Genomic DNA, 43,425 nt, shown 5'->3' with positions numbered 1-43,425 from the left:
ACGACGTCGACCACCTGGGTCCAAGAGGCCTCGTTCGCATCGCGGTAGCCGAGGCTGGAGGAGATCGAGAGGCCGGACGCCCAAAGCGCCTTGAAACCGGACCGCTGCGCGATCGCCGCGGAGAGCGCGTCATGGGCTTCCATAAGGAATGACGGTCCGTCACCAGTGCAAATGAGGTCATGAAGCGTAGATTCGCTTGTTTTGCCGCCCGGGTTCCGCAGGTCACGTCCTTTTTGCGATAGTGAACACACCCGACGCAGATGTGGCATGCTGCTTTCCTCCCTTCGTTCCACCGATCGCGATATCACCACGACGTCACATCGGTCGGCAGCTCTGCCGCCATCTAGAAGGAAGCATCAAAAGTCGTGCCAACTGAGCAGGAAAGCCTCAGAAAAAGTGTTCTCGATACTATTCAATAACTTGAATGATGGTGAGAGCAGGAGCCAAGCCGAACAACCTGTGTCGCTCACTCGACAACCCGGCAGTAGTGTCGGTTGCCCACCGCCTTCCCAGTTCCCAGGCCCTGATGCCTGCCTTTTTTGCTGCCGGCTCGTTTCCTCGGCGGCATCCAGAATGGCCCGGGTCCGGCGCGGCACCGCTTGGCCAAGGGCTGGCACTTCAGGGGCTGCGCATCTCGGCGACCTCGCGCATTTCCGACAGATCGAATGACGGAGCGTCTTTCGACCTCCTAGCCCTCGCATGGAAAATATTGATCTTTTTTCGGTCCCTGTTACTCAGTTTGTTACACAGCAACACAAGCTCCGTTTCCAAGTAATCTATTCAGAGCAACGCTCCTATCGGCGGTCCCAGTAGCCGGCGCAATCGCGCCGATAACCTCGACAATTGGGGCATGTAAGGGTATTCCGTTGAGCCCGAAATCGCTGTCATAGTTCACGCGCACATGCTCAAAATCCCGCAGACGGATCTCCTTGAAAAAGGCTCTACTGCTTCGCGCGAGCGCCTCGAGCTACCAGCCAAACTCTCTAGACCGCGTTGATGCCCCGAAAAGAGCAGAGGGAAGCGGGTAGATGGCCGCTTTACGCAGCATTCTGGCGCCAACGCTGATATCCAATATCCGAAAAACGTCCGTTTTGTTCATCATTGCCCGAAGCGGTGAACCATTTTCCTTGCCTTACCGGCAGGCATCATCTTTAAGCACTTGACCTTCAGACGGGCTCCCGTCAACTTCCTGATCGGGGTGGGAATCTTGGCAAGTTCCGCAGTATCTTCAGTATCGGATGCGTCGCGTCCGCAACTTTTCGGTCAACTTGGCCCAGACATCTTCACGGTGTTTTCTGGCGGGAACCGGCTGCTATATGAGCGTGCGATCCTCGCCGTCTACGACGACTTCTACCGGTCCGACCTCCTGTTCCCGACCGAGGCAGAGGTAGTCGGCGTGATCTACAACTGCATCACGAGGGAGCCTAGCCTCTGGGCCGAGGACGAAGCCGCCGTCGATCTCGACCGCCTCGTGACGCGGACCGGTCGGCGGGTCAGGCGTCGACGCGTCCTAGGCGTGGACAATCAAGCCACCGGGACCGCGATCAGCCAGTCCCGGCACATCTACAACCGGATGCTGCAGACGGGATGGCTGGACGAGGCGAGCTATGGCCTCAAGACAACCGTAGAGATGCCGTCCGGAGCGATGCGTCTCGCCGAATTCCTGTGCTCCTTGAAGGAGGGCGGCGCCGAGCAACTCGGCGGCCTTGTGGTGGAGGTGAGGAATGCGATCCGTGCGGTGCGGGAGAAACCGGCGGAGAACGCTCTCGGCCTCAACAAGGCCGCCCATGACTCGGCACGTTTCGGACGCTACATGAGAAGCGTGCTCGCGGCCCTGCGGGAGGTTGATCGGCAGGTGCTCTCCTCGGACACGCTTGCCGAGCGGCTGCGACACTACTTCGAGGACTTCGTCGAGCGGGTGCTCCTGCGAGATTACACGTCCATCTCGACCACGGCGCATCCCTATCGGCATCGGCGGACCATTCTCGCCTCGCTCGACGAGTTGGAGGATTCCGAGATTGACTTGGCCGCCGTAGCCGACGCGTATCTAGAATCCCGGCTCGTTCCCGATGGGCAAGCGGCGCGCGACCTCGTGCAGGAGGACCTGTTCCGGATTCGCCGCGTGTTCGAACGGATCGAGGAATCCTTCGAGGCGATCCAGCAGCACCGGTCCAGGCTCGAGACGCGGCTGCGTAACGTGGTCAGGTACGCAGGGCGCCGGACCAACTTCCTCCAACGCAGCGAGCATGTGATCCAGGGGCTCGACGATGCTCTCTCGCGGGGCATGGACGATCTTGCGGTACGAGGATTGATTGAGCCCCGGATGACCGTGGTTGCGCCCGAGCTCCTCGCGAAGCCGCGCGGCTCGCGGCCGGAGATCGCCGACGCCGACCTTGCCCTTCCGCCGCCAGATCCGATACGCGAATTCAGGCGTCAGCTCGAGCGGGAATACTTGGATCGCCTGACCATCTCGCCGGCAAAGGTTAGCCGTTTCCTCGAAAGACGGGTACGGCCCTTTAGCGAGACCACGGCGGCTTATTTGAGAATCGAGACCGTCGATGATTTCCTGGCCTTCGAAGCCATCCGAGTGATGGTCGCCGGCGGCCTCGGTGCCGACGCCGACTCGCGGCTCGCGAAGACGCTTAAGGACCGGTTCGAGTTCGTGGTGTCCGACGACGCAGTGTCAAACGAGTGGCTGGACTGCGGCGGCTTTCATGTGAAGCGCCTCGACGACAGCATCACTCTCGAGGTCGGGCATGCTGCTTGAGTTCAACGCCCTCGAAAACTCGAACCCGCGCGGTTTCCTAAAGGTCACGCAACTCATCGCACATCTGATGCGAAACCAGTTCGTCCACGTGGAAGACCGTGGGGCCGCGACGCTGCTGGAAACGCTGCACCGGTCGGAACTCGCAAAGCTTGTCGAGGCTTACTTTGATGTTGGCGGCTACCGTCTCGTCCACCGGGAGACCGAAGGCTGGGCGGGGATCTTGCCCGATCCGGAGCGCACGGCGCTGCCGCGGCTGCGCATTGATGAGACGATCGCGTTACTCATCATGCGACGGCTCTGGGAAGAGGCACTCCAACTCGGCGAAATCTACACCAACGGAACCACCCGCACGACACTCAACGAGGCGTATGCGGCCTATCAGGGGATAGTCGCCGGCAGCCGGCGCGCGGCGCTTGCGCCAAACGAGTTCCGCGACGTGCTCCGGATGCTCGAACGCAAGGCGATCGTTCGCCTCGGTGAGTTCGACGCGGACGCGCAGAATATGGATCTCGACATTCGCGCGCTCGTCACTAGCGTCGCCGGCGACGACTTCGTCGCGTCGCTCGAGCAGATCTTGTCGCGTCCAGTCGCCACCACGCCCGACGCAGACGATCAGGTCGTGGGAGGCGAGGCATGATGGAACTGCGGCGCATCGTCCTAGTGAACTGGCACATGATGGTACGGGCCGACCTCGATCTGGCCGGCGATGCGGCCATCCTCGGCCAGAACCGATCCGGCAAGTCCACAATAATCGATCTGATACAGGCGATCATGGCCGGCGGTTCGTCGCGTCTGTACCGGTTCAACCGGTCCGCTGGCGAGAGCAGCGGCCGTTCGGACCGCACGCTCGGGGGCTACTGTCTCGGGCAACTCAACCAGGACATTTTCCTCAGGAACCAGGCTAGAAGCCACATCGCGCTTGTCTTCGAGGACACGGAAAGGCGGCGGATGCCTGTGAGTCTCGGGCTGTCCATTGAGGCCGCCCGCGGACAACAGACAGAGGTACTGGGACGGTTCGTCGCCGAGGGTATTAGCGTCGACACCTCGATGCTGCTGGATATCAGCGAAGACGCGTCCCGGCCGACCGTGTGGCCTGTCGTCCGCCGTCGGCTCGACCAGGCCTGCAGTGAAATGGGCGGTCAGCTTCTCACGCCGGACGACGCCAAGACGTTCATTCGCGAGTACATGCGCGCGCTGTTCACAGGGCGCCGCGCGTCGGATCCCGAGCGGTTTGTCCGCACTTTCGTGGCCGCGCTTTCCTTCACGGACATCTCGTCTGTCGAGCAGTTCGTGCACCGCTACCTGCTCGAGCCCAAGCCGATCGACATCGCCGAGCTACGCGATTCTATCCGCCGCTACCGCGAGATCCAGAAGACCATTGCCGACCTCAATCGAAGATTGGAGGCGCTTCGCGCAATCCGCGCCCAGATAGAGGAATTCGACCGGCTTCTCGCCGAGGAACTTACCTGCCGCGCGATTGGGAGGACCGCCCTGCTGGTCGAAGGATTCGCCAGGCTGTTGACGAATATCGGTGAAAAAAGGTCGAAGGCGCACGAGATTCACGTGGTCATGGAGGATTTTGCGCGGATAGAGGAAGAAATGGAACATCAGACCGAGGCGCTCGCATCCGTCCAGCGACAGCTCGCTGCGACCGGCGCGCAGGGACAACGCGCCATCGTTGAGCAGGAGATTAGAGGGCTGGAGCGGGACCATGCGGGCGTCATGGAGCGCCTCCTGACTCGGCACCTCGGCGCTGCGCGCGCGATCCAACTCCTGGATTTGCGCGACAAGCTGAGCGTCATAAACCCAGGCGAATTGTTCCGTGCGCTCGAGCGCGTTGAAGAGGCCAGCCGTGGGATCGCGCCGCCCGGTTGGCCACGCGATCCGGCGAAGATGGACCAACTGCTGGGTGCAGTCTCAGAAGCCGCGAGCGCCCGGATGGAAAAGGCGACCGACCAACGAGACGAGGCCATCGTCTGGGTCAAGCAACTTGAGGCTGAGGCAGCCGAGGATAGCAAGCAGCTTGCCAACGCCAGACGGGGACAGATCACCCTTAATGCCGCAACTTCGAGACTTATGGAGGCCCTGCGACGCGAAGGCATGACGCCACGCACACTCTGTGAAGTCGCTGACATCGTCGACGAACGGTGGCGCAATGCGCTAGAGGCGCTGCTCACCCGCGACCGCGAGGCCATTATTGTTGATCCAGAGCACGCGTACCGTGCGACCGAGATCCTGCGGCATGGACGCGACGCTTATCCGGGATGCCGCGTAGCCAACACCCGCAAGCTCCAGTCGAGATCCACCGTGCCCGAGGGCGGTACGCTAGCTTCGATGATCCGCAGCGACGATAAGCTGGCCATGGCGTTCGTAGTCTTCAGGATAGGCAACGTTCGCCTTGCGGAGAACCAGGATGAGCTTCTATGCAGCGGCCGCGCAGTAATGGCCGATGGTGCGTATTACGACGGCCTGATCACCGAAATGCGCCGGCCGGACGGCCTTAAGATTGGGCGGGCTGCGGCACCACTGATGGAGACCACGCTCCGGGAGCGGATCGAACAGCGTTCGCAGTTTTTGAGGATTCATCTTGAGAAGAAACGCTTCTTCGAGGACGCGATGCGGCGGCTCGAGGATTGCAGCAGACCGGTCGATGAAAAAGACAAGTTGGAAGCGCTCACATTGGCGCTGGGGGATCTGGCAGACAGGCGTGCCGACGCGCGGCGCCGACTCGATCGGATATCGGCCCAGGTCGACCCTGAACTACTCGACGCGGAGAAGCGGTTGCAGGCCTTATTGAACAGCCTCAAGACAGATCGCGATGAACTGATCGATAGTCGCGCGTCGCTCAGAACGAAGATTGAGGAGGTCAAGGAGAGGCTGGGCGCGGGCGAGCAGAGCGTCGGCTCTTACCTGTGCCTCGCCCATCGCCGTCGACAGTTCCGCAGTGTCGTGACCTCCGCGGCACAAATGCGATCGCTCCGACAGCGATATAGGGGGCATCCCGCTAGAAATCCGGCCAGGATTGCTTCCGACATGGAGAAGGCTGCGGACGATGCGAAGCAGGGGTATCGAGAGCTCAGTCACGACATCAGGGCGGCCCTTGGGAGGTATGCCATCGACTTCCCCGACGCATTCGAGGGCTATGCGGACGTGCCGATCATCGGCACGGTGAAACCGTGGGTGTCAGACGGCATTGCGATGCTGGAAGACAACGAACTCATCCGGTACCGCGAGCAAGCGGACGAGGCGGCAGATCGGGTTTCACGTCTCTTCAAGACGACCTTCATTCATGAGCTGAACAGCCGCTTCGGGCAGCTTCATTCGGAGATGGAGAAGCTTTCGGCGGCGCTCCGCACACGCCCCCTTCACGGTGAGATCTATCGTCTGGCGGAGCTCGTCAAACCGGAGTTCGACGACCTCTATCATCTCGCCAAGGACAGTGAGGCCGACGAGCGCGTGCTGGATGCTCTGTTCGGCCGGGCCGAGCCTCGCGACGAGCGGCACGCGCGGGCGCTCAGGCAGATAGAACAGCTTCTCGCCGACGAGTCCTTCGACTTTACCATCTTTCAGGACTACCGCAGCTATTTCACGTACGATCTGAGGATGCGCGACGTCGCCACCGGGCGGACGACGAGCTTCGACCGCCGACGCGGCGTGGCCAGCGGTGCCGAACGCCAGGTGCCGTTCTACGTCGTCATCGGAGCGGCCCTCGCCAGCGCCTACCACGGCGTCCGCCAGGCAACCGCTCCAAGCGATCTTGGAATAGGGCTTGCGGTGTTCGACGAGGCCTTCAGCAAGATGGATGGTCCCAACCAGCGGACGCTGCTCGAATTCTACCGGGCGATCGGCCTTCAGGTCGTCATCGCCGCGCCGACCGAGAAACGCGCGGTCGTCTACGAGAACCTGGACTACATCATCGACGTATTCCGCAGCGGCGACGTTTCCCTCGCCGAATCCATCCGGGTCAAGGACCGCGTCCGCGAGGAGATGCGCGCCATCAACCCCCAGCACGCGACGGATGACGAACTCGCGGAGCGGCTTGGTCTCGAGGCGAAGGCGGCCGAATGAGACGGCGCGGGTTTTCGACCGTCATTTCACTCATCGACGATCTGCTCACGCGGCATGAACGCAACCCCGCCGTGCGAAACCTGATCGCCTTGATTGACAATGACGGCTTCGCCAACATGGACCTGCGGGACGCCTTCGATGAGGAACTCGCAGCGTTAGAGCGAGCAGGCGGGATCGAGCTGGTCCAAACCGGCCCGAAGACGGAGCGTCGGGTGACCGGTGCAAGGCTGAAGGATGCCGGGGTGCTCTACCGCAAGGTCGAACGACGGCCGGCTGGCGAACTGGCATACCGAGCCGTCTCAGAACTGCGGTCGCAGCCGGGGCTGCCGGCCGGCGCGGCCAGTTTGATCGATGACGCCGTCGCGGCCTGGACGCGGGGCGTTTCCCACATCGGAATTCGGAATGGAGACGGGCGAACGCTTGCAAACGTGATCGGCCTCGCCATCGCAGCACGCGGTCGCATGTCGGGCGATCCGCAGGGGGAGCAGGACTTCCGGACGTTCTCGCGGTTGACGGTCGGCGACAGTAAAGCGCTGGAGAAGAATGTTCGGCAAGTCGCCGCAGCAATGGCGAAGATCTTCGTGGGCATGGAGGAGCAGACTCGCCTCGATCCGGAGGAACTGCTTGCCAGCGCCGGTATCAGGCGGTTGCCGCAACCAATCCTGCTGCACGGTGACGTATCGCTGGACGGGCGGTCCTTTCCGGCGATGCCCTATGTCGGAATACCTACCGACTGCGCCGGCGGGATCAGTCTCCTGACGAAGCCCGACTACGTCCTGACGATCGAGAACTTCGCGTCATTCGTCCGGCACATTCGGGAGGTCGCACGGTCCGAACGGGCCCTCGTCATCTATTCCGGTGGCTTCCCTTCGCGACCGACGCTCGCGACGGTCACAAGGCTGGCGGCCCAAGCGCAGGTGCCGACGTTTCACTGGGGAGATATGGACGCCGGAGGGGTCCGAATCTTCCGGCACCTCGAAAGACATCTTGCCGGTGTCGACATTCCGCTGCGCGCCCATATGATGAACGTCGAACTGCTCCGCCGCTTCGGGAGACCCGCACCGGGTGTGGCCGGTCCTGTCGGCGACATGCTCGCAAGCGCGATCGCGGGCTTGGCGGACCTCCTCACCACGAGTGGTCTCGTGCACGAGCAGGAGGAGTTCGATCCCATAAGCCCGATCACGGAGACTCTTGCTACCGCGGAGCTCGGAAAAAGCTTCTAACGCTTGGGTGAGGAGGTGACGGCTGGGGCCGAACGACGGCGCTTCTGCTAAAGTGCCCGACAAATCAGCGGTAGGACTGGAAAATTGGCTGAATTTCTCATTCGCGACATGGTGAAGTTGTTCCGGGATGATCAGTCGCTACGGGAGCATCTAAGGGCTGCAATCTACGATCCAGATACATTCGCTAACATCCGGGATTTTCTAGCTCTGAAGAGATAGACGGAGATGACCGCGGGATGCCATCAGAGCTGGTAGGCGGCACGGATCCGGTCTGCAACATCCTCTCGCGTCATATTCACCTTAAACTGCTCGGGGTTATAATCGACCTCCGCTGTCGCCAGCTCGACGAACGCCCGCATGTCTTTTGCAACGGTCTCGGGCAGCGGATAGCTGGCTTCGGGGCTTAAGACTTGCAGCAGCCGTGCCACGTCGTTGCGATGTTTTTTGATGTTCTTTTCGTCAACCTTGCCGCCCGCATCGCGCTCCCAGCTAAGGTCGAGCCACGCGCGGGCCTTGAACGGGATGATCGCTGCCTCGTTGAGCACCGGGATGCCGCCGGCATCGCGCACCATCGACTTGAGAAAGGCGTAATAGTCCTCGTCGAGCAGGATCGCCGACAGACTCGCGGCCGCTTCGTCGATAGGAAGCGGCGTAAGATGCGAGTCCTCGGCAAGCGTCAGCCCTTCGGGCGACCGCGAGAACAGCTCGAGCATGGCAGGGAAATCTTCGGTCTTCGGCTTCTGGAAGCGGTAGAGGACTTTCTCCCCCTGGCTTCGCTCTCTGATCTCGTACCCACCGTGCTCGACAAAGGCCCAGAAGCGCTCCGCGAAGGCAGCGTCCAGCGCCTCGACGATCAGCACGATGTCGAGATCCTTGGTGGCGCGGAAGTCCAGGCCGACCTCGTTCATGATAAGCTCGCAGGCGGCACCACCGATCAGCACATATTGATGTTCATGGCCCGCGAAATGAGCGCGGAAGCGGTCCACCCCGATCACCATTCAAACCTCTCCAATAGTTCTTCCGCCGCTTGCGCGACGCGTTCGTCCGTGCTCCCCCGAACACTGAGATACAGCGAGAGCCGATCTATGACAGCATCCCGCGCGAGGATCTGCGGGTCGTAGGTCCAGGTCTGAATCTCTAACCGGTCGTCATCGAACGCCGTGGCTGGGCTGAGTGCGAGCCTCTCCTTGAGGCGCTTCCAATGCATCGACAGAATGGCGCGCGTCTGGACCCTTGGCGCCGCCAACATGGTGTAGCGGGCAAGCGCGCTCTCGCCAGCGAGCGGTGCGATTTGGTTTTCGACCCGGCCACTAACAAGGCGAACCTTGCGCACTGGGGATTGCAACCGCTCTTGGATTGCCTCCCATAGTTCGTGACCACCCAGAAGCATGTGCAGACGGCGTTGTCGGCCGACATGGCGAGCCTTTGCAAGTTGGAGTGCCTCAAGCTCATCAAGTGTTCGGCTTATGCTCATGATCGACACATGGAGTCGCTCGGCAAGGTCGGTGAGGTGTTCCTCCTCAAGGGCGATACCCTGCAGGACCGCGAGGAGCACCAATTGCGTAGTAGGGCTGATCTGGTCTGCGGGGGCGATCGCGGTCGTCCGCGCTCGCTCGCGCAGGTCGAGCAATGCTTCCGGGACATAAAGCTGCGCACCCGGCGCGATGAAGCCGATCTGCCGCTCCACCATCTGGCGCCGGACGGCGTTCGGCACATGGTCAAGCAGCAGCAGAATGAGATCGACGCCAAGTTGGCGACGGACAAGATCACGATGCTTGAGGTAATCCGTTGTGGCGCCTTGCCGGGGTTCGCAAATCGCCATGACAACCAGAGTGCGACCGTCCAGCAACCCTTCCCACAACATGTAGCGGTCAAGCACGAAGTGTGGGACGTTTGTAGGCGCTATCGGCGTGAGTTCGAACCGCCGCCCGAAGGCGTGCTGGACATACGCTTCCGCCGCCTGAGCGAGCGCTTCTAACCGCGCGGCAGGAATTCTTTCTAACACCATGCCCCTATTTAACAGCGCTTCTGTTAAATGTACATGCACTGTTAGGTATGGGTCGCTTTCTACGACACCGGCTCAAGAGAGAATAGGATTTCGACAAATCAGCCGGATCGGGCGCAGTGGATGATCGGCTGGAACGAAATCCTCCAACCGCTTCATCGTGAACAGCTGCTCCATGAACACATCGCTCCCGCGCATCGAACCGCTTCGCCAAGGTGGATCAGTAGTCTATGTTTGGCGTAGGTATTTCAGCAGCGTGCTAGGCGCCCGCCGCCACGTGCGGGCGACGCCGGCATCAACCGGCGGGCAGATGCGCCGAGGGCAACAATCGCGCCTGACGCAGCGCCGCCAGATCAGCCGAGCCGGTGCAGAAGCAGGCGACGGCCAACTGGCGGATGACGATCTCGAAATGTGCGACAACCGCCTCGGTGGACACCGTCGCCGCGCGCAGCACGCCGGCCGCCTGCCCGGCGATGTCCGCGCCCAGGTGGATGGCCTTGGCCACGTCGACGCCGTCGCGGATCCCGCCCGACGCGATCAGCTTCACCGTTGGCAGCGCCCGACGTACCGCCTGCACGCTGGCCGGGGTCGGAATCCCCCAATCGGCGAACGCCATCGCCACTGCACGGTCGGCGGCATCGCGGGCGCGCTCGCCCTCCACCGCGGCCCAACTGGTGCCGCCGGCGCCGGCGACATCGATCACCGCCACGCCCGCCTCGACGAGCGCACAGGCCACCGAGGCGGACAGGCCCGCCCCCACTTCCTTGGCCACGATCGGCACGCCCACGCTGCGCGCGGCGCGAGCGATCTGCGCCAGGACGCCGCGCCAGTCGCGGTCGCCCTCCGGCTGTACCGCTTCCTGCAGCGGATTGAGATGGACGATGAGTCCATCGGCCTCCAGCGCATCCACCGCCCGGCGCGCCAGGTCCAGGCCGTCGGCCTCGCGCAGTTGCGCGGCGCCGATATTGGCCAGCAAGGGAATGTCTGGGGCCAGGCGGCGCAGCGCGCGCGTCAGCCCCTGGAAGTTGCGGGATTGCAGGCTCACGCGCTGCGAACCGACGCACATGGCGATCCCCAAGGCTTGCGCTGCTTCGCTCAGATGCCGGTTGACGGCCTCGGCGCGTGGCATGCCGCCGGTCATGGAGCTGATCAGCAGCGGCGCGCGCATGGTCTTGCCCAGCAGCGAGGCGCGCAGGTCGATCTGCGTCAAGTCCAACTCGGGCAATGCGCAGTGTTCGAAACGGATGTACTCCCAGCCGGCGACCGTGGCCGGCGCCGTTCGCCGATCCAGCACGATGTCCAGATGGTCGTCCTTGCGCCGGCTCAGGGCGGTGTCGCTCATGCTCGCTCCATCGTCCCATCGGGCGACGGCGTTGCGTCGGATCGGACCGACGGCAGCGCGCGCACGCCGCCGTCTCCCGCGCGTTCAGGCCGGCGCACGCTGGCCTCCCCCGCAGCGTCGCTGTGGTAGCGGCTGGTCGAGGTCTGGTAGTACTGCGCGCGGATGGCCGCCATGGCCTCAATCAACCGTCCCCACGGCGCGGGAAAGCGTTCTTGCGCCATCACCCGGTGCAGCATGCGCGTATGGCCGGCCAGCTCGTCGTTGAGGAACTCCACCACAGGCATAGCCGGATAGCGCTGCAGCAGCAGGATCGCCGCGTTGTCGGCCTCGCCGGCCGACCTGTCCTTGTCGCGTCCATGCAGATCGTTCTGCAGGCGCCCTATCGCGGAGATGAGCCGCAGGACCTGGCGAAACGCCGGACGCGCGCGCAAGGTCGCCATGTCCAGCCCCCACAGCAACGACAGGCAACAGAACACGTTCGCGTAGGCGATCGAATCGATGCCGTTGTGCAGGTACTCGGCGTAGGACCAGCGTTCCGCCCCTGCCGCCTGCGCGGGTCCGGCGTGCAGCGCCGCGCAGTAGCACTGGGTATCGTCGAGAAGCTGAGCATAGTCGCGACGATCGTAGGCGAGCGCGGCCAACGAAGCGCGCAGCACAGCGCAGCCCTCGAATCCGGGGAGCACGCACGGTACGCCCCGCCCCAGCGCCTGCTCCACCGCGGCGAGCTGCTCCGGCGCGATCAGGCCAAGGTCGTTGCAATCGTCGAGCCAGAACAGCAGCGCCAGTTCGCGATAGAACGCCACGATCAGCGTTTCGTCCTGCGGATCGCGGCCGGTGCGGGCGCTGGTGTCGCGCAGGCTCGGTTGGATACGCTGCAGGATGTACTGGCCGCCCCTGACCGCTTCCACGGCATGCTCGTCGGCGAACCCGGTCAGGGAACGCCCCCACTCCAGCACCTGCTGCAGCGCGCGTTCGGTCTGGATCATGGCGTCGCTCCTGGTCCCTCGGCCAGGACGCGCCGCCCCCAACGAAGCGCCAGCAACAACCCGGCAAGTTCGGCCACGCGCACGACCCGGGTGGGGCAATACAGTTCCTTGCCGATCCACAGCGGCGTCTGCGGCAGTGCATGCGCCGAATGGCGGGCGAGCATCCACTCCAGCGCACGCGCCACCGCCTGCGCGATGCGCCGGCGCCCTGTCGGCTCTTCGCTCCCGTCCATCACGTGCAACGCGAACAGCGCATAGGCGGTTTCCTCGAATGTGGACGCGCGACCGGTGCCCCAGCCGCCGCCGTCGCGTTGCGCCTGCAGCAGCGCCGCCAGCGCGCGCTCGTCGCGCCACTGGGGGTTGCCTTGCGCCAGCGCAGCGACCGCATGCGCGGTGGGATACAGCCACGAAACGTGCCATTTCTCGTTGTCCCATAGACCGTGCGGGTTGCGATTGGCCTCGACGTAGGCGCTGGTCCCGGCGGCGGGCTTTCCCAACAGTCGCAACGCATGCAGGGCATGGATGTTGGTCGACACCGAGGCATTGCGCTCGCCGGGGAAGGTGACGAACAGCTCGCCGATTTCGAAATGGCGCAACGCATCGACCGCCGGGTCGCGGCCTGCAAGGCGCAGGACGCACAACGCAACGGCGGTGTCGTCCGCATCGGCCGCGAAGTGCAAGGCCGGGCCCAGACCGCGCACGCCCAGGCGGGCGTCGAGCTGCGCGACGATCACGCGCACCGCCTCGGCGAGCGCGGGATGCGCGAACAGCCCGGCCAGATGCAGGGTGTACAGCGACCAGCATGGCTCGAACACATTGATCGGCCAGACGTTGGGCACGACACCTTCGATGCCGCTGCGCGTCGCCCGCGATGCCGCCTGCAGATACGCGTCGGCGCGCCCGACCTGCGGCATGCTCCCCTGTGTCACGGCGTGCGCACGCCACGCGGCGGTGGCCGCCGGACTGATGCCGATGCTGCCGTCGTCATCCGGGCATGCGGTGGTCGGCGACGTCCCCCAAGCTTCCCAGGAGTGCAGCAACGGATGGCCGCTCGGCAACGTCGCCGCCGCCCCCAGCTTGACCAGGCACGCTTGCCGCAATGGCAACAGCGCCGGGTGGCGCGGAAACGCCGCGCCGCCCATGAAGGATGCGGCCTCACCGCACAACTGCGGCAGGATCAGCTCCGCGCCGATCGGCGCGTCTTCCGGCACCGCATGCGCGTAGGGATCGGGCTGGCGCTCGAGGAACCGGGTTGCAGCCTGGACTGCGTCGGCAGCGCCGGGAAGAGGATCGGCACGCTGCAATGCCAGCAACGCCGCCCACGTGGGCGCATGGCGGAACAGCGGGAAGTCCGCGCTTCCCCATCCGCCATCGGCCTGTTGCTGCGCGATGAGCCACGCGTATGCGTCCTGCCGACCGGTGACGTTGCCGTGGAACTGCAGAGCTCGCGCCGTGTCGTAGACGGACGGACCGACGCTGCCACCGTCGCTCATCTCGCTCAGCAGGTGGCGCAATTCGGAAAGGATCTGTTCGGACAGCGCGTTCAAGCGGGATGTTCCTTCTGCAGAAGGTTGGCGAGAACCAGGATCGGGCAGACGCCGGGCACGTCGCCGCAGGCCCGTCGCGGCCCGGCGCACGGGCAGCGCCGGACGGTCGCCCTGCTCCGGCGCGGCGACGCGCCCCGATGCTGGCGCCGGTCCGACGCGTGCGCCGCGGCCGTGCTTGGCAACCGCTGCGATCGGCGCCGCTGACTCGGACACAGTGCAGCATGCGCCGCTGCCGCCAGCCGATCGCAGCGGCACAGGGGCGGCTCCATGCGGACGCGCGCGCTCATGCGCAGGGCGCGTGCTTGAACAGATACGCGTTGCCCCGCTGCAGCATCTGCGCCAATCGTTCCGCACGCGGCCCCAGCGGGGCGATGGCCTCCCCGGCGTCGCGCAACAGATCCAGCGCGAACTGGCGCGCTGCCTGCAGCCCCATGATCGACGCGCAGGTCGGCTTCTGCGCCGCCGCGTCCTTGCCGGGGGTCTTGCCCAGCGTCGCGGTATCCGCTGTCGCGTCGAGAATGTCGTCGACTACCTGCAACGCCAAGCCGAAACAGGCGCTGTAGCGATCGAGCGCACAGTACAGCGCAGCGTGCGCGGCATCCTCCGAGATGGCGCCTAGCGCACCCATGCGAACGGACGCGCGCACTAGCGCTCCGCTCTTCATCCGGTGCATCGCCACGATCCTGTCCAGCTCGACGTGCTTTCCGACCAGCGACAGATCCATGGCCTGCCCGCCTGCGGCACCCTCGGCGGACACCGCCTGCGCCAGTTCGCGCACGAGCGCGATACGGTTGTGGCCCGGCGCATCCAGGCTCGCCAGGGTCAGGAAGGCGTGCGCCTGCAACGCATCGCCGACCAGGATCGCAGTGGCTTCGCCGAACTTGACGTGCACGGTCGGAAGGCCGCGGCGAAGCACGTCGTCGTCCATCGCGGGCAGGTCGTCGTGGACCAGGGTACAGGCGTGCATCATCTCGATGGCGGCGCCGACGTCGTCGAGCATGTGCGCCGGCGTGTCGGCCAGTGCGCCGGCAGCCAGACAGAGCAAGGCGCGGGTGCGCTTTCCGCCATGCAAGGTGGCATAGCGCATCGCCGTCATCAGCTCGGTCTCACCGTCGTCTTCGGCGCAGAGAAGACGCGCCAGCGCCTGATCGACCCGCTTTGCACCGTCCTGCATCCAGATCTCCGGCAGCAGCCTGCCGGACGCGCCGCGCGCCTGCGCGCCCAATCCGCCGAGCGCGGAAACGCCAGTTCGGTCGTCGTGTAGCGTGGAACCGGTCTGCATGTTGTTCATGTCCTTGTACCTGACACGGCCACGGCGAGCGCCGAGCCGCCGCGGTGTTGCCGGTGTCGCACCGAGCGCGCGCGCCGAGGCAGCAATGCCGGGCGTCGCCGGCGCCGCTGCCTCGCCACACGGGGCGTGCGATTCCAGCTCATGAGAATCCGATGCGGATTGTCATGGAAGGATGTGCGGTCGGGTAATAGCGCCGGCCCTTTTCGACGCCGCTCAGCAACCGCGGCCGCACCCCAGCCTTGTGCATGGTCAGCGCCAAGGCGACGGAGAACTGCACCAGTTCCAGCCATACCAGGTGGTAGCCGATGCAGACGTGTGGGCCGGTACCGAACTGCAGCATGTCCACCGGCCGGATCGGCTCCGTGCGTTGCAGCCACCGCGCCAGGCGGAACTGATCAGGCGCCTCGTGCAGCAGCGCCGAGGTCGAGAAATGCAGCAGCGGGATGCACAGATGGGTGCCCGCGGGAATGCGCCGTTGGCCGAGCTGCAATTCCTGCAGCGCGCGACGGGGCAGGACCGTGGTCGCCGGATGCACGCGTAGCGTTTCGCGGAACAGCGCCTCGGCGACCGGACACTGCGCCAGGTCCGCGTGCCGGGTCGGCACCGCGCCCACGCGTTGCGCCTCCTCGACCAGGGCGTCCCACAGCACAGGCTGCCGCGCCAGCTCGATCACCATCCAGGCCATCGTCGAGGCGGTGGTGTCGTGACCGCCAAGCAGCAGCAAGCGGATATTGGCGACCAGGACGTCATCGGAGAGCGCATCATCGCTGCGATCGAAGGCGCTCACCATGTCGTTGATCAACCCGGTTCGCGCGGCATGCGCGCGCGCGTCCCGGACGAACTGGCGCAACTGCGCGTCGATCCAGTCGCGGGCTGCGCGGCCGCGCCGCAAGGGCAGTCCGGGCAGGTCGATCGGGGGCGCGACGATCAACTGCAGCAGTTGCCGGTACTTGCGATGCCATCCCGGCAGGTCGTTCGCGGGGATTCCCATGAGGCTGAAGATGAGCTTGAGCGTCAGATCGCCGGTTTCGCGCAGGATGGTTACGTCGCCGCGGTCGCGCCACGCCTGCACCCGCGCCAGGATGATGGGCGCGAACAGGTCGCCGATGCCGGCCTGGGTCAGCCCCTTGGGCAGGAACGCCGCCTTGATCGCATCACGCGCCTGCCGGTGCGCGCCGCCGTCCTGGGCGACCAACGTTCCGCGAAGCAATTCGGGCGCGATCTCTTCCATCAGCGCCGAGGACACGTCCTTGTGCCGGAGCAGTGCGAACGCATCCAGATCCGTGCAGGTCATCAGGTGGCCGGCAGGGCCGAAATCCAGCCAGAAGTGGCTGCCCAGCGTCCGTTCCGCGCGCCGCAGCAGGCGCGGCAGGTCGCAGACGATGGCGGGAAGATGCCCGACGAGGGGGAAAGCGCCGGGCACGACCGGGATGTCGTACCGCAGCCGGTGCCGACGGTCCAGCGGGTTGAGCAGCATGTCCATCAGCAGCGCGGCGCCGCGGCCGCTTCGGCGATGTCGCCGGCAGGCCGCGCGGCGCGGCTGTTGCCACCGTCGGCGTATGTCGGCACATGCGCCAGCATGCCGCCGTCGATGCACACGACCTGGCCAGTGATGAACGCAGCATCGTCGGAGAGCAGGAAAGCCACCAGCGCGGCCACGTCCTCGGGGCGGCCGACGCGCGGCAGGAGCTGGTGCCGGCGCAGATGCCGTTGCATGCACTCGTCCAGCTTGGCGAGGAGACGCTCGGTCATGATGAGACCCGGCGCAACCGCGTTGCAGCGGATCTGCGCGTGACCGTACTGGGTGGCGAGCGAGGCCGACAGCATGTTCATCGCCGCCTTCGACGCGGCGTAGGACGTCTGCGCGGTGTCACCGCTGAGCCCCTGGCACGACGACATGTTGACGATGGCGCCACCGCCGCGGGCGATCATCCGTGGGATGGCCTGCCGGCAGCAGAGCAGCGTGCCGCGCAGATTGGTCGCCATGATCTGATCCCAGACCGCCAGGTCCAGGTCGAGGATCGCGTGGTCGCGCGGGGTCAGATGCATGGCGCTCGCGTTGTTCACCAGCAGGTCGACCCCACCGAAGTGCCGCTCCGCCGTCTCGAACAGCGCTGCCACCGCCTGCGCATCGGCAATGTCCATGGCCAGGGCCAGCGCGTGGCCGGCTTCGGCCGCGATCTGCGCGGTGCAGGCGATGGCCGCCGAGCCATCAATGTCGGCCACCACGACTCTGCCGCCCTCGCGCGCGAGGGCGAGGGCGCACGCCTTGCCGATGCCGGCGCCGGCGCCGGTCACCACGGCCACCTTGCCTTCAAACCGTCCCATCGTGTCCTCCTGGATCCCGTTGGTCTTTCGCGGCATGCCGATAGGCCTCCGCCGGAGAAGGCGCAGGGTTGGCGCTGGCGCGCTCGCCATCGCCAGAGTCGCTTTCGATGACCCGAATGGCGGCGACCGGGCACTGGCTGGCCGCGAGCCGCACGGCGGCGTGCAGCGCCTGCGGGACCGTCACCATGCACACTTCAGCCACGCCGTCCGGTTCGCGCTGGCGAAAGGTCCCCGGCAGCGTCAGCACGCACTGCCCGGTGGTTCCGCACAGATCCTGGTCGACCACGACGCGCATCTCAGCCCCCCTGCGCATGCAGCCGCACCGGCAGCGCGCGGAACGTCCTAAGGAACGCGGAGGGCTCCCGGGTCGGCTGCTCGGCCAATGCCAGCGTGGGGAAGCGCGCCTCGATCCGCGGCAGGCTCTCGGCCAACTGCACCCGGGCCAGTTGCGCACCGAGGCAGAAGTGGATGCCGTGACCGAAGCTCAGCATGATCTTCCCGTCGCTCGACATGCCAGGACTGGTGCCATAGAACCGCGCGGGTTCGAAGCGGTCGGGATCGGCGAAGGCATCCGGGTCGCGATTGCCTGCCGCGATCAGCACGCGCACGTCCGCGTTCTTCGGAATCACCACGCCGCCCAGTTCGATGTCGCGCTGGGCGATCCGCGGAATGGAGCTGAACATGGCGGGCGCGTCGCAGCGCAGGACTTCTTCCACGAATGCCTTCACCCCCACGGCGTCTCCCTGCAGCCAGTGCCGCTGTTCGGGATACGCCAGCATCGCCAGGACCGCATGGTCGATGGTCGCAGCAGTGGTGGCGAAGCCGCCCAGCAGCATGCCCCACAACATGCTGATCAACTCCGCATCCGACAGCGTGTCGGCATCGTCGTCGTGTGCGCCGACCAGCATCGACACGATATCGTGGTGGGGGTCGGTGCGCTTGCGCTGTATGAGGTCGCCGAAGTAGGCCTGCACCTTGTCGCTGGCCGCGTCCGCCGCGGCGAGCTGGGGATCGCTGGCGTGCGGGCTCAGGCCTTCCAGAATGGGGCCGATGCCGGCGGCGAGCCCGAACATGTCATCCTGGGGCATGCCGAACAGTTCGGCGAAGACCAGCATGGGCAAGGCCAGCGCGAATTCCCGATGCAGGTCCACCGCCTCCCCGCGCTCCAGCGCGGGCGCCATGCCGTCCAGGCGCGCTGCGGCGATGCGCGCGATGCTCGGCCGCAGGTCGTCCATCTGGCGCATGGTGAAATCGCGCGAGATCAGCCGGCGCAGACGCGTATGCGTCGGGGGGTCCTTCATCGCTAGCGTGGACGCCAGCAGATTGAGCGACAGGCTGGTCGCCGCACGCGGGAAATAGCGCGCCAGTTCGCCCGGCGCCGGTCCCCGAAACGCATCGCCCGTCGCCTTCAGCGCCCAGTAAATGTCGACGTGGCGGCTCAACAGAAAGAGGCCCGACGCAGCGCGATGCACCGGATCGTGCTCGCGCAACCACCGCATGAACGGATACGGGTCGTGGATGCACGCTGGCGACGCCAGTTCGGCGAAGGCGTCCCGGCATGCTGCTTTGGTTTCTTGCACGTCCATCCTGGTTACCTGTTGGCTGGCTGATCTGACCGGTGCGCACCCAGGCGCGCCGGCAAATTGCGGAGAAGATCCCGATCCCGGCGGCGTCCGCGCGTCACCAGAGCACCGGGAGCTCCTCGAACCCGCCAGTGATGATCTCCTTGCGCAACTTCAGTTCTTCGGGCGACACGGCTAGGCGTAGCGCGGGAAAGCGCTGGAAGATCGAACCGAACACCACCTTGAGTTCCAGCCTGGCCAGCGCCGCGCCGATACAGTTATGCGGCCCGTAGGAGAACGCCAGGTGCGGGTTTTCGTCGCGTCCGATGTCGAAGATTTCCGGGTCGTCGAAATGGCGCGGATCGAACGACGTCGCCGGCAGGCCGACCAGCACCTTGCTCTCCGCGGGAATATGTACGCCCGCGATGGTCACGTCGGTCCTCGGATAGCGCATGATGCCGTCCCAGCCCGCGCCCGGCGGGTACATGCGCAGGATTTCCTCCACCGCCTTGTCCACTAGGGACGGTTCGCCGACCAGGCGTTCGCGCTGTTGCGGATGGCGGAACATGGCCAGCAGGCCGAATTCGATCTGCGCGACAGTGCTCTCGTGCCCCGCCACCAGTATGCCCGCCGCCAGGCCGATCGCCTCTTCCTCGGTTGCCTTGCCTTGGTCGACCGCTGCGAGCAGATCCGTCAGCAGGTTGTCGCCCGGATCCTGGCGCTTGGCCCGCATCTTGCCGCGAATGTAGGCGCGCAGTTCTTCCCAGGCCAGGCGCGACGCGGTGCGCGGGCCGCTTTCATGCTGGTGCGTCATCACCTCGTCGGACAGCCCGGCGAAAAAGGCGTGATCCTCGTAGAGCACGCCCATCAGCGCGCTGATGACCATGGCTGGAAGCGGAAAGGAAAGGTGGCGCCGCAGGTCGGCGGGCTGGGGCTGGGCCGCCAGCGTCTCGAACAACTGCGCGGCGATCGCCTCGACCTGCTGCGCGAGCAGCTTCACCCTGCGGTTGCTGAAGGCTGGCGCCACGATCGTGCGTAACCGGGCATGCTCGCCCCCCTCGTGCGAGACCAGCCACCCCGGCGAACCGAGAATCACCGAATCCGGGGTGAATGCCGCCGGCGGCATTCCCGCGGGCCGGAATGCCGCGTCGGACAGCACCGCCTTGGCCTCGTCGTAGCCTGTCACCCACCAGCCTTCGTGCCCGGACGGGAACCGCACGCGGTGGATCGGACCATTGGCGCATAGCGCCAACATCTCGGGCGAGGGCTCGATGTGATCGACGCGCCACATCGGCAGCGTCGGCAAGGGTTGTTCGGACATGGTGGCACTTCACTCTCTAAGCGATGGTCGGGCGGAAGGTGACCGGCAGGCGCTGCGGGCAGCGAATGACGTAAGACGGCATGTAGACGACGTCCTCCGCGGCGATGCTCAGCGCCAGATCCTCCAGCCGCCCGAACAGCGCGGGGAAGGCGCAGCGCAATTCCAGACGCGCCAGCTCAGCGCCCAGGCAGGAATGCGGCCCCTCGCCGAACGACAGGTGCGGGTTGTGCCGCCTGGTGACATCGAACCTGTCGGCGCCGGGACCGAAGGCCTTTTCGTCCCGGTTCGCCGCATGGAACGCCATCAGGACGGCGTCGCCGCGGCGGACCATGCATCCGTCGATCTCCACGTCCTGGGTGGCATAGCGGAACGGCAGATTGGCCACTGCGCTGCCCCAGCGCAGGATCTCCTCGATCGCCTGTGACCACGGAACTTGGCCGCTGCGCACCAGGTGCAGTTGCTGCGGATGCGTCAGCAATGCCAGCACGCCATTGCCGATGACGCCGGTGGTGGTCACGAAGCCCGCAGAGAGCACCATGAACAGCATGTCGATGAGCTCGCTGTCGGAAACGAGCTCGCCGTTGTCGCGCGCGACGATCAGGGCCGAAGCCAGATCGTCGCCGAGCTGGCCTCGCTTAAGCGCGATCAGGCGACGGAAGAACTCCGGGATGCGCTGCCGCGTCTGTCGCACCTCTGCGGCTGTGGCGGAGGTGTTGGCCCGGCTGTAGGTGAGCGCGACGATCTCCTCGCGCTGTTCGTCCGGCAAACCGAACAGTTCGGCGATCACGTTGGTGGGCAGCGGAACGGCGAACTCGCACATCAGATCGGCACTGCCGCCGCGCTGCGCCATCTCGGCCAGGAGTCGATCGACGCATTGTTCGATCCGTGGCGCCAGCAAGGCGATACGACTGGGCGCGAAGCTCCTGGACAGCAGGCCGCGCAAGCGCCGGTGATCGGCGCCATGCGCCGTGACCATGTTGTCCACTTTGCACATCCCGATCAGCGGATGATCCTCGGGAATCTCGCCGTCCTGCAGCGCCCGCCACTGTCGCCAGTCCCTGTTGAAACGCTGGTCGGAAAACATCCGCCTGAGCGTCTGGTGACGGCCTGCCGCCCAGGTCACCACATTGCCTGGCAGCGACACTCGCGCCATCCCCCCTGCTGCAGAATCGCAGCAGACAGACTATTAAGTTGCGTGGGAGCGACCGACACGCCGATCACATCGCAATGATCGTTTTCTACGCGCATGCAAACAACTCCATAAAGAACCATTATGTAATACAGCTACAAAATCAGTTGCAGCTTCGCGCAAATGCGTAGCGTCTCATCCCTCAACAAGCACCAGAAAAATTGGATTTCGACTAACCCGCTTGATCTTGCTGGGTTCGGGCGCCCTATTTAATTGAATAACAAGCCCCAAAATTCAAGTGAAAAGAATGTTAACTTTATTTGTTGCTGAGATTTCAAAAATTACATAATGCCGCAATATATTTCACAATTCTGGCCCATCATCCAATTCCTCTCACGGCGTATCAGAACCGCGCTCGGCAGGGCTTCGGGCCCGAGAGCCGCAATACGCGAGGGCCGCGTCTTGTCGCAACAGCCCTTGAAGCCTTCGGCGGCGAAGCGCTCTGCCAACGCCATATCCAGCTCTTGGACTTGCCGGTCTGCCGGATCATGTCGACGGTGCCGACGTCCATCGTCGATCCAGCCGGTTCGGAGCCACCTCAAGAACATGGAGACTTCTGTCATCAGACATTGGCGCAGAGAGAGAAATTGACACCGTAAGCTCCCCCGGCTCCTTCAGTGTCATCATCTCTCGCCTATCGTGTCATGTCACGCAGATGAGATCGCGCCTGCTTCTGTTGTCGCATTCCATTGTCAGGATCAGAATCAGAAAGGGTTACTTGCTTTTCATGCGTTTGAAATAATCCGTCCATAAATTGACAGTTTATATCTTTGTTTCAAATTATTGAGACGATATGGAGTTGTCTCTCACTCAATCAGAAAAAAGATGCCGTCCGCAGCGGTCCCTTCCTTCCAGCATTGGGCAAGGAACGTTTCAAAGTACCATGGTGATGTGGGGTTCAATGCTGCTCGCCGCCTATCTGGCGGAGCCTTGAACTTGAGCCACTTCGCTACGCTGCGACGCTCATAGCCGGTCCGTCGGGCGATCGCGCTGTAGGATAGACCCTCCTGGCGTAAGGCGTGGAGCATCTCGAATATCTCCTGGCGAGACTGCCTATGCGCGAGACGCGCGCGCCGGCGATGTGTCGCAGCGTCGACAATAGCGTCCTCGGACAGGATGGATCTTCCTGAAGCACGTCCACTAAGGCTGATCTGTTCCTCGATTGCCGTACGAAGATTCTGGACCAGATGAAACCGGTCGGCCACCTGGTGAGCCTGCGGTGCGCCTTCACGGACGGCCTGCGTATACAGGCCGCAGCGGTCTCGGCTGACGACCTCGACGGAGGGATGATCCGCAGCCACCTGGCTGCGCTATCGACACTCCGATCATCGAGAATGTCGACGACCGACTGACGCTCGAGATCAACCATGATAGTGCCGTATCGCGTCGCTCGCCGCCAGCTCCAGTCATCGATGCCAACCACCCGAATCTCGGAGGCGCGGTGAGTAACCGCGGCATCCCGCTTCAGTTGCCGCAGGATGGTGTCGTCACTGACCGGCATGCCGAGCCGTTGCATGAGGCGTTCGCCAGGACGTCCACCCGTGCTATGGCCGAGCAAGCCGACAATCTCCACGACCCTCGTCGTCCTGCGCGCATAAGGGGAAGCAACCGTCGGGAGTCGATCAGTGAACGTTTGTCGCTCACATTTCTGATGTGCACATCGCCAGCGGCTCAGCAGGAGCTTCACCGTCACGGGCTTGCCCTGGACCGGCAGATCCTGAAGGCTGCGGTTGGACCAGCCATGCCGACTTCGGCTTCGCCGGCCGCAATCGGGCAAATGCCGATCGCTGGTCCGGCAGCGAAAACAACCCAACTGTGATCATCAGTGAGCGCGACACCAGGAGCGATTGCGAAGAACGATCGCCATACGCGGTGCTGCCGGTGGAGACCTAGATGTTTCCGCTGGGTGGCGGCCCGGAACAAGGCGGTAGACATGCATCGACTAATGGCCATTACCATGATGGCCTTTCTTGCTGGCTGTTTCGCGCCGGGCCGTAATGCCTGCCAATCGAAGGCCGCGATGAAGGCGGCCTATCGCAGGATTGTCGGTATGGGCGGTCTTGGAGCGTGCCTGATCGTGTCAGGCTGCACGACCGTCGCCAGCGTTCAGGAACCTGATTTGAAGATCGCGAATGCCTGGCACGCGACCTTTCCGCATGGCGGCCGGACCGGCGATCTCGTGTCCTGGTGGTCCACGTTTTCCGATCCATCGCTGACGGCCCTCATTGCATCTGCGCAGGCGGAAAGCCCCAGTCTCGAGTCCGCCGTTGCAGAGATCGAGAGGGGGCGCGCCACGCTGGCATCTACGCAGGCGAGCCTTTTTCCGGGGCTTGGCGGCTCGGGATCGCTCGCCCGCGGCAACAAAGCCAACCAAGTTGCTGCCGTTACGACGGTGAGCGGCAGCCTCGACGCTTCTTGGGGAATCGATCTGTTCGGCAAGACACGGCGTAAGAGCGAGGCAGCGCGGCTTCGGGTCCACAAACGGATCGCCGATTGGCACGATGCGCGCGTCTCGCTCGCGGCCGAGGTGGCGGACTATTATGTGCAATACCGTGCCTGCCGGCAGCTGGAGCAAGTTTATACCACCGAACTCGCCTCGCAGCGCAAGACGATCCGGGCAATGGAAATGGCCACAACCTCTGGCCTTACGTCGAGCGCCGACCTTGCGCTAGGGCGGGCGAGTGCTGCTACCTCGGCCTCGACACGGACCGCGCAGCGTGCCGAGTGCGAGGTTCTCGTCAAATCTCTCGCCCGCCTTATCGGCGGTGACGAGCCTCACGTCCGCGATATTCTGGCGATGGGCAAGCACGGGTTACCCACGCCAAGGACCCTCAAGCTGTCCGACGTGCCTGCCGACGCCTTACGGCAGCGCCCCGACATCGACGCCCTTGAACTCGAGGTCGCTGCATCGCTCGCCGAGATCGGCGCGGCAAAAGCCGATCTCTATCCGAGCCTCAGCCTCGGCGGCTCGGTCAAGATCGACAGTTCATCGCTGATGGGAACCTCTCTGCCCTGGTCCTTCGGCCCGGCCGTCTCGATCCCGCTTTTTGACGGTGGCTCGCGCCGGGCGGCAGTGGGCAGCGCGGCAGCCGCATATAAGGTGGCGGTGGCCGCCTACAAATCAGGTGTGCTGGACGCGGTCGCCGAAGTCGAGACCGCACTCGTGCGGATCGACAGTACGCGACGGCAGATCGGCGACGCCAGTGTCGCGGCGCGCAACTACCGCGCCTACTTCAAAGCCGTGCATTCGAACTGGAAGCCAGATGCAGCGTGATGAAGCCTTATGGCGAACGCGCGTGGCGGGCGCCTTTGGCTCGACGTTTTGTGGGAGGGCAAAAACTTACGGTGACGGCAAGCAGTCGGCAACCTCGCCGAATGCCGTCAGAGCGTGTGCAACAGATCCACAGCCTTGATGTATGGCATTCAAATAATCGATTTTACGAATTAGCGGGCATGCTCCATTAGAAGAACAGCAATTGACCGAAGCAAGTACGCCGACACCTGCTGCCGGCAACTTTCTTAGTTATATTATGGGCGAGTGCGGCAGATCGGCCGGATTCGATCCAGCGGATGATTCTAGAAGGGCACCATTTTCACATCGTTGGTGCGAGGCCTCAGTTCATCCAATTAAACCGGGAATTTCATCAGGTCTTCTATGCCGCGAGACTTTCGAGCCGATGTCCAGGCCTTGCGGGGTCTATCTGTCCTGCTGGTTGTCCTTTATCATACCCAAATCGCGCCGTTTGGTTATCTCGGCGTTGATATTTTCTTCGTAATTTCGGGCTTTCTGATCACCGGCCTCATCGCGACCCAGCTTGAGCAGTCACGGTTCAGCTATTGGGAATTCTATTATCGTCGTGCGAAGCGCCTGTTGCCCGCGGCCTATGTGGTCATTGCGCTCACGACGGTCGCTGCACCCTTTTTCCTGTCGGATGTGGGCCTGCGGGACTTCCGAAGTCAGGTCCTCGGGGCGCTCACATTCACCGGCAACATCGTTCTCTGGTCTCAGGCGGACTATTTCGGCGAATCCGCCGAAACGAAGCCTCTCCTGCATTTCTGGTCGCTCGCTGTCGAAGAACAGTGTTATCTGCTGCTTCCTGCTTTCTTGGCCTTGGCTCCCAAGAGATGGCGGCTCACAGCGGTTAGTTTGCTCCTGATTGCCAGCCTGGCACTGTGTCTATACGTGGCCATTCGTCACCCATACGCTGCATTTTATCTTTTGCCGACCCGCTTTTGGGAAATAGCGATTGGTTCGCTCGGGGCATTGCTTCCCGCAAGCGCTCGCGTGGCGGCCAAGTTTGCGGCGCTGCGCCTCCCGGCGCTCGTGCTTATCCTCCTTATTCCCATTGGACTTAGTTCGCAGAACCCGATCGTGGATGCCGCTTTGGTTTGCTTGGCAACCCTGATCCTCCTGCTGTCGCCCAGCAGGGATAATGTGGCGGTACGAAGCATGGCAAGGATCGGGGATATCTCGTACTCGCTCTATCTGGTCCATTGGCCGGTGCTTGTATATGTGCGGGCTGCTTGGCTGGCAGAGCCTCCCGCGCTTGCGATCTATGCGGCAGTTGCCTTCTCAGTTGTAGCCAGCTTAGTTCTTCACCGGCTCGTGGAAAAGCCGTTCCGGCAGGGATTCGTCGCATCTCGTGGACGGATGGCCTCAGGACTCGTTGCCGCAACGGTTCTTCTCGGCTTCGCACGGTCAGTCGACATTGGCGCAGCCGAAAGTAGGGTTGGCTTTTCCGAGAGCCGACCGATCAATTACGGCCTGGGAAGGGCATGTGATCTCACATCTGGATCGCCTCCCCAGGGCATTCCCGAGGCCTGTCAGACGACGGGCAGGCCCGAATTGCTGGTTTGGGGCGATTCATTTGCCATGGCACTGGTTCCCGGCTTGGCCAAAACGATCGGAGAGGCCGGCCTGGCTCAGCTCACAATGAGCGGGTGCTTCCCCGCCATCGGCGTTGCTGCCTTCTCCAAGCGCGCAGCGTCTCCCTCCTTCGCCGAGGACTGTATTCGCTTCAATGACAGTGTTTTGGGTATCCTGAAAAATCGGCCGGGGATAAGGACCGTTGTCATTTCGAGCCCATTTGACGCCCCTGATTCAAAAGACTTCATGCTGCTTAAGAGGCGTGACGGGACATTCACGGAAGTTGAAACTTCGGTAGATGGAGCCGTTGAGGGTATCAAGTCCCTCGTCGACGCCGTTCGCGCTTTGGGCAGGCGAGTGGTCGTAGTTGCTCCCCCGCCAGTCGCAGGCTTCGATATCGGCGATTGCCTTGAGCGAAAGGTGAGGGGAAATCTTATGCTCGGGCGGCACAGTGATTGTGAAATTTATGTCACCGATTACCGCCGGATGCGATCCCGCACTCTTGAGCTCTTGAACCATGTGGCTGTGAAAGCTGACGTAGAGGTTGTCTCTTACCACGACTTTCTCTGCGACGACACAAAATGCAGAACCGAGATCGATGGCAAATTCCTCTACCGGGACAGCGGCCATCTTTCCTATGAAGGATCAGAAATCATCGCTCGAAAGACAAGACTTGCTGAGAGGCTGATCAGGGCTGCTCGTTAGAGCGAATTTTTTAGGCGGAGTGAACCGCGAGCACTTTCGCGTGGCTCGCAATGAAAAGCGCATGAGGATTTCGGACGCCCGCCGCGCCGACCTGAAAGCGCACGAGGCGACGGCCCGCAAGGCTGCCAAGCGGAACGCGTTCCCGCACGGCGCTGATGATGAGCCGATCCGTTCCGGAGATCCGGCCGCAATGCAGCGGATTGTTACCCGCATTGAGGAATTGGGGCGCTCTGCCAACCCCATATGCAGCTCTTGGACTTGCCGGTCTGCCGGATCATGTCGACGGTGCCGACGTCATCGTCGGTCCAGCCGGTTCGGAGCCGCCTCAAGAACATGGAAACCTCTGTCATCAGACATAGGCGCAGACGTAGAAATTGACACCGTAAGCTCCCCCGGCTCCTTCAGTGTCATCATCTCTCGCCCATCGTCTCATGCCACGCAGATGAGATCGCGCCTGCTTCTGTTGTCCCATTCCATTGTCAGGATAAGAATCAGAAAGTGGTTACCTGCTTTGCATACTTTTTAATAATCAATTCATAAATAATTATGACGATTTATATCTTTGCTACATACTATTAATACAATAATATAATATGTACTCACTCAATCAGAAAATGTCTTTGATCAATTATATATCTCTTGACAGTTAACTGGAGAATGCAGTCGTTTAGACCAGGATTGGCATTTAATTTGAAAATATCGAAGTTCGGATTCAAATTAGATGCAATCGAATGGAGGGTGATATGCTAGCGCTCGGATATGTCGCCGACGTGTTGGGGCTGCCCGTCAACGAGGTGGCGCCACACGCCAGACACGCTTCAGGTTGGAAGCGTAGAAATAGCGGCAAGCCCGTAAATCGTGTCGTTGGCATGATGCACGGCAAGCGGTCAATAGCGCCGTTCAGGTGGCGCATTAACGGTTAGCGCGATATGAGGCTATCGATGACGACGTCCTGGTCGCGGCCGAGGCCATCGCCCGGCAGCAGGATCGCAGCCTTGGCGAGGTCATCACCAATCTCGCCCGGCGCTCGCCGCGCCGGCCTCAAGCCGGCGGCGCAACGGGATTCCTCTCCTGTCGCCTCGGCCGGATGCACCTCCTGTCACGCTTGACGCGGTAAATGCCTTGCGAGACGAACTGCCTTGACGTTCCTGCTCGATGTCAATGTCCTGATCGCACAAAGTTGCGGGCATTGCACGGGCACAGCTTCTGGCCCGACGATGTGAGCCTGGTCGGCTCCGGCGACATCGATGCAGCGAAAATCCTGACGTCGACACAGGTCACGGATACGTATCTTCTCACGCTCGCCAAGGCGCGCTGCGGCCAACTTTCAAGCTGGCCGCAAGCTGTCGGCGGCGGCCGTGAAGGGCGGGAAGTCTGCATTGCACCTGATCCCCACTGCGTACCACGGCTGGACCCTATCTATCAGGGCACCATCCCGGTACAGGATCAGGCGTTGAGCGCGTCCTTGATGGCTTTAGCCGGCGTGAAGGACAGCTTCTTCGAGGCGGAGATCTTGATCGTCGCGCCCGTGGACGGGTTGCGGCCCTCGCGTTCTGGCGTTTCCTTCACCTTGAACTTGCCGAAACCGGGCAGGCTCGTCTCGGCACCGCTCGCCGCCGCATCGGAGATCGCTTTGAACACGTTGTCGACGATGCTCTTGGCCTGCATCTTCGTCAGGCCGTTGTCGGCTGCAATCTTTTCTGCGATCTCATTTGCCGTCGTCATGGAATATGCTCCTTTATTTTGTTACCTGCCACTGTTTGCACACAACACACCGAGGTGGTAGTCCGCGCGCGGCGCAACGCGTTAAAATAAAAATCCCCGGAAGCTGGGCTGTCGGCCTGAGTTCCTACGTCGAAAAGGTTTTTGGAAGCTTGGCAGACTGGGTCGGGCTAAAGACCAGTCGGGCCGGACTGGCTCCCGACCCGATCACCGCAGAGACCGCCACGGCCAAGATTCCCTCCAACGTGCCTGCTTCGGGTCTTACTGTGTCACTCGTCTGACGATCTCGTCAGCAATGACGCCGGCATTTGCCCATCACGTCAATCAACCCAGTTGAAGTGAGCAGCATTGAATGGCATGCCGCGCTCAGCCGAACCATTTTCGGTGATCGTAATCCGCAAGCTTTCACCCATCGCCGCCAGCGCTCTCGATCCGTGGTGTAATAGCCGGATAGATTTCGCGTAGGCCGCCACGGAGTTGAAGAGAAGGTCCGTTGGGATCCTTGTGATCGGCCCATACAGCAGAGCGACAGGTGTGGATCAGGTTCTCCTAAGTTGTGTGCGTCAAGTTCTGCAAAAATGGCGTGGCATTCAGCGGTGACGTTGGCGTGTCCGCCGCGCAGCCCCCGTGTTTAGCGGAGCGGCGGACATGGCGGGCCGCGTCTCAGGCGGCCAGTGCTCTCAAGTTCTCCTTCTTGTGCTCGCGCAGATGATCCATGTTGAGGTAGCGGGTCGCCTCGAGCCAGTTCTCGTGGAACCCCACCGCCAGTGCCCGAACCAGCCGCAGACAGCTCTGCGGGTTGGGTACATAGCAGTGCGCCTATACCGTAGCGGCCTCTATCAACTGCCACACTCACCGGCATGTTCGAGCCGCGCGCAAGAACATCTCTTAGGAAACTGACGCGGTCACGCGGCCGGTGTAGCACAATGAGGAAGATCGCGGGGAGCCCGGTCGGCACGAGGGGAAGCAATTCACGAACATTGTCCAAACCTTGGCTCCCCGACACCGATGGCTACCCACGCACGGCTTTAAGACATGTTCAGGGTAGATTTTTCATTACCAGCGCCCTGCTTGCGATGGCGGCCTGCAAATTTTCTCTGCTTGATCAGCGCAGCAGCCGGGGTCGTTCCTGACGTGTTGTCTCGCTTTCCGCAAATGTGTCGGCGGTGGCGGGCCTCGGTTCCAACTTCACGCGAGCCCCAAACCTTTTCCGACCGGCTCCGTTCCAAAAAAGGGGGCGGCATTGCTGCCGCCCTTTGAGATTGGTGAGAGGCGCAGACCTTAGAAACCCATACCGCCCATACCGCCGATGCCGCCGCCGCGATGCAGCCCTGAAAGAGTCGAGCGAATCGATGGTGTTCGGAAGCTCGAGCCACAGGATGAATCCACCCTGCGGATTGGTAACCTTTGTGCCTTCCGCGACCGCCAGCGCGCTTCGTCGCACCGTAGAGAGCGAGTGTGAGGCGCTGAGCATCTAGCAGCGCTCGAGACGTGCCGAGCTTTTGCGTGGAGTGGCCATGCGGGATACCTCCTGTAGCATTATCTGCCGAACCAGAGGCTTACCGGATCATTGAAATGTATCTCTATCCACAGCGTGGATGCGTCTCATCGAAACAAACGATTTTATCAATCCTCCGGAATCTCGCATTGACGACAGCACCTCACACGCCCTGATCACCCGCTACCCTTATCGTGTGACGACTGCGAAAAAGAGCCCGAAATGAGAAAATCTTTCCATGAGCTCAGACGTGCGATGGAAGTTGCCCCGGGAAAATGAGTTGCAGTTGGATGCCAACGCCTCAGACCAACCGGAACTCATCCGGTTTCTATAATCCGACTGTTGTTGGTGAGTGGCACAAGCCTGGTCAGGGACGATTTTCGCGACGTGACTGGCAGAGGTATGGCGCCGCACCCACGTCAAAAGGCATTGCTATGGAAAGGAACAGAATGGCTGATCAACTTGCAACGGAAATCATTGCCACGATCAAGAAGCGCGTCGAATTGGAAAGCGGCGAGGGAAGTGTGTCCACCATCGGCGAAATAACGACTGCCACGGAACTGACCTCGCTCGGCGTCGATTCGCTGGGTTTGGCGGATCTCCTCTGGGATGTGGAGCAGGCCTACGACATCAAGATCGACATGAACTCGGCCGACGCCTGGTCGAATCTCAAAGATGTCGGCGACATGGTGGAAGCCGTCCGCGGTTTGCTCGCGAAGGAGGTCTGATTGGACAGGCGAGTCGTCATTACTGGGATGGGCGGGCTTTGCGGCCTAGGCAACAACGCCGCCTCTATCTGGAAAGAGATGCGCGAAGGCCGCTCCGCCATCCGCCCGATGGTCACTTCCGAGCTTCATGAGATGAAGGGCACTGTCGGTACCGAGATCAACGAGCTGCCCAAGCACGACATCGGCCGCAACCAGCTCGTCTCCATGGATCGCCTCAGCTTGCTCGCTGTGCTTGCAGCGCGCGAAGCCGTGCAACACGCCAGACTTTCCTGCGACGAGGGAAATCCGTATCGCATCGGCGCGACAGTGGGCGTCTGCGGCTGGGGCTGGGGAACGGTCGAAGAAACCTACCGCGCCCTCTATTTGGACGGCGCGAAGCGTACTGGCCTCTATGCTGCACCAAAGGGATTGCCGAGCGCCGCTGCCAGCCAGGTCAGCATGAGCCTCGGCCTGCGCGGCCCGGTCTTTGCCATCGCGTCTGCATGCGCATCAGCCAACCATGCGATCGCTTCGGCGGCGGATCAGATCAGGCTCGGCCGGGCCGACGTGATGCTTGCCGGAGGCGCCGAAGCGCCACTCGTATGCGGTCAGCTGAAGGCATGGGAAGCAATGCGCGCCCTCGCTCCGGATACTTGCCGGCCCTTCTCCGCCGACAGGAAGGGAGTGGTGATAGGTGAGGGTGCGGGCATGGCCGTGCTGGAAAGCTATGAGCATGCCGCGGCGCGCGGTGCCACAATGCTTGCCGAGATTGGAGGCATCGGCCTTTCCGGTGATGCCTTCCACATCGTCGCGCCGTCCATCGAGGGGCCGGAGGCCGCGATGCGCGCTTGCCTTGCCGACGCCGGGCTGAATGCCGAGGACGTGGATTACCTCAACGCCCACGGCACCGGCACCAAGGCCAACGACCGAACCGAGACGGCGGCGATCAAGCGCGTCTTCGGAGACTATGCCTATTCGATGTCTGTCTCGTCCACCAAGTCCATGCACGCGCATTGCCTCGGCGCGGCGAGCGCACTTGAAATGATCGCCTGCGTGATGGCGATGCAGGAGGGCGTCGTGCCGCCGACCGCCAATTATCGCGAGCCAGACCCCGATTGCGATCTCGACGTCACGCCCAATGTGGCGCGCGAGCGCAAGGTGCGCGTGGCACTGAGCAACGCCTTCGCCATGGGCGGCATGAACGCAGTTCTGGCGTTCAAGAAGGTGTAGAAGCCATGCGAGGTGCCTCCCGTAACTCTATCTCTCGTATTCAAATGCTTGCCGGATCACGATTGTGAAGGATGTGGCCTTGGACCGGCTCGGTGAATGCGCCAAGTGGCAGCGGAAGCTCGACGAACCGGGGCCCCGTTTTTGCAAAATTCTCAACTGTTGAAGCGGCGTGGACGTACCGCTACCCGGAAGGTTAAGCGAGGCCCTTCGGTTCGGCTCGAGGTTTGTCCAAAGCTTTACCCGACAATGTCTGGAGGCACGCAGGGCCGCCAGTGGCCGCTTCCATGCGAAGCCGGTCCTCAGAAAGGGAATCGATAACAATGTTCGATCTGACTGGCCGCAAGGCGCTCGTCACCGGAGCAAGCGGTGGAATCGGCGAGGCCGTGGCGCGGGCGCTGCACGCGCAGGGCGCAACCGTCGGCCTGCACGGCACGCGTGTCGAAAAGCTCGAGGCGTTGGCTGCCGAACTTGGCGGGCGGACAAAACTGTTTCCGGCGAACCTCTCGAACCGCGACGAGGTCAAGGCTCTGGGCGCAAAGGCGGAAGCCGAACTCGAAGGCGTCGACATACTGGTCAACAATGCCGGCATCACCAAGGACGGGCTTTTTGTCCGCATGTCGGACGCGGACTGGGACGCGGTCCTCGAGGTCAACCTGACCGCCATGTTCCGGCTCACCCGCGAACTGACCCATCCGATGATGCGCCGCCGCAACGGCCGCATCATCAACATCACGTCCGTGTCCGGTGTAACCGGCAATCCCGGCCAGGCGAACTATTGCGCCTCAAAGGCTGGCATGATCGGCGTGTCGAAATCGCTGGCGCAGGAGATCGCGACACGCGGCGTGACTGTGAACTGCGTGGCGCCGGGCTTTATCGAATCGGCCATGACCGACAAGCTGAACGACAAGCAAAAAGAAGCGATCATGGCCGCCATTCCGGCCAGGCGCATGGGCACCGGCGTGGAAGTCGCCTCAGCTGTGGTCTACCTGGCCTCGAACGAGGCCGCCTACATCACCGGCCAGACCGTTCATGTGAACGGCGGTATGGCAATGATTTAGCGTGAAAAGTTCAGTGCGCCCCGATGACGCGTATCAACAGTGAAGGAAGTTTCCCACCCAGATAGCAGTCGGTTGGTCTGGCAACTGACGAGTGGGTCGGTCGGGCAACTGGCCGGGTCGAAGCCTCGTGATCAAGGCCGCCTTGGGCGGAGGTTTAGATCAAGCTCTTTGAAACGCATGTCTTTCTTATCCATCGCGTGGAATGCATTCATCGAAACAAACGATTTTGCCAATTCCGCAGAACGTCGCATAGCAAGATTTCAAAGATGTAAGCCAAAGGTAACTATCGATGTTTGTATTGGCTCCGAGCAGCATTTTCCTGGTGTACGCCTTCCGGTGTGCTCGCAACACAGCGGAGTCGCATGTTCATTGCGGCTAGTTTCTTCGGCGACCTGCACAAGCTACATCGAGCCGGCTCGATGCGACAAGCGTTCCCCCTGCTAGGCGCTTCCCCAACAAAACAGCAACAAAGATGAGGTTTTTCCATGTGCTCTGACGTGCGGTGGAGGTTGTGCTGGGAAAGTGACTTGCAACAGGCCGACCATGTCGAACTTTCCGAGTTTTTCCGAAAGACCTACGGACCGACTGGGACCTTCAACTCAGAGCCATTCGAAGGCGGCCGTAGCTGGGCCGGTGCGAGGCCGGAGCTCCGCGCAATCAGCTACGACGCGCACGGCGTAGCGGCTCATATCGGCATACTACGCCGCTTCATCAAGGTTGACGAGGTCGATCTCATGGTGGCCGACTTGGGGTTGTACGGGGTGCGTGCGGATCTTGAGGGACAAGGGATCGGTCATTCAATGCGCGTTTTATATCCAATATTGCGGCAGCTTGGAGTTCCATTCGCTTTCGGCACCGTTCGGCACGCGATGCGGAACCATATGGAGAGGTTCTGCAGAGACGGCCTGGCGGCGATTGTGTCGGGCGTTCGCGTGCAGTCCACTCTCGCAGATGTGTATCTCGACCTGCCGCCCACGCGCGTCGAGGACGTGCTCGTCGTCGTTGTGCCGATTGGACGCTCGATGAGCGAGTGGCCATCCGGCACCCTGATCGTTAGGAACGGTCCGGAGCTATGAAACATCTTGAAGTGCCGGGTGATCGCGCTGAGGGCACCAGAGCGGCGGGTTTTTGCCGAGCTACTCGGACTGAATACGCGATCCCATTCAAGTTAGCTGTGGATGATCAAGGCTGAATTAACATGCAAAATCTGCGCATCTAAATCGATCCGAGCCCGAGTTTCCGCGCGCACGGACGTTCCGGACCTGAATCGCCGTCACCCTGAAATCGACAAGACATCGGCTATCCCAAAATCGAGCCCTTCGAGGTGCACAGGATATCTGGAGAGATGTTCGCCTGTTCGCAGGCGAACATGGTTCCGGTGCGCTCCCCAACCGGTCATCACTTCGTCGGCGATCAGGAGCGTGCCGAAGGCCTCAGTGATCTTCTTCAATTCGGTCAGAACCCAGGCCGGGTACATCAGCATGCCGCCGGCGCCGAGCACGAGACCGATGTCGAGAATGGGCGCGCTGCGGGTAAGCCAGCCACCGATATGCGGTCCACGCCGGTCGCCGCAATTGCCGGGCGCTCGCCCGCGTTACTCAAGCCCAAGGCCTCGGTGATCGCGCTGCGCCCGACATAGGCACAGCCTGCGCAAGCTCCTCGACCGACATGTTGTCGAGGAGCATGCCGTCGACTCCCACTGTAAGCGCTATCTCCAACTGGTCCAGCCTGTCCACCTCTACCTCGATCTTGACCATGTGACCTATGGCGCTAGGCGCCCGCTCGATTGCGGTGCGGATGTCGCCGGCAATGGCGATGTGGTTGTCCTTGAGCACCGCGTCGTCGAGCGCGAAGCGGGTGATTGGCGCCTGACCGCGTATCGCTTCGACAAACAACGCGGCCGTAGCCGTAGCAATGCCGCTCAGACGGCACAGAAAATTGAGCGCGGTCCGCTCAGCAGGCTTCGCGCCGGCCCGTTTACCATCGCAATGGTTTGACCTGCTCGACATCGCTGCCGTCCGGCCGCCGGATTTGCACATCGATTGCTGGATCGACGAGCAAGAAAGAAAACGCCACAGGTCGAGCCCGCACCCACGCCCGCTTGGCGCGCGTTAAGCGAAAGCGTGGCTTTGCATCGGCGGCAATAATTGCATCGCTCGTGATATCGCCGGCTCTGCCCAGGTCTTCCAGCAGGGATGATGATCTGAGGAAGTGTGCAAGTGAAGTCATGTCAACGGCTCCGTCGGATGTCGTCGTTGCAGTCGCGCTCATGGCCGGCTGACTTGGGTCATGCTGCGTGCTGCCGCCGTAAGGTTCCGCTGGGATTAGCAGTGACGCACAACGAGAGGGTTCAGAGGGTTCAGGTCAACGCCCTGGAACCCATGTCACTAGCCATCCATCACGTGGATGCGTTTCATCGAAACAGACGATTTTACGAATGTTGCGGCACGTTGCATAGAACGAATTCAAAGATGTAAGCCTTTCGGGAAAGTCGTTGATGTCTGCGTTGGCTCCAAAGAGCATTTTCTGGTGTGCGCCGAATACCAGCCTAGGCGCGCGTCCATCGCGGCCAGGCACTTCCGCGATCGACGCAAGCTACATCGCATCGGCGCAGCACGACAAGCTCCCCGAATTGCGCAGGCGCTTGCCTCAAAGGCAGCAGCAAAGCTGAGGTTTGTGGTTGTTTTGGAAAGAGGCAATTTAGATGCTTGTTGATGGCTCAAGGATGGATCGGTTCGTTGTTTCTCGACGGCGCGAGGGTCTCGGTGATTGCCTGTGGTCTCTCGCGTCGGCATGGGACTACGCACATCGGACGGGACGGGCTTTAGCAATAGATTGGCGCGGCTCTTGTTACCTCGACAACCCGTTTGCGAATGCCTTTCCGGCTTTCTTCAAGCCAATTGAAGAGATCGGTGGTGTACGGGTCATTTGCGATGACGAGATCAACCACGTCTCATTCCCCGGTCCCTTCTTCCCGTCGTGGTGGAACAAGCCATCCATCGACTGCGTGTACCGTCCGGATGAACAGATTTTCCAAGAACGTGACGAGCTTAACGATCTTTTCCAGGCCCAAGATGATTGTGAAGCCAACACGGTAGTGTGTGATGCTTGCTTGATGTGGCGCTGCGATGAGCAAGCCGAGCGAACGATATTTCGGAGCATCAGACCGAGGGTCGAAATTGAGGATCGGATTGAAGCGCTCTACCAGGAACACTTTGCCGGGCACAGCATAATTGGGGTCCATGTCCGCCACGGCAACGGCGGAGATATTATGGATCACGCACCTTACTGGGCTGATCCAAAGGTTGCCTTAGAGCAGGTATGCACTGCCATTCGCATGGCCAAAGCGCAACCGCATCCAAGGCCTGTAAGGGTGTTCTTGTGTACAGACAGCGCCCAGGTTGTTGATCACTTGTCGGGCGTATTTCCCGAACTTTTCACCGTCCCAAAACGCTTCCAAGCGGATCAGGCCGGCCCCTTAAACAGTGCAGCACTGGGCATTGACGGGGGTTTTTCCGCTCTCGTTGAGATGTATCTCCTTGGTAGATGCGACACTGTAATTCGGTTTCCTCCGACTAGCGCCTTCTCCCGCTATGCCCGCCTCTTCGTGCCACGAATTGTCGAATTCGATCTGAAGGACCCGCGTCGTTTGATCTTGATTGATAACTCTTTCGACCGTTCCCCGACCCCATGAAGGGGTTGGCATCCCGCTCGAACTCTCCCTTGCCTTCGCGCAGAGGCCCCGTTCGCCCTGCCCAATGCGCCCCTTTCTCGCCACGCAATCCCGCCGCAGGCGAGCATTTTCTTCGGCGCGTCAAAATCAAAAGGATTCAAGCTTGTCAAAGAGAAAAGTCGCTTTAATCACCGGGGTCACGGGGCAAGACGGTTCCTACCTCGCAGAATTGCTGCTGGAAAAGGGCTATTCTGTGCATGGGATAAAAAGACGATCGTCTCTTTTCAATACGGGCCGTATAGACCATCTCTATCATGATCCTCATGAAAGTGGCGTTGATCTTACACTTCACCACGGGGACTTGACAGACTCGTCCAGCCTTACGCGCGTCATCCAACTGGTTCAGCCGGACGAAATTTACAATCTGGCAGCTCAGAGCCACGTTGCAGTCTCCTTTGAACAACCAGAATACACCGCGAACTCGGACGCGTTGGGTGCGCTGCGTATCCTCGAGGCAATTCGGATCCTGGGGCTCGTCGAGCATACGCGCTACTACCAAGCCTCGACGTCTGAGCTCTACGGGCTGGTGCGGGAAACGCCACAGACCGAGACGACACCGTTCTACCCCCGATCACCCTACGCTGTTGCCAAATTGTATGCTCACTGGATCACCGTAAATTATCGAGAAGCTTACAATTTGTACGCATGTAACGGCATTTTATTTAATCATGAGTCACCCGCGCGCGGAGAAACATTTGTAACGCGAAAAATCACGCGCGCCCTGGCTCGGATTAAGCTTGGAATGCAGCCGAATCTATTCTTGGGCAACCTTAATGCTCTTCGCGATTGGGGGCACGCTCGAGACTACGTCCAGATGCAGTGGTTGATGCTGCAGCAGGAGCAAGCTGAAGACTTTGTGATCGCTAGCGGTGAGCAACATTCGGTGCGCGAATTTGTCACCGTCGCGGCCGCTGAACTCGGCATTGGTGTTCGTTGGGTTGGGGAAGGGGTCGACGAAGAGGGATACGATGCAAAGACGGGAGCTTTGATCGTAAAAGTAGATCCCCGTTATTTTCGTCCTGCAGAAGTCGAGACACTTCTCGGCGATGCCCGCAAGGCCAAAGAAAAACTTGGATGGGAGCCAAAAATCTCCTTCATTGAATTGGTTAGGGAGATGGTTCGGGAAGATTTGCGCATGGCAGAGCGTGACGCAGTGCTGATGACGCAGGGTTATTATTCATACAGTCCACGAGAGTTATGATGACAACGGCGGCGCCATGCTGGCTTGTTGTCAGCGTTAGGGTGGCCTTCTTAAGGAGCGTCCATAGCGTTATCACAAGGGAAACAAAAAGATGAAGAAAGTCTATGTGGCAGGCCATAGCGGCCTTGTTGGATCCGCCACAATGAGTGCCCTCGAGGCGTTAGGATCGTATGAGATAATAACACGTACTCACGACCAACTGGATCTATTTGACCGGACCGAGACGCGCAGGTTCTTCATGTCGCGGCGGCCCGATTACGTCATCATGTGCGCCGCAAAGGTTGGTGGTATACTGGCGAACGCTAGCTCTCCTGTCGATTTCCTTCATAACAACCTCGCGATCCAACTCAGTGTTTTTGATGCCGCTTACGCTTCAGGCGTCGAACGGATGATTTTTCTTGGCTCCTCATGTATCTATCCACGCGACTGTCCGCAGCCGATACGGGAGGAATACCTTCTCACCGGTCCGCTTGAAGCGACGAATCGTCCCTTCGCTTTGGCAAAAATCGCAGGAGTCGAATCATGCTGGTCTTTTAACCGGCAGTACCAGACGCGCTATCTCGCGTTGATGCCGACCAGCTTATATGGTCCCGGCGATAATTATCACCCCGAAAAATGCCACGTTCTGCCTGCTCTGATACGCCGTTTTCATCAAGCTAAAATAAACGGCGACTCCTCGGTGGGGGTCTGGGGATCCGGAAACCCTCGGCGAGAGTTTATGTATTCGTCGGATGTAGGCGATGCCATTGCGTTCCTGCTTGGCCTGCCAGATTCGGATTTTGACGCCTTGACTGCCCCCGACACTGCGCCCCTGATTAATGTTGGCGTTGGCGAGGATGTCACAATTCGCGAGGTGGCGGAACTCGTCAAGGCAGCGGTCTGCTGGGAGGGCAATCTGGTATTCGACACGACGAAGCCAGACGGTACTCCGCGCAAGTTACTGGACGTAACGCGCTTGCGTAAGCTTGGCTGGAAGGCCAAAACGTCTCTTGGTGCCGGGTTGCAAGCGACGTATGAGGATTTTCTTCGCCTTCATGGGGCTTGATGTGGACGCGCGCATCCTGGTTGGACTGCGTGTCCGACCGGGTGCAAGTTTGTTCAGTCAGGCCAAACAGAAGAGAGGGACGCATACATGTGCTAACGGTGCAAACCGGACCTCTCTGCGACCGGCGGTGCTGAGGACCACCCAAAAGCTTGCCCAGGCCAATGGGAAGGGCCAGGGCCGCATAACGGGCTGCACCTGGAACGGCTGTGCGTGAGCGCCGTCGACTCAAGCCGCCAGTTAGAACTGCTCGACCTCACGGGAGTCGCTGCTTAGGAACCTGCCGTCGATACGAACGCCAACCGGGGCCCCGCCATGCCTCGGGGCAGGCCTTATCCAAGGCGGTGCATGCGGTAATGGCGGACGTGGACGTATGCTTTTCAACTCGCGCCGCAGGCGGGATCGTGTCCTCCCTAGGTGGTGTAGCTGACGGCATTGGTCGCCGTGCTCTCCGGCATGGGCCGGGCTGATCGGCTTGCTTCAGTCTGCGTTGTTAGCGCCGAACTCACTCGCCTCAAGGTCATAGCGCCACAAGCGCGGATTCGCGGCGCGATGGTGCGGGCGTTTACAACTCCTGCAGCAGCGGGTCTCGTTGATGAACCGGCTCGCCCTGAACAAATCGCTCGCGTGTGCAGCGCGCCAAGCTATCGCGCAGAGCATCCTGACGCTCTGGGATGGCAGTGGCAGCTGACCGCCTATGCGGTGAGCACGCTTGGCCTTAGCTTGATTGGCATCGACCCCAACCACCCCTTATCATCGTGCCGTGCGCACAGCTTCTGCCGCCAAGTGAAGCCGATCAGCTGCGACCGCTCGCCGCGACAACTCCGGCGCCAGACGATGCTCTGCTCGGCTGGTTCGAGCCCGTCGCCGCTGTTTATCCGCAGCATCGAATGTCCTAGCAGCTGAAGCCTCGAATGAATAACCGTCGCAGCTCTTCCAGCGCTGGCTCGAAACAGCAGCGCCTCTCGGAGTTGTTGAATAACCCGGAAGACAATGCCCATTTTACTTTTTCGGCAATGTTGAGGCGTCTGGGAATGGCTCAACGATTGCCCGTTAGGCCTCATGCAATGTCTCGCCCAATCCGACGAGACGGGCTGCGGCTTGACCCGTCGGCATGTCAATGACCGTGATTGCCCTTTCTGCAAGGAAGCGACGCTCGTTCTTGGTCAGCTTTGCTGTATCGATTGCCGCAAAATGTGGGCCATGGGAGCGCTTCATGATCTGTCGGGCATAGCCAACGCGCTGGCGGCACGCTGATGGCCGGCTTTGATGACAGCTTCGACATCATTGTCGTTGGCGCCGGGCCGGTCGGACTTTCCTTCGCCGCATCGCTTGCCACAGCGAGCTCAAACTGGCGGTTGTCGAAGGGCAGTCCCTGGAAAGACTGGAAAATCCGGCTTTCGACGGTCGCGAGATCGCGCTCACCCACGCCTCGATGGGATCCTTCGCGAGCTCGGCGCTTGGGATGTTATCCGCGGCTCTGACAAGTCACCGCTTCAAGGCGCACGCGTCCTCAACGGATCGAGCCCTTTTGCGCTGTGTTTCGATTCCCCTGGCGGATCCGCGGAACCACTGGCGTTCTGGTCCCGAATTGCCGGATCCGCGATGCCCTGTTCAGGATCATCCGCTTGCAGGGCCATGTCCGGCTGCTGTGCGGCCACTCGGTCGTGCGTGCAACAAACAGTCACCAGGGAGCAGTCATAACGCTCTCCAATGGCAGGCAGCTGACCGCTCGGCTTCTCGTTGCCGCCGATTCGCGTTTGTCCGCCACCCGCAATCTGCTCGGCATCCGCGCCGATATCAATCGGCTTGGCAACTCGATGCTGATTTGCCGGGTGAGGCACGAGCGCCCCCACCACCAGATCGCGATCGAATGGTTCGATCATCATCAGACGGTAGCGATGTTGCCCCTCGCGCGAGGCATGTCGTCGCTGCTTTTGACTTTGCCTTCAAACGAGGCCGACGGACTGCTTGCCCTCGACGACGAGTTGTTCCTGATGGAGTTGACGAAGCGCTGTCGAGGGCGCCTCGGCAACATGAGCTTGGCAAGCAGCCGCCATATCTATCCGTTGGTCACCACCTGGGCGCACAGGTTCCGGGCGCCGAGCGCCGCATTGATAGGCGACGCTGCCATTGGCATGCACCCGGTGACCGCGCATGGCTTCAACATCGGCCTCGGCGGCCAGAGGCAACTCGCCCGTGGCATCCTGACAGCATGGCGCGACCGTCGCGACATTGCCGATCCCGACATGCTCCGCAGATATGAAAGCCGACTGCGCCTGTCGGCGGCGCCGCTCTATCATGCTACGAATATCCTCGTCGGACTCTACTCAAGCGAGCATCCGGCGGCACGTCTTGCAAGACATGTGGGGCTGCGCTTCGGCCAACATCTTCCCTTTGTCCGTCATGGCATTGCGGCCATGCTGAGGCGGTGAACCCCAGTCACCATAGTGTCATCATCGGCGTGCCGGCGTAGCAGGCTGGCGAGTTTGGTTCGATGTGAGCGGTCGCGGCTGCGCGGGATCCTCGATCCCAGTGAAGAGCATGACGCCTTCCTCCCCTTGTATGGGCGGAAGCGTGATCTGCTCTTTCAAGCGTTCGTTTTCCTGGTGCGGACGACGAGGTATCTGGGCCGGTCAATCGGCTTTCGGTGCTGATTATGGCAGGGCCGCCCCTCTACGGAGCGATCGGTCAGGATTGCTCTGTCTTGGAACGAGAGAGGACCGCCGCGATTTTCGACCCGCGCAGCGCCCAGCCGGTTCCGTGGTTGCACGCTTGTCGCTCCATGGTCAGCCGCATCCGGCGCAGCCGGCACACGAGGTGGGCGGCCGAACGAACCTACACCTGTCCACCGCCCGAATTGGAAGCAGCGATCCACCGCATTTCCGCCTGGAGTCTTTCAGGAATCCGGCTCGCTCCGCGAAGCCGACAAAGGCATCGCGGGCCACGCCCATCGGCGTGCGGCGTCTTGTGCTTGGTAGCACCGGTGAAGGGCTGTTTCATGGATCAGACTGCGGCGTTCCTCCGGCCACTCCTCAAACTCGATCGCGTCTACGAGATCGACAACGCACAAGGTGGGCTCCATGCTTGATGAAGACGGGGCTGCTGAATGCCGCGAGCCTCTTCCGTCGCGGATCGTCAGCGTGTCAATCGCTGTGTGTGCGGAATTCCCGACCGCCGCCAAGCGTTTGTCGGCCAACGCCACACAGGCGCGGACCCAGCCACGCCCAATTCCACCTTCGATGTGTTTAGGGCGTGGATGGTTGTCATCCGAACAATCAATTTTGCCAATCCTGCCGACCCTATTAGGGGTGTGACCGAAATCAGGTGCCTCGGCCTGCAGGCACGCCCGACGAAGAAGCCTGAGCACCAACCACCTATGCCCATAGGAGTACAGAAGGCAACGATCCGAAGACAGTGGAAATTGGTGCCGGGACGTTCTTCCTCATCCGTGTCTATGCGCGCGTCAAACGGACTCTCATTCGCTGAATGGTCCCAGAAGCGCACGAGGTGGGCAAACCACACGGTGAAGCGTGGTGGTGTTTTGACATCGGGTCTCACGAACGGCCCCGCTTTCAGAATTAGGTGCAACTTTGATGTAGAAGCTCGTTCGCCGATCACGGCAAGTTGAACACGGCCTTGCGCGCAACGCGCCGAGTTAGAAGACGCGGCCGGCCGAATCCCGCGCACTGGAAAAAACGACGATGCCGAAGTACAGGTTTCACAAGCTTGCAGCCATTGTTGTGCTTGTCGGGTTCGCTGCCTGGATGGCGACGGGCGAGTTCTCGTCCGTCGGCAGCGCGGCCGCCGACAAACCCAAGGCGGGGGAGGTCGAGCAGCCAACGGCGGCTGACGCCGGCAAGGCCAAGCCCAGTGCGGCAGAACAGCCCAAGGCGAACTTGCGCACCGTCGCGACCATAACTCCGCCCAGGCGTACCTATGCGCGCGCCATCCGGATTTCCGGACTGACCGAAGCCGACAAGCGCGCGGTGCTGGCGACCCGGGTCGACGGCATCATCGACAAGCTGCCGGT

Annotated in this window: 26 protein-coding genes and 11 pseudogenes; 17 read left to right on the top strand and 20 right to left on the bottom strand. The window is 61.8% G+C overall.

What is annotated here, in order from left to right; translation table 11 throughout:
* Nucleotides 1–269 (bottom strand): isocitrate lyase/phosphoenolpyruvate mutase family protein (locus AC0L28_RS32655; RefSeq protein WP_473482524.1); only part of this gene is annotated, 269 nt, incomplete at its 3' end.
* A 938-nt stretch (nucleotides 270–1,207) separates the two neighbouring features.
* Between AC0L28_RS32655 and AC0L28_RS32650 the strand changes: the two genes are divergently transcribed.
* The 4 genes from AC0L28_RS32650 to AC0L28_RS32635 all read left to right on the top strand — a co-directional run bounded on the left by AC0L28_RS32650 (nucleotide 1,208) and on the right by AC0L28_RS32635 (nucleotide 8,058).
* Nucleotides 1,208–2,767, top strand: a complete 1,560-nt coding sequence (locus tag AC0L28_RS32650; protein ID WP_473482522.1) for a Wadjet anti-phage system protein JetA family protein — start codon at nucleotides 1,208–1,210, stop codon at nucleotides 2,765–2,767.
* Nucleotides 2,757–3,404, top strand: a complete 648-nt coding sequence (locus AC0L28_RS32645) for a DUF4194 domain-containing protein (RefSeq protein ID WP_065010983.1) — start codon at nucleotides 2,757–2,759, stop codon at nucleotides 3,402–3,404. The genes AC0L28_RS32650 and AC0L28_RS32645 overlap by 11 nt, the downstream gene beginning before the upstream one ends.
* Complete coding sequence (locus tag AC0L28_RS32640) at nucleotides 3,401–6,835, top strand: SbcC/MukB-like Walker B domain-containing protein (protein ID WP_473482520.1); 3,435 nt, start codon at nucleotides 3,401–3,403, stop codon at nucleotides 6,833–6,835. Before AC0L28_RS32645 ends, AC0L28_RS32640 begins: the two co-directional genes overlap by 4 nt.
* 71 nt (nucleotides 6,836–6,906) lie before the next feature.
* Nucleotides 6,907–8,058 carry a Wadjet anti-phage system protein JetD domain-containing protein gene (locus AC0L28_RS32635; RefSeq protein ID WP_473482518.1) on the top strand — a complete coding sequence of 384 codons (1,152 nt, stop codon included), beginning with the start codon at nucleotides 6,907–6,909 and terminating at the stop codon, nucleotides 8,056–8,058.
* A gap of 242 nt (nucleotides 8,059–8,300) precedes the next feature.
* Here the strand turns inward: AC0L28_RS32635 and AC0L28_RS32630 are convergent, their stop codons facing one another.
* The 13 genes and pseudogenes from AC0L28_RS32630 to AC0L28_RS32570 all read right to left on the bottom strand — a co-directional run.
* Nucleotides 8,301–9,056, bottom strand: coding sequence for a hypothetical protein (locus AC0L28_RS32630; protein ID WP_065010987.1), 756 nt, complete (start codon nucleotides 9,054–9,056; stop codon nucleotides 8,301–8,303).
* A complete protein-coding gene (locus AC0L28_RS32625; protein WP_473482516.1) occupies nucleotides 9,050–10,066 on the bottom strand; it encodes a hypothetical protein in 1,017 nt (338 codons plus the stop codon). Before AC0L28_RS32625 ends, AC0L28_RS32630 begins: the two co-directional genes overlap by 7 nt.
* 292 nt (nucleotides 10,067–10,358) lie before the next feature.
* Nucleotides 10,359–11,405 (bottom strand): type 2 isopentenyl-diphosphate Delta-isomerase, encoded by a 1,047-nt coding sequence (fni, locus tag AC0L28_RS32620; protein WP_473482514.1) that lies wholly within the window; start codon nucleotides 11,403–11,405, stop codon nucleotides 10,359–10,361.
* Nucleotides 11,406–11,489: 84 nt separating this feature from the next.
* A pseudogene (locus AC0L28_RS32615) lies at nucleotides 11,490–12,391 on the bottom strand (terpene synthase family protein).
* A complete protein-coding gene (locus AC0L28_RS32610; RefSeq protein ID WP_473482512.1) occupies nucleotides 12,388–13,938 on the bottom strand; it encodes a hypothetical protein in 1,551 nt (516 codons plus the stop codon). Before AC0L28_RS32610 ends, AC0L28_RS32615 begins: the two are co-directional and overlap by 4 nt.
* Before the next feature lie 283 nt (nucleotides 13,939–14,221).
* Nucleotides 14,222–15,220, bottom strand: a complete 999-nt coding sequence (locus AC0L28_RS32605; protein ID WP_473482528.1) for a polyprenyl synthetase family protein — start codon at nucleotides 15,218–15,220, stop codon at nucleotides 14,222–14,224.
* A 148-nt stretch (nucleotides 15,221–15,368) separates the two neighbouring features.
* Nucleotides 15,369–16,712 carry a cytochrome P450 gene (locus tag AC0L28_RS32600; RefSeq protein WP_473482510.1) on the bottom strand — a complete coding sequence of 448 codons (1,344 nt, stop codon included), beginning with the start codon at nucleotides 16,710–16,712 and terminating at the stop codon, nucleotides 15,369–15,371.
* On the bottom strand, nucleotides 16,712–17,557 hold the full coding sequence (locus AC0L28_RS32595; RefSeq protein WP_065010993.1) for an SDR family oxidoreductase: 846 nt from the start codon (nucleotides 17,555–17,557) through the stop codon (nucleotides 16,712–16,714). The genes AC0L28_RS32600 and AC0L28_RS32595 overlap by 1 nt, the downstream gene beginning before the upstream one ends.
* Nucleotides 17,544–17,852 (bottom strand): ferredoxin, encoded by a 309-nt coding sequence (locus AC0L28_RS32590; protein WP_473482508.1) that lies wholly within the window; start codon nucleotides 17,850–17,852, stop codon nucleotides 17,544–17,546. Before AC0L28_RS32590 ends, AC0L28_RS32595 begins: the two co-directional genes overlap by 14 nt.
* A gap of 1 nt (nucleotide 17,853) precedes the next feature.
* Entirely contained in the window at nucleotides 17,854–19,143 is a 1,290-nt protein-coding gene (locus AC0L28_RS32585) for a cytochrome P450 (protein WP_473482506.1), read from the bottom strand.
* A 94-nt stretch (nucleotides 19,144–19,237) separates the two neighbouring features.
* A complete protein-coding gene (locus AC0L28_RS32580) occupies nucleotides 19,238–20,440 on the bottom strand; it encodes a cytochrome P450 (RefSeq protein WP_473482504.1) in 1,203 nt (400 codons plus the stop codon).
* 16 nt (nucleotides 20,441–20,456) lie between these two features.
* The gene (locus AC0L28_RS32575) at nucleotides 20,457–21,524 is read right to left on the bottom strand and encodes a cytochrome P450 family protein (RefSeq protein ID WP_473482502.1); all 1,068 of its coding nucleotides are present in this window, start codon (nucleotides 21,522–21,524) and stop codon (nucleotides 20,457–20,459) included.
* A 918-nt stretch (nucleotides 21,525–22,442) separates the two neighbouring features.
* Nucleotides 22,443–23,477: pseudogene (locus AC0L28_RS32570) on the bottom strand (ISL3 family transposase); the annotation flags it as partial.
* On the opposite strand from AC0L28_RS32570, the gene AC0L28_RS32565 reads away from it, so the two are divergent.
* The 4 genes and pseudogenes from AC0L28_RS32565 to AC0L28_RS32550 form a co-directional block, all read left to right on the top strand.
* Entirely contained in the window at nucleotides 23,455–24,903 is a 1,449-nt protein-coding gene (locus AC0L28_RS32565; protein ID WP_473482500.1) for an efflux transporter outer membrane subunit, read from the top strand. The pseudogene AC0L28_RS32570 and the gene AC0L28_RS32565 overlap by 23 nt on opposite strands.
* Nucleotides 24,904–25,284: 381 nt before the next feature.
* Nucleotides 25,285–27,201, top strand: coding sequence for an acyltransferase family protein (locus tag AC0L28_RS32560; RefSeq protein WP_473482498.1), 1,917 nt, complete (start codon nucleotides 25,285–25,287; stop codon nucleotides 27,199–27,201).
* A 937-nt stretch (nucleotides 27,202–28,138) separates the two neighbouring features.
* Nucleotides 28,139–28,344: pseudogene (locus AC0L28_RS32555) on the top strand (CopG family transcriptional regulator).
* Nucleotides 28,345–28,378: 34 nt separating this feature from the next.
* Nucleotides 28,379–28,658: pseudogene (locus tag AC0L28_RS32550) on the top strand (hypothetical protein); the annotation flags it as partial.
* On the opposite strand, the gene AC0L28_RS32545 reads toward AC0L28_RS32550, so the two are convergent.
* The 3 genes and pseudogenes from AC0L28_RS32545 to AC0L28_RS32535 all read right to left on the bottom strand — a co-directional run.
* A complete protein-coding gene (locus AC0L28_RS32545; RefSeq protein ID WP_473482496.1) occupies nucleotides 28,648–28,926 on the bottom strand; it encodes an HU family DNA-binding protein in 279 nt (92 codons plus the stop codon). The pseudogene AC0L28_RS32550 and the gene AC0L28_RS32545 sit on opposite strands and share 11 nt — an antisense overlap.
* 660 nt (nucleotides 28,927–29,586) lie before the next feature.
* Nucleotides 29,587–29,727: pseudogene (locus AC0L28_RS32540) on the bottom strand (IS256 family transposase); the annotation flags it as partial.
* Between the two features lie 31 nt (nucleotides 29,728–29,758).
* A pseudogene (locus AC0L28_RS32535) lies at nucleotides 29,759–29,929 on the bottom strand (chemotaxis protein CheB); the annotation flags it as partial.
* A gap of 941 nt (nucleotides 29,930–30,870) precedes the next feature.
* Here AC0L28_RS32535 and AC0L28_RS32530 point away from each other — a divergent pair.
* The 4 genes from AC0L28_RS32530 (at nucleotide 30,871) to AC0L28_RS32515 (ending at nucleotide 34,492) form a co-directional block, all read left to right on the top strand.
* The gene (locus tag AC0L28_RS32530; protein ID WP_473482526.1) at nucleotides 30,871–31,149 is read left to right on the top strand and encodes an acyl carrier protein; all 279 of its coding nucleotides are present in this window, start codon (nucleotides 30,871–30,873) and stop codon (nucleotides 31,147–31,149) included.
* Nucleotides 31,150–32,358, top strand: coding sequence for a beta-ketoacyl-[acyl-carrier-protein] synthase family protein (locus AC0L28_RS32525; RefSeq protein ID WP_473482494.1), 1,209 nt, complete (start codon nucleotides 31,150–31,152; stop codon nucleotides 32,356–32,358).
* Between the two features lie 320 nt (nucleotides 32,359–32,678).
* On the top strand, nucleotides 32,679–33,416 hold the full coding sequence (fabG, locus tag AC0L28_RS32520; protein ID WP_473482492.1) for a 3-oxoacyl-[acyl-carrier-protein] reductase: 738 nt from the start codon (nucleotides 32,679–32,681) through the stop codon (nucleotides 33,414–33,416).
* Between the two features lie 485 nt (nucleotides 33,417–33,901).
* The gene (locus tag AC0L28_RS32515; RefSeq protein ID WP_473482490.1) at nucleotides 33,902–34,492 is read left to right on the top strand and encodes a NodA family N-acyltransferase; all 591 of its coding nucleotides are present in this window, start codon (nucleotides 33,902–33,904) and stop codon (nucleotides 34,490–34,492) included.
* 238 nt (nucleotides 34,493–34,730) lie between these two features.
* On the opposite strand, the pseudogene AC0L28_RS32510 reads toward AC0L28_RS32515, so the two are convergent.
* Together AC0L28_RS32510 and AC0L28_RS32505 are read right to left on the bottom strand one after the other, a co-directional pair.
* Nucleotides 34,731–34,923, bottom strand: a pseudogene (locus tag AC0L28_RS32510) (aminotransferase class III-fold pyridoxal phosphate-dependent enzyme); the annotation flags it as partial.
* Nucleotides 34,906–35,645 (bottom strand): annotated as a pseudogene (locus AC0L28_RS32505) (beta/alpha barrel domain-containing protein); the annotation flags it as partial. The pseudogenes AC0L28_RS32510 and AC0L28_RS32505, both read right to left, overlap by 18 nt.
* A 475-nt stretch (nucleotides 35,646–36,120) precedes the next feature.
* Between AC0L28_RS32505 and AC0L28_RS32500 the strand changes: the two are divergent.
* The 3 genes from AC0L28_RS32500 to AC0L28_RS32490 all read left to right on the top strand — a co-directional run bounded on the left by AC0L28_RS32500 (nucleotide 36,121) and on the right by AC0L28_RS32490 (nucleotide 39,395).
* Nucleotides 36,121–37,110, top strand: a complete 990-nt coding sequence (locus AC0L28_RS32500) for a nodulation protein NodZ (protein WP_473482488.1) — start codon at nucleotides 36,121–36,123, stop codon at nucleotides 37,108–37,110.
* A gap of 142 nt (nucleotides 37,111–37,252) precedes the next feature.
* Entirely contained in the window at nucleotides 37,253–38,350 is a 1,098-nt protein-coding gene (gene gmd / locus AC0L28_RS32495) for a GDP-mannose 4,6-dehydratase (protein ID WP_473482486.1), read from the top strand.
* Between the two features lie 91 nt (nucleotides 38,351–38,441).
* Entirely contained in the window at nucleotides 38,442–39,395 is a 954-nt protein-coding gene (locus AC0L28_RS32490) for a GDP-L-fucose synthase family protein (RefSeq protein ID WP_473482484.1), read from the top strand.
* 1,050 nt (nucleotides 39,396–40,445) lie between these two features.
* Here the strand turns inward: AC0L28_RS32490 and AC0L28_RS32485 are convergent.
* Nucleotides 40,446–40,625, bottom strand: a pseudogene (locus AC0L28_RS32485) (SIR2 family protein); the annotation flags it as partial.
* Between the two features lie 23 nt (nucleotides 40,626–40,648).
* On the opposite strand from AC0L28_RS32485, the pseudogene ubiM reads away from it, so the two are divergent.
* Both ubiM and AC0L28_RS32475 read left to right on the top strand, forming a co-directional pair.
* Nucleotides 40,649–41,827 (top strand): annotated as a pseudogene (gene ubiM, locus AC0L28_RS32480) (5-demethoxyubiquinol-8 5-hydroxylase UbiM).
* A 1,269-nt stretch (nucleotides 41,828–43,096) separates the two neighbouring features.
* Nucleotides 43,097–43,425: pseudogene (locus AC0L28_RS32475) on the top strand (efflux RND transporter periplasmic adaptor subunit); the annotation flags it as partial.

The organism is Mesorhizobium sp. WSM4847 (assembly GCF_055811335.1).
This window is presented reverse-complemented; position numbering and strand designations above follow the sequence as displayed.

Bases quoted from the DNA above. Each gene is read 5' to 3' on its own strand.
- AC0L28_RS32605 (WP_473482528.1), bottom strand. From the start codon at position 15,220: ATGCAGACCGGTTCCACGCTACACGACGACCGAACTGGCGTTTCCGCG.
- AC0L28_RS32530 (WP_473482526.1), top strand. From the start codon at position 30,871: ATGGCTGATCAACTTGCAACGGAAATCATTGCCACGATCAAGAAGCGC.
- AC0L28_RS32560 (WP_473482498.1), top strand. From the start codon at position 25,285: ATGCCGCGAGACTTTCGAGCCGATGTCCAGGCCTTGCGGGGTCTATCT.
- AC0L28_RS32645 (WP_065010983.1), top strand. From the start codon at position 2,757: ATGCTGCTTGAGTTCAACGCCCTCGAAAACTCGAACCCGCGCGGTTTC.
- AC0L28_RS32595 (WP_065010993.1), bottom strand. From the start codon at position 17,557: ATGGGACGGTTTGAAGGCAAGGTGGCCGTGGTGACCGGCGCCGGCGCC.
- AC0L28_RS32630 (WP_065010987.1), bottom strand. From the start codon at position 9,056: ATGGTGATCGGGGTGGACCGCTTCCGCGCTCATTTCGCGGGCCATGAA.
- AC0L28_RS32490 (WP_473482484.1), top strand. From the start codon at position 38,442: ATGAAGAAAGTCTATGTGGCAGGCCATAGCGGCCTTGTTGGATCCGCC.
- AC0L28_RS32575 (WP_473482502.1), bottom strand. From the start codon at position 21,524: ATGTTTTCCGACCAGCGTTTCAACAGGGACTGGCGACAGTGGCGGGCG.
- AC0L28_RS32600 (WP_473482510.1), bottom strand. From the start codon at position 16,712: ATGGACATGCTGCTCAACCCGCTGGACCGTCGGCACCGGCTGCGGTAC.
- AC0L28_RS32590 (WP_473482508.1), bottom strand. From the start codon at position 17,852: ATGCGCGTCGTGGTCGACCAGGATCTGTGCGGAACCACCGGGCAGTGC.
- AC0L28_RS32545 (WP_473482496.1), bottom strand. From the start codon at position 28,926: ATGACGACGGCAAATGAGATCGCAGAAAAGATTGCAGCCGACAACGGC.
- AC0L28_RS32500 (WP_473482488.1), top strand. From the start codon at position 36,121: ATGCTTGTTGATGGCTCAAGGATGGATCGGTTCGTTGTTTCTCGACGG.
- AC0L28_RS32585 (WP_473482506.1), bottom strand. From the start codon at position 19,143: ATGGACGTGCAAGAAACCAAAGCAGCATGCCGGGACGCCTTCGCCGAA.
- AC0L28_RS32625 (WP_473482516.1), bottom strand. From the start codon at position 10,066: ATGGTGTTAGAAAGAATTCCTGCCGCGCGGTTAGAAGCGCTCGCTCAG.
- fabG (WP_473482492.1), top strand. From the start codon at position 32,679: ATGTTCGATCTGACTGGCCGCAAGGCGCTCGTCACCGGAGCAAGCGGT.
- AC0L28_RS32640 (WP_473482520.1), top strand. From the start codon at position 3,401: ATGATGGAACTGCGGCGCATCGTCCTAGTGAACTGGCACATGATGGTA.
- fni (WP_473482514.1), bottom strand. From the start codon at position 11,405: ATGAGCGACACCGCCCTGAGCCGGCGCAAGGACGACCATCTGGACATC.
- AC0L28_RS32580 (WP_473482504.1), bottom strand. From the start codon at position 20,440: ATGTCCGAACAACCCTTGCCGACGCTGCCGATGTGGCGCGTCGATCAC.
- AC0L28_RS32515 (WP_473482490.1), top strand. From the start codon at position 33,902: ATGTGCTCTGACGTGCGGTGGAGGTTGTGCTGGGAAAGTGACTTGCAA.